This is a genomic window from Bradyrhizobium oligotrophicum (genome assembly GCF_051168495.1).
GTDB lineage: Bacteria > Pseudomonadota > Alphaproteobacteria > Rhizobiales > Xanthobacteraceae > Bradyrhizobium > Bradyrhizobium oligotrophicum_A.
In genome coordinates, this window is the sequence record NZ_JBNPVB010000005.1 from 1 (window position 1) to 55,881 (window position 55,881).

Consider the following 55,881-nt stretch of genomic DNA (forward strand, 5'->3'; position numbering starts at 1 on the left):
ACGATCGTCAAGGCGATCGACGGCGTCGAGCACGTCTACAGCCAGACCGAGGATGACCGCGTCATGGTCACCGCGCGCTTCCTCGTCGGCACCAAGTTCGAGGATGCTATCCTGCGCGTCCACGACAAGATCCGCGCCAATTTTGACCGCATCCCCGTGGGCATCCCCGAGCCGCTGATCGTCGGACGTGGGATCAACGACGTCGCCGTCACCGTGCTGACCCTGTCGCCGAAGCCGCGAGCCGCCGAGCGCTGGTCCGACAAGGACCTCTATGAGCTCGCCGACAAGCTGCGCGCCGAGCTGACCAAGGTCGACAATATCGGCCTGACCTATATCTCCGGCGGCGGCGCCCAGCAGATCCGCGTCGAGCCCGATCCTGAGAAGCTGTCGCTGTTCGGCGTAACCTTGCAGCAACTCGTTGCCAAGGTGAAGGATGCCAACCGCTCGTTCCTGGCCGGCGACGTCCGCGACGGCGGCGTCAGCCGCAACGTCGCCGCCGGTCAAACGTTGACGGGCATTCCCGATATCGGCTTGCTGTTGATCTCGACCCGCGACGGCCGCCCCGTCTATGTCCGCGACGTCGCGACCGTCGTGATCGGCCCCAATCTCGCCGAGCACCGCGTGTGGGACGATGCCCGCAACGACAAGGGCGACTGGCATCGCGTGCCGGCGGTGAGCCTTGCGCTCGCCAAGCGCGCCGGTGCCAATGCGGTCGTGGTGTCGCACGACATCGCGCAACGCCTCGAGGGGTTGAAGACGCAGCTGATTCCGGACGACGTCGCGGTCACGGTGACGCGCGATTACGGCGAGACCGCCAACGAGAAGGCCAACGAGCTGCTGTTCCATCTCGGCCTGGCGACGATCTCGATCGTCGTGCTGATCGCCGTCGCGATCGGCTGGCGCGAGGCGCTGGTCACCTTGGTGGTGATTCCGACCACGATCCTGCTGACGATGTTTGCCGCCAACCTGATGGGCTACACGATCAACCGGGTCAGCCTGTTTGCGCTGATCTTCTCGATCGGCATCCTGGTCGACGACGCCATCGTCGTGGTCGAGAACATCGCGCGCCATTGGGGCATGCATGATGGCCGGCCGCGCCTGCAGGCCACGATCGAGGCGGTGGCCGAGGTCGGCAATCCCACTGTCGTCGCGACCCTGACCGTGGTCGCCGCCCTGTTGCCGATGCTGTTCGTGTCGGGATTGATGGGGCCTTATATGGCGCCGATCCCCGCCAACGCCTCGGCAGCGATGCTGTTCTCGTTCGTCGTCGCGATGGTGGTGGCGCCGTGGCTGATGCTGCGGCTTGCGCCGAAGCAGGTTGCGGCTGCGGCCGGCGTTCATCACGATGCGCATCATGAAGGCCGTCTCGGCAGGATCTACCGCAACGTGGCGCGCCCGATCGTCGCCAGCAAGCGCTCCGCCTGGATCTTCCTGCTCGGCGTCGGCATCACCACCTTGCTGTCGATGACGCTGTTCGCGACCAAGTCCGTCACCGTCAAGCTGCTGCCGTTCGACAACAAGTCGGAGATCGCCGTGATGGTCGATCTGCCGGAAGGCGCAAGCCTCGAAGATACCGAACGCACGCTGTTCGCCGCTGCCGATATCGCGCATCAGCTTCCTGAGATCACGAATGTGCAGAGCTACGCCGGCACCGCGGCACCGTTCAACTTCAACGGTCTGGTCCGGCACTACTACCTGCGCGAACGCCCGGAGCTGGGTGAGCTCCAGGTCAACCTCGCCGCGCGCGGCGACCGCAAGCGCGCGAGCCACGACATCGCGCTCGATCTGCGGCAGCGACTGACGGCGGTCTCGGTGCCATCAGGCACCAGCATCAAGGTGGTCGAGGTGCCGCCCGGACCGCCGGTGCTGGCGACGCTGCTGGCCGAGGTCTACGGTCCCGATGCCGCGACCCGGCGCGCCGTCACGACCGAGCTCAAGAAGGTGTTCGCCGACGTTCCCTTCATCGTCGACATCGACGATTCGATCGGCCAGCGGCGGCCGCGGTTGCGTCTGTCGATCGACCAAGACAGTCTGGAGTTCTTCGGCGTCGAGCAGAAGGACGTTTACGACACGATTCAGACTTTGTTCGGCGGCGCCTCGGTCGGCTACTCGCACCGGGGCGAGGACCGCAATCCGATCGAGATCGCGGTGCGGCTGCCGAAGCAAGACAAGAGCTGGAGCCAGGCGCTCGCCTCGACGCCGGTGCCGGCCAACACGGTGCCCGGTAGCAAGACCGTGGTCGAGCTCGGCCAGGTCGTGAAGGCGACGATGGAAGAAGGCTCGCCCATGATCTTCCGCCGCGACGGCCGCTTCGCCGACATGGTGATGGCCGAGTTGGCCGGCCGCTTCGAGGCGCCGCTCTACGGGATGCTCGCGGTGGCCGATCGTATCGATGCGCATGACTGGGGCAAGCTGCCGAAACCTTCGATCGGCTTCCATGGCCAGCCCAAGGATGAGCAGCACCCGACCCTGCTGTGGGACGGCGAATGGGAGATCACCTATGTGACGTTCCGCGACATGGGCGCGGCGTTCGGCGCAGCGATCCTCGGCATCTACGTGCTGGTCGTGGCGCAGTTCAAGAGCTTCAAGCTGCCGCTCGTCATCCTGACGCCGATCCCGCTGACGCTGATCGGCATCCTGCTCGGCCATTGGCTGCTGGGCGCGCCGTTCACGGCGACCTCGATGATCGGCTTCATCGCGCTCGCCGGCATCATCGTGCGCAACTCGATCCTGCTGGTCGACTTCATCCGGCACAGCGGCGGCGAAGGCAAGACCTTGCGCGATGTCGTGCTGGAGGCCGGCGCCGTGCGCTTCAAGCCGATCTTGCTGACGGCGCTGGCGGCGATGATCGGCGCGGCGACGATCCTGCTCGATCCGATCTTCCAGGGCCTGGCGATCTCGCTGCTATTCGGCTTGGCATCATCCACTCTGCTGACCGTGCTCGTGATCCCCGCGATCTACATCGCGCTCCGTGATCCCGGCAAACCCACAACAAAGATGTCGTAGGAGACGATCATGGACAAGAACTACCCCGAGCTCTGCAAGGATATTTCCGGCAATCTCCGCACGCTGCGCAAGGATATCCCGGAGGTCATGCAGGGGTTCTCGGCGCTGGCCCAGGCCGCGTGCCGCGACGGCGCGCTCGACAAGAAGACCAAGGAGCTGATCGCGCTGGCGATCGGCGTCGCCGTCCGCTGCGACGGCTGCATCGGCTTTCACGCCGAGTCGCTGGTGCGTCTCGGCGCCACCCGCCAGGAGGTCGAGGAAACGCTCGGCATGGCGATCTACATGGGCGGCGGTCCGTCGCTGATGTATGCCGCCGACGCGATCGCCGCATTTGAGCAGTTCCAGCAGGCGACGGCCGCCGCCTGAGCGTGGGATCAGCCGCAGATGTCGAGAATGGCCAGCATGTAGATGCGGATCATGTCGAGATAGTCGGGTATGTCGACGCGCTCGTCCGGCATCGTGTTGTACCGGCCACCGGGACCACACACGATGCCTTCCATGCCGCCAAAGGTGTAGAGATGGCCGGCATCAGTGCCATAGAAGCAGCTCGGCGCGACCGGCCCGGTCGGCTGCGCCGCGCCGCGCACCGCAAGATAGGCCTCGTTGACGGCGCGAACGATGGGACTATCCAGAGCGACTTCGAACGGCGGCATGGTCGGCACGCCGGCGCGGTCCTCCGACATCAGCTTCGTCTCAAGGCCCGGAAAACGCGCTTCCAGCGCATCGAGCTCCCGCCGCATGTCGGCCAGCGCGCCCTGCTCGGTCTGCCCCGGCGCATAGCGGCCCGAGCCTTTGATGCGAACGAAGTCCGCCACCTGCGGCGTTCGCCATTCGTGCAGTTCGCGGCCGAGCGCGCCGTGGACGACGCCGACATGGACGCGATTGATCGCCTCATGTGCCGGCGAACGTGCGCCCGAGAATCTCATCGCGTTGAGGCGCGGAATGAGGTCGCAGGCGGCCGTGATCGCGTCGACCGCCTCCTCGCGCTTCGACAGATGGCGCGTGTTGCCGACCAGCTCGATGATGAACATGAACGCCGCCGCGTGCATCGTCATCGCCTTCAGGTCGGTCGGCTCGGAGTTGATGAAATAGTCCGCGCGCAGCCCCTGCTCGATCAGCGAATAGGTCCCGACCCCGCCCTGCAGCTCGCCGACCACATAGGTCAGGATGACGTCGCCGCGCAGCTTCACGCCGGCGTCGATCAGCGTCTTGACCGCGCAGAAATAGGCGGCGTCGCCGGCCTTCATGTTGGAGACGCCGATGCCATAGATGAACGCGTCGTCCACCTTCCCCTCCCAGGGATCGACGGTCCAGCCTTCCGTCACCGGATTGGTGTCGACATGACCGTTGAACAGCAGACTCTTCCCGCCGCCGGTCCCCTTCCAGCGGCCGACCGCGTTGACACGGCCCTCGCTACCGAATGGCGCAACCTCGGCATCGAGGCCGATCTCGCGCATGCGTTCGGCCATGAAGGACGCGAGTTGCTTCTCGCCGTCGGTCTTCGAATAGCTCTTGTGCTGCACCATGCGCGACAGCAGCGCGAGCGCAGCGGGGACATCGATACGGGCGAGCAATTCGTTGCGGTCCATGCGTTGAATATCCTTGGTCTCAGCCGACGGGCGCCGGCGACGCCGCCATCAATTCTCTTGTGTAGGGGTGAACGTCGTCGGCCCCGAACGCGTCGACGGCGCGGCTGTCGACGAGCTGGCCATGCCGCATCACGACGATGCGGTGCGCGATCTGCCGGATCAGGTTGAGATCGTGGGTGATGAACAGATAGGCGGCGCCGGTCTCGGCCCGCAGCGCCAGCAGGAGCTCGATGATCTGCGCCTGCACGGAGACGTCGAGCGGCGCGGTGATCTCGTCGCAGATCACGAGCCGCGGGCGTGCCGCGAAGGCGCGGGCAATCGCGACCCGCTGCTTCTCGCCGCCGGACAGCTGATGCGGCCAGCGCGTCGCATACGACGCCGGCAGCCGCACCTGCTCGAGCAGCCGCGGCACGGAGGCCACGTCGCCGCCATAGAGCTTCAAGGGACGCGACAGGATCTCGCCGACGCGATGGCGCGGATTGAGCGAGGAATCCGGATGCTGGAACACGATCTGGACGTCGCGCCGATAGGCCCGGTTCATGTCGCCGGCGCCATGCAGCGTCCGGCCATCGAAGCTGATCGCGCCGGAGAAGCGGGCGAGGCCGGTCAGAGCGCGCGCCATCGACGACTTGCCGGAGCCGGACTCGCCGACGAGGCCGACGATCTCGCCGGCGCCGATGTCGACGTCGACGGCGTGCGTCGCCGGAGGCGGCGCGGCACGAAACAGGCCTGCTCTGCCATAGTGAACCTCGACGCCGCGCGCCTGCAGCAGCACGGCCCCGGCAGGCGTGTCGTGCACGAGCCGCCGCTCCGGACGCGGCACCGCCGCGATCAAGGACTTCGTGTAGTCGTGCTGCGGCTTGCGAAAGATCTCGGACGCCTCGGCCTGCTCGACGACGCGGCCATGCCGGATCACCGCGACGCGGTCGGCGACGCGCGTCATCATCGCGAGGTCGTGCGAGATGTAGAGTGCGGCCACGCCCGTCTTCGCCTGCAACCGCTTGAACAGCGCGATGATGCGCGCGCCGGTGATGACGTCGAGCGCCGTGGTCGGCTCGTCGAACAGGATCACGTCCGGCCGGCAGCCGAAGGCGGTGGCGATGATCACGCGCTGCTTCTCGCCGCCGGAAATTTCGTGCGGGTAGCGCCGCAGAATGGCGGCGGGATCGCGCAGTTCGACATGGCCGAGCAGCTCGATCGCGAGATCCTTCGCATCCCGCGCGTTCAGCGCACGATGGCGCATCAGCGCCTCCGTGATCTGGCGGCCGATGGTCAATGTGGGATTCAGTGCCGTCGAGGGATCCTGGAACACCATGCCGATCCGGCGGCCGCGCACTTCGGTCAGCCGTTTCGGACCGAGCGCCTGCAGGTCGATGTCGCCGAGACGCAGCACGCCGGAGATCTCGCGGGCGTTGGCCGGCAGATGCCGCATCAAAGCCCAGGCCAGCGAGCTCTTGCCGGAGCCGGATTCGCCGACGAGGCCGAGCACCTCGCCCGGCGCGATCTCGAGCGACACGTCGCGGAGCACGGCGACGGCGCCGGCCGCGGTGACATAGTCGAGACCGTAGTTGGTGATCGTGAGCGCCGGAATCATCGATCATCCCGCGGGTTGAGCGCGTCGCGCAAGGCATCGCCGACGAGATTGAAGGCGATCGCGGACAGCGCGATCGCAGCCGAGGGCGCGATCAGGATCCACGGCGCCCGATGCATGTATTGCCGGGCATCGGCGACCATCAAGCCCCATTCCGACGCCGGCGGCTGCGCGCCGAGGCCGAGGAAGCTGAGGGTCGCAAACAGCATCACCGCAAAGGACACGCGGATCGTCGCCTCGATCACGATCGGCCCCATCACATTGGGAAGCAATTCGCGAAAGATGATCTGCGACGCGCCCTCGCCGCGCGCGACCGCGGCCTTGACGAAGTCCTGGTTGCGCACGGCGAGAGCCACCGCGCGTGTCACCCGCGCCATGCCCGGCGCGAATGCGATGGCGATCGCCACGACCGCGTTGCTCGCGCCGTTGCCCAGCGTGCTGACGAGTAGCAAGGCCATGAGCAGCCCAGGAATGGCCATCACCGCGTCGTTGGTGCGCATGATGAACTCATCAGCCTTGCCGCCGAGATATGCCGATGCGACACCAATCACGGCGCCCATCGCGCTGCCGGCCAAGGTCGCCGCAAGCGCCATCGGAACCGTCGCCCGCGCCCCGGTCAACAGGCGGCTCAGCACGTCGCGCCCGAACTGGTCGGCGCCGAGCCAGTTCTGCCATCCAGGCGCGCGGAAGCGGCCGAGAAAATCCATCTTCTCCGGACCGTATGGCGCAAGCCATGGCCCGAGGATGCAGATCGCGGCAAGCACCGCTAGCAGCACCATGCCGATCGCGCCCTGCGGCTTGCGGATCATCCGTGCGAGCAGCTCAGTCATAGCGGATCCGCCGGTCGAGCAGCGCGTAGACGACGTCTGCGAGCGTGTTGGTAATCGCGTAGGTCACTGCCATGATCATTGCGCCCGCCTGTATCGACGGCAGGTCGCGGGTGGTGATGGCGATCATCAGCGCGCGGCCGATGCCGGGAATGGCGAAGATCTCCTCGATCACGATGATGCCGCCGAGCAGATAGCCGACGTCGAGCGCGACGATGGTGATGACCGGGAGCAGCGCGTTGCGCATGACGTGGCGAACCAGCACCGTCCGCTCCGGCAGGCCCTTCAGCCGGGCCGCGCGGACGTAGTCCGATTGCAGCACGTCCAACGTCTCCGAGCGCATCATGCGCATGACATGCGCGATCAGGATGACCGAGACGGTCAGAACTGGCAGGATGAGGTGATGCAGCGCGAGCCCGGGGTCCTCCAGCGGCGATACGTAGCCGGTGGCCGGCAGCCACGGCAGGATGTCCGTGAGCATCAGCGCCAGCACCGTCGCGGTGACGAATTCCGGCAGCGAGACGCCGAGATAGGCGACCACGCTGGTCGCCGTATCGGCCGCACGGCCCTGGCGCAACGCTGCGAAGATGCCGAGCGGGACCGCGATCACAAGAGTCACCGCAAGCGCGCCGGCGGCAAGCAGCAGCGAGCGCGACAGCGCCGTCAGCATCTCCGGCGCGACCGGCAGGCCGGTGCGCATCGAGACGCCGAAATTGCCGGCCGCTGCGCGCGCGACCCAATGCGCGAATTGCAGCCAGACCGGATCGTTCAGTCCGAGGCGATCACGCACCGCGGCGAGCGCCTCGGGCGAGGCGTTCTCGCCGAGCAAGGTCTGCGCAGCATCGGCCGGCAGCGCCTGCGTGATGGCGAACACCAGCACGCTGACGATGACGACGGTGTAGACCATCAGGAGCAGCCGCCGCAGCAGCCAGGAGAATGACACGAAGCCGGCCCTGCCTCAGGCGCGCTTCGGCGCGCCGGCGCCGAGCGAAACGAGATCGAGCCGGAACACCGAGCCGCGCGGATGCAGCCTGTAGCCTTCGACATAAGCGCGCTGCGCTGCCAGGATGTCGAAGAACACCGGGATGACCGATGGCACCTCCTCGCTCATCATCGCCTGGGCCCGCGCATAGAGCGCGGCGCGGTTGGCATCGTCGGTCTCGCTGCGCGCGGCGTTGACGACCTCGTCGAAGCGCGGATTGTTCCAGCGGGTCTCGTTCCAGGCCGCATCGGAGGTGTAGAGCAGCTTGAAGATCGCATCCGCAGTCGGCTGCATGTTGTAGAAGCCGACGTAGAAATTGCCCTTCTTCCAGACCTGGTCGAGATAGGTCGCATGCGGCATCGTCTGCACATTGATGCGGAAGCCGGCGGGTGCCGCCATCTCGCGGATCGCGACGCCGAGCTGGGTGCGCGTCTCCGGCTTGTCGGAAGCCACCATGGTCAGATCGATGCCGGAGGGATAGCCCGCCGCGGCCAGCAGCTGCTTGGCCTTGGCGATCTCCGGCTTCTTCAGCTGGCTGTCCTGATAGAAGCGATAGGCCGGGCTGAGCGGCGTGTCGTTGCCGGGTGTGCCGTAGCCCCCGGCGACGAAGCCCGCCATGGCCTCGCGATCGATGGTCAGCGCCAGCGCCTGACGGACGCGGACGTCGTTGAACGGCTTCTGGTCGCAGCCCATGTTGACGTTGAGGAACTGGCCGGAGGGGACGCGCAGCGCCTTGACGCCGCCGGCCTTGCCGAGCCGCTCATATTCGCCGGGCGTGGTCGACAGCATCAGGTCGATGTCGCCCGAGATCAGGGCAGACGCTTCCGCGGTCCGATCGGGATAGACCAGGATCTCGATGCGATCGAGCACGGGCCGTGCCGGATCGTAATAGGTCGGGTTGCGCTCGACGACGATCTTGCGATCGGGCTCGTAGGACACGAGCTTGAACGGCCCCGAGCCATTCGCCTTCGTCGCAAGACTGCCGAGATCTGCGGCAATCACCTTGGCCGGGATGATGCGTGCATTGGTGTAGGCAAGTGCGACGGGGAAATCGGCGAAGGCGACCGACAGCGTGAACTTCACGGTCGCTGCGTCGACGACTGCAACTTCCCTGATCGGCCCGACATTGGTGCGCGCCGGCGAGGCGGTCTTCGGATCGAGGATGGCCTTGAACGTTGCGACGACGTCTTCGGCGGTCAGCGGCGAGCCGTCATGGAAGCTCACATTGGGCCGCAGCTTGAACGTCCACTCGGCAAGTCCCGCGGCCGGCTCCCAGGACAGCGCGAGATCGGGCTCGACCGTCATGTCCGGCTTCAGCCGCGTCAGGTTGGAATAGAGCAGCTCGGTGACGAGGTATTCCGGGTTCACGCGAGCGAGCAGCGGATGAATGACAGCTGCGCCCTGGTCGACCGAGACCCGCAGCACGCCGCCTCGCTTCGGCGCCTCGGCGGCACGAGGGACCTGCGGCAATGCGCCGAGCGCAAGTGCGGAGCCGGCAAGAAAATGGCGACGGGTGACGGACGGCATCAGGCGAGGTCCTTCTTGGGCGTCATGGCTTCGGGAGAGAGTTCGGGACGGAACTCGGCTGAAAGATAGGCGAGCACCGATTTCGCCAGTGCGACGATGTCGGCGAGCGTGGTCGATTCTCCTGGCGCATGGATGCGGCTGTCGGGCTTGCCGAGGCCGGTCAGCAGCACCTCCTGCATGCCCGTGGCCTGCTGCACCCAGCCGAAATCGGAACAGCCGGAGGCGCCCCATCGGGCGAATTCCTCCGGCGCGTAGCCGAAGCCGGCCGACAGCGCCGTCTGCCAGCGCGGCCAATGCGGCCCACTGGGATCGGAGGTCGGCGCCAGATGACCGCTGAGGATGACGTCGACGTCGAGCGCACCGGCCGCCTGTGCGATCACTGTCTCGATCTCGCGGCGCGCGGCAGCGAAATCCTCCTCGGGCCCGTAGCGGCGGCACAGCAGGATCTCGACCTCGGACGGAATCTGTCCACCGCATTGGCCGCCATGGATCGCGGAGATGTCGAGACTCGCGGTGAGCGGCCCGGCCGCCTGCGGCGGAGGCGGCAACGCCGAGGTCCGCTGCGCGACGAGCGGCTTCAGGGCGGAAAGCGCGCTGAGAATCGGCAGCGCCGCCTCGATCGCGTTGGCGCCAGCACCGCGCTGCTCACCGGCATGGGCCGCCTTGCCATGGACGCGCACGGTGAGCGTGAACAGGCCGAAACAGCCGGCCCAGATCCGCGGCATGGCGCTGCCGTTGAAATTGAGGACGTGTCCTTCGAGCCGGCCCTGCTCGGCGAGATAGCGCACGCCGGGATAGAGGCCGGCCTCCTCGTCCGTGCACAACAGCAGCATCGGATCGTAAGCGAGCGGCAAACCGGTCGCCTGCGCGGCGCGCAATGCGAGCAGCGCCGCCGCAATCGAACCCTTCATATCGGCCGCGCCGAGGCCGGTCAGACGATCGCCGTCACGCGCCAACTGCAGCGGATCACCGGTCCAGCCGGGCGCTGCGGGTACAGTATCGACGTGGAAATTAAGCCCGAGCACCGGCCTGCCCGAACTGCGCCGCGCAAGCAGGTTGGTGCGCCGTCCCCGCGCGCCTGGCGCGCGCCACAGCTCTTCCGGGACGATCACACGCTCGCAGTCCAGCGCCAGCGGCGCAACGAGCTGCTCCATCACATCGGCAAAGGCATCGTAGCCGGCGCCCGGCGGAAAGCTGGTGTCGACCGCCACCATCCTCCGCAGGTCGTCGACGGCGGTCTCGGACAGCCGCTCGATCGCAGCGAAAGCGTCGGCCAGACGGGTCGCGCCCGCACCTGCCGAGATCTCCAGAGATTGCATTTGCTGTCGGCTCAATCCTATATTCTATATAGAAATAGAATTCACATTGGAGCCTTTGTCAATTCCATGAAAAAGGCAGGCATGGTCAGCAAAGCGGCAAAGGGGGGGAGCGCGAGTCCGGGCGCCCTGCCCGTGCCGCTCTACGAGCATGTGAAACGGCAGATCGCGGAGGCCATCCTGATCGGCGACATGCCGGCGGGCACGGTGCTGCCCGGCGAGGTCGCGCTGGCCAATCAATATGGCGTCGCGGTCGGCACCATCCGCCGGGCGCTGGCCGACCTCACCGCGGGCGGCATGCTGATGCGGCGGCGCAAGACTGGAACGGTCGTCACCGGCCGTGCGTCACAGAGTGGCCTGCAGTTCTTCTTCCAGTACTTCCGCCTGCTCGGCAAGGACGGCAGCCTGCTGCACTCGAAGGCCGAGGTTCTGTCGGTGACGACACGTGCCGCCGACGCGGCGGAGGCGGAACTGTTCGCTGCGCCCGAGGGCGAGCCGCTGCTGCATCTTCATCGCATCCGCCGCGTCGCCGGCGCGCCGGTGCTGCATTCGCGCATCTCGATGGTCGCGAGCCGCGTGCCCGAGTTTCCGCGCGAGATGACGAAGGTCCCGGCCCTGATCTACCGCCACCTGCTCGAAGCCTATGGCATCCGCATCGCTGCGGTGCGCGAGAAGGTCACGGCCGAGGTCGCGACCAAAGAGGATCGCAAGCTGCTCGGCCTGCCCGCTCCCGGCGCCGTGCTGGTGATCGATGAGGAAGCCTATGACCAGACAGGGGCGCTCGCGATCCTCAGCCGGCACCGGGCAACGACCGCGCATCACTACTACTCGAACGAGATCCGCTGAGCGCGCATTCCTTCAACAGCCCCAGCGCAGCGCGGCCGTATGCACCGGCGCATCCCACAGCGACAGCGTGGGGTCGTCGAGCGCGGTGACGGTGAGCGAGCAGCCGGCCATGTCGAGCGAGGTGACGTAGGAGCCGACCAGCCCACGCGCGATGCTTAGCCCACGGCCTTCCAGGATACGCCGGGCCGCATTGGCCATGAGATAGAGTTCCATCGCCGACGTCCCGCCAAAACCGTTGACCAGCAGCAGGCACGGCGCGCCGGGCTTGGCTGCGAGATCGGCCAGGATCGCGCCCATCATCTCCTCGGCGATGGCATCGGCCGAGGCGAGTTTGACCCGACGGCGGCCAGGCTCGCCATGGATGCCGACGCCCATCTCCATCTCGTCGTCGCCGAGCGCGAAGGTCGGCTTGCCCGCCGCCGGCACGGTGCAGGAGGTCAGCGCCACGCCCATCGAACGGGTGCGCTTGTTGACGTCATCGCCGAGCGCCTTCAGCGCGTCGACATCACGGCCTTGCTCGGCCGCGGCGCCCAGCATCTTCTCGACGACCAGCGTGCCGGCGACGCCGCGGCGGCCGGTCGAATAGGTCGAGGTCTCGACCGCGACATCGTCGTCGGTGATGACGGTCGCGACTTTTGTCTCCATCATCTCGGCGGCCATCGCGAAATTCATCACGTCGCCTTCATAGTTCTTGACGATGAACAGCGATCCGGCACCCGTGTCCACCGCCTGAGCGGCCGCGAGCATCTGGTCCGGGGTTGGTGAGGTGAACACCTGGCCGGGACAGGCGGCATCGAGCATGCCCTGGCCGACGAAGCCCGCATGCAGCGGCTCGTGACCGGAGCCGCCGCCGGAGATCAGCGCGACCTTGCCTTGCTTGAGAGTCCTGCGGCGGACGAATTTGTTCTCATCCCCGAGCATGACGATGTCGCCATGAACGGCGGCAAAACCCTGCAGGCTCTCGGTCAGCACGTCGGAAACGGCATTGATCAGCTTCTTCATGGCTTTCCTCCCGGTTCGGATTCGTCCTGATTTTCATTGGCCGAGATCAACGCGGTGACGCCGCGGGCGACGCCGGTGATGATTCGGTCGGCATGGGCGTTGAGCGCGGGATCGCCGAAGTCCGGCAGTTCGACGACGAGACGCCGCATCGGCCGCTGGGTCTCGGCCTCCTCGAGCCGGCCCGGATGCGCGGCGCGATAGGCGGCGAGGAACGTCTGCTGCTCATGCGGCGAGAAATGGCAGATATGGAAGATGGTCTCGAGATGCTGCAGCGGAATCGGCGTGGGATAGGCCGGATTGATGATCTGCGAGATGAAGCTGCGGTTCTTGCCGATCGCCTCCGCCAGCCGCTGCCGCGTGCCGGAGGGACGGCTGTCGATCACCGCGCGCAGGATCGCCTTGTATTCGGCGAGCGGGCTCGCGGCCTCGAATGGATCTTGCTCGCTCATGCGCCCTCGGCAATCTTGGCGAGGTCGAGCTCGCGGATTGCGGACTTCACCAGCGGCAACAGGCCGGGCGATACCGACAGAGCGCGGACACCAACCTCGAGCAGCGCCGGAATGGCTCTGACGTCACCCGCGGCATCGCCGCAGACGGACACCTCGACAGCTTTGGCATGACCAGCGCGCACGACGTGAGCGATCATCGCCAGCACGCCGGGATGCAGCACATCCGCATAGTCGGCGACCTCGGCGCCGTCGCGCGAGGCCGCGGTGGCATATTGGGTCAGATCATTGGTGCCGATCGAAAAGAAGTCGGCGGCGAAATCCTGCGCCGCAAGGGCCGCCGCCGGCACCTCGACCATCATGCCGAACGCCGGCTCGGCAAAGGCAACGTTGCTGGCAGCGAGATTGGAGAGCACCGCACGCAGATGCCCGCGTGCCGCCTCCAGCTCGGCGGCATTGGTCACCATCGGCAGCATCACCTTGAGCGGTCCCAGCGAGGCAGCACGCGCGAGCGCGCGCAGCTGCACCCGGAAGATGTCGGGATGACGCAGCGACAGCCGCAGCCCGCGCAGGCCGAGAAACGGATTGCTCTCGCCGTCGATCGTATAGCCCGGGATCGGCTTGTCGCCGCCCGCATCGAGCGTACGGATGGTGACCGGGCGGCCGTCGGCCCAACGCATCAGCTCGGCATAGGCGCCATACTGCGCCTCTTCGTCCTGCAGCAGGTTGGCGGTGAGGAACTCCGTGCGTGCCAGCCCGATGCCGTCGCAGGCTGCGGCCGGTAGCGCCGTCATATCGGCGGGACCGGAGATGTTGACGAGCACTGCAACGGCCGTGCCGTCGCGCGTCAGTGCCGGCTCGCTTTGCCGTGCGACGGCGTCGGCCTTGCGGCGCGTGAGCGCCTCGCCCTCGATCCGCGCCGCGGCGATCTGCTCCACGCTGGGATCGACGATGACAACGCCGCGGCTGCCATCGACGAGCAACTTTCCGTCGAGCTTCTCCCACTTCTGTCCAAGCCCGACCACCATCGGCACGCTGCGGCCACGCGCCAGCATGGCGACATGGCTGGTTGGACTGCCCTCACCGAGCGCGATGCCGCCGCCCTTCGACCAGTCGATGCCGAGGAAGGCCGACGGCGGGAGGTCACGCGCGACCACGATCGCGCCGTCCGGAAGCTTGCCATTGTCGGCAAGGCCCAACAGATGCCGCAGCACGCGATCCCTGATGTCGGCGAGGTCGCTGGCGCGGGCGCGGAAATATTCGTCGTCGGCCGCCTCGTAGCCCGCGATCTCCTCCGCCATCGCCGCGCGCCAGGCGGCATCGGCCGCCACGCCCTGCTCGATCTGCGCATAGGCGGATTCCGTGAGCGCATCGTCTTCGAGCAGCGCCAGCTGAAAGCCGATCAGCTCGGCCGCATCACCCGCGAGCCAGCCAACGAGTTCGGCAACGGCCTCGCGCGCCCGCGCGACCGCAGCGGCCAGCGCCGCATGCTCCTCTGCAATCGAGCCCTTTGGCCTGCTGGCGCCATCCAGCGCACGCAGCATCGCCGCCGGCCCGATCGCCAGCCCGTCCGACGCCGCCCTGCCGGAGATGCGCCGCTCCATCGTCATTCCTCGTCGAACTTGCGGTTGACCAGTTCGACCAGCGCACCGACGGCGGCCTCCGCATCCGTGCCGTTCGCGCGCATATACAGCGTCTCGCCCTTGGCCGCCTTGACGCGCATGATCTTCACCGGGCTCTTGGCATCGGTCCAGGGACCATCGGCCGCGATCGCGATCTCGACGCTTGAGGCAAACCGCTTGGCGAGCTGGGTGAGCTTGACCGAGGGGCGCGCATGCAGCCCGACCTCGTTCGTCAGCAGCGCATGCGCCGTCACTTCCTGCATGCCGATCTCTCCACCGTCAGCCATTGTCGCTCTCACTCATCCGCCCATCAGCTCTTCGGCGGTCGCGCGGACCGCATCGAGCGTCGAGCCGCCGGAGGCTTCCGTCGCCGCCATCACGGCACCTTCGACCAGCGGCGCATTGCAGATCACGATGCGTTCGCGCCGCTCCTCCGGCATCATTTCGATCGCCATCTCACTGTTGGTCTCGGCGCCGCCGAGATCGACCAGGATCGCGACACCGGACTCCGACCAGGCCTTGTCGATCGCGCCCATGATGGCGCCGACATCGGTGCCGAGCCCACCATCGGCATTGCCGCCGACGGCTGCGAGCGGCACGCTGTCGCCGACCATCTGCCTGACCATGTCGGCCGCGCCTTCCGCCACCTTGGCGGAATGCGACACGATGACGATGCCGACATTCTTCCGTTCACTCATGATCAAGCCTCGTTGAAGACGCTGCAGATCGCCTGCACCAGCAGGCTGGAGGAGCGCGCGCCAGGGTCCATGTGCCCGATCGAGCGCTCGCCGAGAAACGAGGCGCGGCCGCGGATCGCCTTCATCGGTATGGTGGCGTCGGCCGCCTCCGCTGCGACCGCTGGCAATCGTGTCGCGAGATCATCGCCGCCGGCGGCAAAAGCGGCCTGCACCGGAATCAGCACGTCGAGCATGGTCTTCTGCCCGGCCTCGGATTTGCCGCGCGCCTTGACGTCCACGATGGCGCGGCCCAGCGCGGCCGCCGTGTCAGCGACCGTCGGCTCCGGCGGCAGCACCTTGCCGAGCCCCATCGCGAGCGTGCCGTAGAGCGGACCGGAGGCGCCGCCGACCTTCATCACCAGCGCCATGCCGATCGCCTTCAGCGCGTCCGGCAACGGTTTGGCTGCGATGTGGTCCACGTCCGCGAGGACGGCTTCGAAACCGCGCTTCATGTTGAGGCCGTGATCGCCGTCGCCGATCGCGGAATCGAGCTCCGTCAGTTCCTCGGCATGGGCAATGATCGCATCCGCCATCGCCACGATCAGTTGGCGCTTGAAGTTCTGGTCCATGCCTCATCTCACCCGCTGGCCATCCCGGTCGAACAGCAGCGGCCGGGTGAACTCGATAGCGACGGCGTCGCCGACTTTCAATTCCGTGTCCGGCTCGACCAGACTGACGATCGTGTGATCCTCAAGCGTGATGTGCAAATGATTCTGATCGCCGAGGTGCTCGACCCATTTGACCCGCGCAGCCGCGCCGCCGGCAGAAGGGCGAAGCGTCATATGCTCGGTGCGCGCGCCGATGGTTGCGACATTGCCGGGCAACGCGAAGTCAGGGAACAGACCACGCGGCAGCAGATTGATGCCAGGACTGCCGAGCCGGGTTGCAACATAGGCGTTGGCTGGGTCCTCATAGATCTCGCGCGGGCTGCCGACCTGCACCAGCCGGCCCTGGTCGATCACGCCGATGCGGTTGGCCAAGGTCATCGCCTCGATCTGGTCGTGGGTGACGTAGAGCATGGTGGCGCCGAGATCCTGCTGGATGCGCTTGAGCTCGATACGCAGCTCCGCGCGCAGCTTGGCATCCAGGGATGAGAGCGGCTCGTCGAGCAGCGCGATCGCGGGCCGTCGCACCAACGCACGGCCGATGGCGACGCGCTGCATCTGGCCGCCGGAAAGCTGGGTGGCACGGTTGCCGAGCTTGTCCTCGATCCGCAGCATCGCCGCGACGTCGCCGACGATGCGCTTGATCTCCGGCTCGGGAGTTTTGCGCACCGGCGAACGCAGCGGGAAGGCGAGATTGTCGTACACCGACAGATGCGGATACAGCGAGTATTGCTGGAAAACGAAGGTCACGTCGCGTGCGGCCGGCGTCACACTGGTCTGGTCGACGCCGCCAATACTGACGCCGCCGCTGTCGGGCGTTTCCAAGCCAGCGACGAGCCGCAAGGTCGTGGTCTTGCCGGCGCCGGTCGGCCCGAGCAGCACGACGAGCTCGCCATCGCGAATGGTGAGCGAGAGATCGCGCACCGCCGGCTTGGCGCCGAAGGATTTGCTGACATTGACCAGGCGCGTCTCAGCCATGGCGGCCTCCCCTCGCCGGCTGCTCATACAGCGCCGTGCGGATCGCGCGGCCCGAGGCGGCATCGAACAGCGACAGCCGGTCGGCGCGGAAGCTGAGCCCGACCGGCTCGGCCCGCTCGACTCGAATGGCCGCCGGCGCGCGCGCCTTCACCATGCCATGGGCGGTCGCGACGGTGATGATCTGCGTGGTGCCGAGATATTCGGCGCCGAACACCTCGCCGCGCAGGCCGCCCTCGGCGGTCAGCGTCACCTGCTCCGGCCGCACGCCCAGAACCAGCTCGCTCGCCTCGGCATCCTCGCGCAAGACTGGCACACCAATCTCGGCGCCATCGATACGGACGCTGTCGGCGCCGGCCGCGAGCCTGCCCTCGAAGCGAATGAAGTTCATGGCCGGCGAGCCGATGAAGTCGGCGACGAACATCGACGTGGGACGGTCGTAGATTTCCTGCGGCGTGCCGAGTTGCTCGACCACGCCGCGATTCATCACCGCGATCTTGTCGGCCATCGACATCGCCTCGAGCTGGTCGTGGGTGACGAACACGGTCGTCGCCTTCAGCCGGTCGTGCAGCGCGCGCAGCTCGCCGCACATGATGTGGCGGAACTCGGCGTCGAGCGCGCCGAGCGGCTCGTCCATCAGGAACGCCTTGGGCTCGCGGACGATGGCGCGGCCGAGCGCCACGCGCTGGCGGTCGCCGCTCGACAGCCCGCTCACCGGACGATCGATCAGGTGATCAATGCGCAGGATGCGGGCGGCCTCCTCGACCCGCCGCTTGATCTCAGCCTTCGGCACGCCCATCGACAGCAGGGGAAACGCGATATTCCTGCGGACGTTCATGTGCGGGTACAACGCGAACAGCTGGAACACCATTGCGATGTCGCGCTCGCGGGCGCGGCGGAAGGTGACGTCGTCACCGCCGAGACTGATGGTGCCGGAAGTCGGTAGCTCCAGGCCTGCGATCATGCGCAAGGTCGTGGTCTTGCCGCAGCCGGAAGGACCAAGCAGGCAGAAGAACTCGCCGTCGGCGATGGTGAAGCTGGTGCCGCGCACGGCAGCGAAGCCGCCGAACTGCTTGACCAGGTTTTCGATCCGGATCTCGGCCATGGCGTCAGTCCGGAAACTTGGAGACGATGGTGAACATCACGACGCCGGCGAGCGTGGTGACGAAGGAATAGGTGTAGAGCACCAGCGCGAACGGCTGCAGCAGCATCAGCACGCCGGCCGCGATGAGGGTCGTCGCAACCGTCTCCATCGGGCCGCGCCGCAGCACCCGCGGCCAGCGCGTAGCGGCGACGTCGGCCTGTGTGTTCTGGGTAACTCCGCTCATTTGCGCACCGCTCCGAAGGTGATGCCGCGCAGCAGATGCTTGCGCAGCAGCACGGTGAACACGACGATCGGGATCAGGAACAGCGTGGTGCCCGCTGCGACCGCCGGCCAGTCCTGACCACCCTCGCCGATGATGATCGGAATGAAGGGCGGCGCGGTCTGCGCCGTCCCTGAGGTCAGCAGCACCGCGAAGGCATATTCGTTCCAGGCAAAGATCAGGCAGAAGATGGCGGTGGCGACGATACCGGTGGTGGCCTGCGGCAGCACCACCTTGAAGAAGGCCTGCAGCCGGGTGTAACCGTCGACCATCGCGGCATCCTCATACTCGCGCGGAATCTCGTCCATGAAGCCCTTGAGCAGCCAGACCGCGAGCGAGATGTTGACGGAGGTATAGAGCAGGATCATCCCGAGCCGCGTGTCGGACAGACCGAGCTCGCGGTACATCAGATAGATCGGGATTGCCACCGCGATCGGCGGCATCATCCGGGTCGACAGGATGAAGAACATCAGGTCGTCCTTCAGCGGCACCTTGAAGCGCGAGAACGCATAGGCCGCGAGTGTGCCGAGCACGACCGACAGCGCGGTCGACCCGAACGCGATCACCAGCGAGTTCACGTAGCGCGGGATGTAGTTCGAGGGACCCGCGATCACCATGTTGCGGTCGCGCGAGATGCGATCGCACAGGCTCGATGGCGGCGGCAGCTTGGCCATGTACTCCGGCGCCTGCCGGCTGCGCGTCGTGAACAGGTTGCAATAGCCCTCCAGGGTTGGTTCGGCAACGAGCTTCGGCGGATAGGCGATCGCATCCGACGGCGACTTGAAGCCGGTCATGACGATCCAGAGCAGCGGCACCAAAGTAATCAGCGCATAGGCGATCACGACGATCGCAGCGATCCGCTTGGTCAGCGGCGACGGATCGACCACAGAATGGGCTGAGACGAGGCCGGTCATCGGTTTTTCACCCGGTTGAGCGCCTTGACGTAGATATTGGCGAGGCCGAACACGGTGACGAACAGGATGATGGCGAAGGCCGAGGAATAGCCGGTGCGCCACTTCTCGAACGCCTCGCGCTTCAGGGTGATCGAGGCGACCTCGGTGGTCGAGCCAGGCCCGCCGCCTGTCAGTAGGTTGACCATGTCGAACATCTTGAAGTTCTCGATGCCGCGGAACAGCACCGCGAGCATGATGAAGGGCAGCGCCATCGGCAAGGTGATCGACCAGAATTGCCGCCACGGCGAGGCGCGGTCGACCTCGGCCGCCTCGTAGATGTAGTCGGGGATCGAGCGCAGGCCGGCGAGGCAGATCAGCATCACATAGGGCGTCCACATCCAGGTGTCGACGATGACGATCGCCCAGGGCGCCAGCGGCACCTGCGCCAGCATCTGGAACGACGACGCCGGCGCGCCGGTCACCGCTGAAATGACGTAGTTGAACAGACCGATCTGCGGCTGATAGAGGAAGGTCCAGAAATTGCCGACCACCGCCGGCGACAGCATCATCGGCAACAGGATCAAGGTGGTCCAGAGGCCATGTCCGCGGAATTTCTTGTCGATCAGCCAGGCCAGGATAAAGCCGAGCACAGTCTGGATCAGGATCGACCAGAACACGAAGCGCGCGGTCACCGTCATCGCCGCCCAGACATCGGGATCGGTCAGGATCGACTGGTAGTTGGCGAGCCCGACATCGAGCACGGCGGCATTCGGCCGGTTGGCGCGGTAGTTGGTGAAGGACAGCCGGATGGTCCAGATCAGAGGAAAAATGTTGATCGCGAGCAGCAGCAGCATGGTCGGCGTGATGAACAGCCAGGCGATGGCGCGCTCGGAGAGGCCGCGCATGCGCCGCGCCACGACGGGCGGCGTCACAAGCGCGGCGCGGTCGACGAGGCCGCTCAATCCGGTTTGGTCGGTCATGCGAGGGACTGCTTCACTGGGCTGCTTCAGGCTGGCGCTGGGCGGAGTGGTCCGCTCCGGCAGGCCGCGCCTGCCGGAGGGATTGTCTTGGCACATCGCGTGTCGTTGCGAGGTGCTGCGGCGTCAGAGCTTGCCATCCTCCTTGAACACCTTGGTCCAGTCGGCGATCAGCCCGTCGAGCGCGCCCTTGGCCGTGCCCTGGTCGGCAACGACGTAGTCATGAACGCGCTTCTGCATGGCAAGCAAGAGCTGCGCGTAAGACGGCTCAGCCCAGAAATCGACGACCTGGTCCATCGCCACCAGGAAATCGGCGGCGAACGGCGCAGTAGTCTTGAAATTGGGATCGTTGAGCACGCCCTTGTGGCAGCTATAGCCGCCGAGCGACCACCACTTCTTCTGGGTGTCGAGCGAGGCGAACCATTTGATATAGGCCAGCGCCTCGGCGCGGTTCGGCGAATAGGCCACCACCGAGATGCCCTGCCCGCCAAGCTGCGAGCCCTTCTCCTTCTGCGCCGGATTGACGAAGAAGCCGATCCTGTCGCCGCCGACATTGGGGTCCTTGTAGAGACCCGGGAAGAACGCGAACCAGTTCATCTGCAGCGCGACCTGGCCGGATTTGAAGGCATCGAGGCCTTCCTGCATGTAGCCGTTGGAATAGCCGGGCGGCGTGCAGCACTTGTACAGCGCCTTGTAGAATTCGAGGCCTTTCACCGCGTCGTCGGAATTGACATAGCCCTGCATGTCATACGGCTTGTTCGGGTTCTGATATTTGAAGCCGAACGGATAGAGCGCGTTGGTCACGCCCATGGTGATGCCTTCCGAGCCGCGTTCGGTGAAGATCGCCGCGCCATAGACGGTCTTGCCGTCGATCTGGCGCTTCTGGAAGAACTCGGCGATGTCCTTCAGCTCTGCTTGCGTCTTGGGCACATCGAGCTCGCGGCTGAACTTCTTCTTGAACTCTTCCCTGATCTCGGGCCGCGCGAACCAGTCCTTGCGGTAGGTCCAGCCATTGGCGTCGCCCATCGCCGGCAGCGCCCAGTAGTTCGGCGAGCCCTTCGGCCATTCGGCATAGCCGGCCACGGTGGCCGGCATGAAATCGGTGATCTTGATGCCTTCCTTGTCGAAGAACTCGTTGAGCTTGACGTAGTGGCCGTTCTCGGCGGCGCCGCCGATCCACTGGGAATCGCCGATCATCAGGTCGCACAGCTTGCCCTTGGAGTTGAGCTCGTTGAGCATGCGGTCGGCGAAGTTCGGCCATGGCACGAATTCGAACTTCATGGCGACGCCGGTCTTGGCGGTGAAGTCCTTCGACAGTTCGACCAGCGCGTTGGCCGGGTCCCAGGCAGCCCAGCACAAGGTGATTGATTTTCCCTCGGCGCGCGCCGGCGCGGATGCGCCCAGCGCCGCGGCGGCGGCGATCGTCGCCGTCAGTGCAAATGTCTGCAGCAACTTCATCTGGCACTCCCTCCCTGTTGACGCCGCCCCTGTCTGCTGCAGGTGACGGCGGTTCGCTACCCGCGGCAGAAAAGCGCCGTCACAACGACAGCGCGAGCCGCAAGCGTTTCCCCATGGCCCCGGATCGACAGTCCGAGTTAAGTATTTTGTTTAGTAGATTGAGGCCGACTAAACATGTCAAGCGTGATTTCGCGATGTTTGCGGCGCATCATGTTTAGCGCATGCGGTAACCAGCGCGCAGGATGGAGATTTTCCCGAGAGATCGATGGCGCGACGTACTGACGCTGCGCCGACGAGAAACGTCAGGCCCAACCCTGGGCTGCATCGGGCCATCAGTCCGGCGCGAGCGCAACGCCGCAGCCAACCCGCCCCTCGGCAATGAGGAATCGCCCGTCAAGACGAGCAACGGCGGCCGGCCACCCCTGTTTCAACACGCGCGCCTCGAACGTGCCCGTCGCCCATGCGAGTCCGAGCTCGACATCCTGGAAATCCAGGAAGCCGCGCGTGATCGGATACTGGCATTTGTAGTAGGCTTCCTTGGCGCTGAAGATCACGATCGGCAGCATCGGCTGCAACGCTGCCGGCTGGGCGCGAAGCCAGTTCCGCTCCGCCGGCGTGAGCACGAGATCGTGCATCGACGGATCGAGCTCACGCAGGTCCTCGACATCGAGGCCGAGCGACGCGACGTCCCTGCTCCGCGCCACGGCGACAGCGCAGTAATCGGTGCAATGGGAGATGCTCCCCGTAAAGCCCGGCGGCCACACCGGCGCGCGATCCGGCCCCGGCACCAGCGCGACGGAGGGAGCCCCGAGCGCGGCCAGCGCCTTGCGCGCCAGGATCCGCGCGGTCGCGAATTCGGCCCGCCGCTTGGCGACCGCGGCCTGGACGTGGGCCCGCTCCTCCAGAAACAGCCCATCATCCGCCGGCGACAGGGCCGAGGCCGCAACCACGACCGGGCCTCGAAACAGCTCTGCTATCGCCCTCATGTCCAACTCTGCACGCGTCCGCTCTCGCCCCGGGCCGGCCCAACAGCAGCAAACGACCCGCGCACCACATTACACGACGACGCTGCGGCCCGTGAATTTCGCGTGGCCCGTCGCCGCAGAACGCCGGTCCGGCCACGCCACGGCGCGCTCGGACCTCAACGCTCTCGGCTCCTGCGACCATTCCTGCAGGTTTGAACCTGTCGAATAGCCGATTTCCAAGACTGCTGCATGCTGTTGTGATCTCGCGGCGCCGTGCGCGGGCGCGCTTTGTATCCGTTCGTTCCCGTTAGCAAGACCCCGCATTGCATCACGCCCCGCGTTGTCCACCGCCGTGCTGCGCCGAACTCGCGCGGCGGTTTGACAGTGTCGCGCCCGCTCGTTCTACTCGGTGCCAACACCGCGCAAACAAGCGGCGAGCCAGGAGGACGGTCATGAAGCGATACGTTGATGCCGGGCCGGCAAGACCTGCCGCGCGCATGTACCTCGATCTCGGATGCGCTACGGTTCGCGCCGGTCGTAGCTCCATCCGCACGATCGCGGCGGCCGCCATGGCGGTGATCGCGACCTTCGGCATCGCGTCCGTCGGCAGCGCTGATGCACAAGGCATCACCACGGATGTGCCCGCCCGCATCGAGATGTATGCGATCCCCTCGCTCACGCTATCGGACCGGCAGTTCCTCTCCGGCGACGACGGCGGCAAGCCGGTCACGGTGGTCGGCGAGCTGCGCGTGGCGCAGGGCAGCGGCAGGCTCCCGGTCGTCGTGCTGATGCACGGCTCGGGCGGCGTCGGCGCCAACATCGCAGCCTGGAGCCGCACCTTCAACGCGATGGGAGTGTCGACCTTCGTGATCGACGGCTTCACCGGCCGCGGCATCACCACGACCAGCACCAATCAGGCGCAGCTCGGCCGGCTCAATTTCATCATGGACATCTATCATGCGCTCGACGTGCTGGCGAAGCATCCGCGGGTCGATCCCGAGCGCATTGTGCTGATGGGATTTTCGCGCGGCGGCCAAGCCGCGCTGTATGCCAGCCTCGAACGCTTCCACAAGCGCTGGAATACGTCCGGGCTGCAGTTCGCCGCCTACATTCCGTTCTATCCGGACTGCGCCACGACCTATCTCGCCGACACCGACGTCGTGGCGCGGCCGATCCGGATCTTTCACGGCGGCCCGGACGACTACAACCCGGTGGCGACCTGCAAGGCCTTCGTCGAGCGGCTGACGGCTGCGGGCCGTGACGTCACGCTGACGGAATATCCGGATTCGCCGCACGGTTTCGATCTCGGCCTGCTCGGCGCCAACATGCTCGCCGTCGCGACCAAGGCGCAGACCGTGCGCAATTGCCGCATCAAGGAAGGCGACGGCGGCATGCTGATGAACGCCGAGACCGGGCAGCCCTTCACCTATCAGGATGCCTGCGTGGAGTTCGATCCGCATGTCGGCGGCAACCCGGCCACCGCGGAGGCGGCGCGCCGGGCCGTGACGGATTTCCTGCGCGCGTTGTTCAAACTGTCGTGACAAGAATAGAACGATTTGGATCAATTTTTGAGGTGACACATCGAACGTATCCGGTGTTGCTGCGTTGTCGCTCGCTTTTCGACGATGAAACGGAGCCCGATGATGCGCGCCTCTCGCCTTGCGATCCCCACGCTGCTGACCGCCCTCGTTTTGGGCAGCGCGGCCCATGCCGCGCCCGCTTCGCCGTTCCGGGGGCTGGAGGGCTCCTGGACCGGCGGCGGCGTGTTGAGCACGTCCGACGGCAACCAGGAGCGGCTACGCTGCCGCGCCGCCTATGACGTCGGCGGAGCCGGCGAGCAGTTGCGGCTCAACATCCGCTGCGCCAGCGACAGCTACAACATCGATCTCTCCAGCGACGTCGCCTATCGCGGCGGCGCGATTTCCGGGCAATGGACCGAAGCGGCCCACAACGCCTCTGGCACGATCGAAGGCCGGGCGTCGGGCAATCGCATCGAGGCGCAGGCGCGCGGCCAGACGTTTTCGGCGGGTCTGTCGCTGACCACCAGCGGCAAACGGCAGACGGTCTCGATCCGGCCGGCCGGCGCGCAGATCACCGCCGTCGATCTCGAACTGTCGCGGCGGTAGGCCCGCGACCTATCGGCGTCATTGCGAGCAAAGCAAGCGGCGAAGCGAAGCAATCCAGCCGCCGGACCTGCGCGAACCTGGATTGCTTCGTCGCTTCGCGCAAGGGAATCGCAGGGTGGGCAAAGGCGCGCAGGAGCGACGCTTGCGTCGCGCCGAGCACCGTGCCCACCGCCGCTCGTGCGTCGGGCAAGACGGTGGGCACGGCGCGTGACACTGCCATCAACAACCAACTGCGTGCCACGCGCCTTTGCCCACCCTACTCCGTGACGCGTTCACAGCGCGCCGATGTCCTTCAGGCAGGCTTGCGCCAAGGTCATACGATACGCGATGTGGCGCGGTTCGGCACAATCCATGTTGAGCGCGAACACGGTCGGCTGAGCCCCCTTGTCGACCCAGCCGACCATCCAGCCGAGCGAGCCCTGCTCCTTGCCGAGCAGGCCGGACTTGGCATGAATGACGGCATCCCCGACCTGAACGGTCGGGATGATGTCGCGGGTGAGATCCTGGCTGCGCTTCGAGACGGGCAGCGTGCCACGGCGCAGGCGATCGATGAAATCGACCTGCTGCACCGGATCGATCCGCAACGCCCCGGTCAGCCAGAACTGATCGATGCCGCCGCCGATGTCGTGATTGCCGTAGTCGAACTCCTCGAGAAATTTCTGCATGCGCTCAGGACCGATGCGGCGCGCGATTTCCTGATAGACCGGCACCGCCGACACCGCGATCGCGCTGCGCAGGGTGTGATCCTTGTTCCACGCCTCGATCGACCTGGTGACGCCGTCCCATTTGAACACGTCCTTGTCGGGATCGGCGACGACGCCGGTCTCCAGCGCGATCAGCGAATTGGCGATCTTGAAGGTCGATGCCGGCAGCCTCCCCTCGCCCGAGCGCTCGGGATCGCTGGCGATGACCAGATACTCCTCGACCTTGTAGGCGACGAAGGTGCCCTTGGTGCCGTCGTCGGTGAAGCGCTTCGCCAGCGCATCGCGGATCTCGCTGCGCTGAGGCGCGACATGCGCCAGTGCGCGCGCTGGCAACAGGCTGGCGCCAGCAAGAAGGCCAAGCGCCCGGCGGCGGTTGATCTGGGGCATCGGTGTCTCCGTCAGTGCTGCCCCTCCCTATCACAGGGCGCCGGCCATCGTAGCACGACGGATGTCACAAAATCGCGCTGGGTCAGCGCATCGGCCGTGAGAGATTCAGCACGAACACCAGCACTTCGGCGACCGCCTTGTAGAGTTCTTCCGGGATCTCGTCGCCGAGCTCGACGTTGGACAGCGCGCCGGCCAGCACCTCGTTCTCCTCGATCGGGATGTCGTGCGCCTTCGCGACCTCGATGATCTTGGCGCCGATCGTGCCCTTGCCCTTGGCGACGACGCGTGGCGCGCCCTGGCCCTTGTCGTAATGCAGGGCGACGGCGAGCTGGGTCTTGTTGGCGGCCTTCACGTCGATGCTCATAGCGCGCGATCCAGGAAGTGACCGGCCCTGGGCGGCATGACCGCCGGCGGCGCGCCGTCCTGCACCACGAGATCGCCGGGCGAGAGTTCGGCACGGCTGAGCGCCTGGCTCAGCTCGGAGAGGCCGGCGCGCAGGCGCGCAGCGGTCACGGGGCGCTCCGCCCACATCCGCACCGAGGTGCGCTCGGCGCTGAAGCTGATCAGCGCATGCACCGGGCCGGCGGGCTCGACGTCGAGCGAGAACCGCGCGCGCCAGCTCCGCTTGGCGGCGTCGGGCGCCTGCGTGCCGCCGTCGCGCGCGATCTCGAACTGCGCCATCGCCGTGCCCTGCGGGGTGGCGAAGGGAATTTCGAAATTCCAGCGCGGCTGCGCCGGATCGCTGCGCGCGCCGGACGCGTCGGGACGATCGGGCAGCGAGGCCACCTGCAGCAGCGTCTGGCGCGACAGCGCCTGGTCGGTCTCGTCGAGCAGACGGTGCGCAATCGCCGGCAGCGGCATGTCCGGTCCGAGGGTCGGCGTCGCGACGTGTTGCGGCACCGGCGCGCCGCCGCGGAAAGGCGGGGGCGGTGGGTTGGTGCGGACCACCGCGTCGCCGCGGCCATTGGCATTGCGTCCGGGCACGAGGCCGGCGGCGCGCGGAATCTGCTGCTGGGCCTCCTGCAGCACGGCGAGCGCCGTGCCCGGTGTCAGCAATTGCCCCTTGGCCTGAGTCAGGGTCTCGATCAGCGCCGAGCCGGTTGCCGTCGTCAATGGCTGCGGCAGCAGCTCGATGTCGATGTCAGGCACCAGCGAGGGCGCGGCGGCCTGCTGTTGGGCGGCTGCGGCACGGCCGGCCTCGGACAGCACCGCGGCATAGGAGCCGCCGGGGGCCGGCGCCGTCGACGCCGTCGTGCCGGGATCGACGGTCTGCAGCACCGACGCCAGCGTCTGGCGCAGCACGATCAGGGCCGCCTTGAGGTCGGGCGCGCCGGTGCCGGCACTGCCATTGGCGAGCGAGGATTCCAGGAACAGGCCGGAGGTCTGGACCGCATTCTGCACATCCTCGGCCGTCAGCGCCGGCGACAGCTGCGTCTGCTGCGCCAGCACCTGCGCGACGGCGGCACGCAAGGCGGGCGGCAGATTTGGCGAGTCCGCGACGGCCTGGAGGTCGGCGAACAATTGGCCCTGGCTGCCCTGGCGGGTCGCCGCCTCCTCACTGGCGATCGACAGCGCGAGCCGCTCCAGCCCGGTCAGCGGATCAGGCTGCGGGGTCAAGGTCGGCGCGAGGCGGCCGGTGACGTCGACCACGGTGGCGGCGGGCGTCGGGGTGCCGCTGGTTCCGGCTGCTGCGCCGTTGCCCTGCCCGACGATCGCAAGCTGCAGCCCGAGCGGGGTCTGCGAGACCGCGACCTGCACGCTCTGGCCGGCCTGCAGCGGCAGCTCGCTGGCGAGTTCCACGGACAGGTTACCGATCGCGACCTGGACCAGATTCTCGGCGAGCACCTGCTGCACCCTGGCGCTGAGCAGCGTACCGGCCTGCAGCGTGGTTCCGGCCGTCACGGTTGCCGTCGTGCCCGACGCTGCGGTTCCCACGCTGCGGGGGGCGCTGACGGACGGCGACGGGGTGATGCTCTGGACCATACGCGTACTCGGGTTACGCGCGCAGCCTAGCGGCTCGCCCTAAACCCGGCGTTAACCGGCCTCAGCGCGCGACGCCAGCCCCCTGGAGAATACGGATGGCGGCCTCGTAGTCGATCTGCCGGGCAGCACGGCGGGCCACCGCCTCCTCGTCGGCCCCCCACTGCGCGACGTTCCAGTCCTCGTCGACATGGGCCGCCGCCCAGACCTGGTCGGCATCGCGCACACCATGGGCGAGGGCCAGGGCCAGCAGCGCCGAGCCGGTCACGGTGGTCACGACATGTGCAGCCGCCAGCGCCCAGGCGCCGGTCGGCAGCGCATCCCGCGCCGCCTGCACGGCGGCGTCCGGCTGGGTCACGTGCATGATGCCCTCGGACAGGATGAAATGCGCGCCGAGGCTGTCGCGGGCCCAGTCCAGCACCGGGTCCCACAGTTCGGCCTCGCGCGCGACCAGCCCCTCAGGGTGGCCGGCGCGGTAGAACAGCAGGTCGGACTGCAGGTATTTGGCGATGTCCTCGCGCACCTCGCCGGTGCGGTCGACCACCGACTGCACGACGCTGTTGGCGAAGCGCGTCAGCGGCATGGTGGTGGGATTGATGCTCTCGCCCTGGGCCTGCCACTCCGCGGCGACCGCCTCCGCCAGCTCCGCGACGGGAACGACGACGAGACGCCCCGAGGGCGTGCGGATCGGCCGGCCGTCGAGCGTGATGTGGAAGCCGCCTTCGGCCGCGGCCGTGCCGGCCTCCTTGTAGAAGCGCTTGCGCAGCGGCACGCGCATCGCCTGCCGCGCCGATTCCTGCGGATCGAGCGGCGACCGGCCGACAACCTCGTCAAACAGCTCACGCATATGAATTCCGGCCCTCTTGCGGGATGATCACACGGGATCCGTGGTTTGCGGGTAGATAAGGCCAATCCGCTTGAAATGCGAGCCGCCGATGCGCGCCCTGCTCTCCGTCCTCGTCCTGATCGGCAGCGCCGTCCCGGCCGCGGCCGGCTTCCGCACGCCGGAATCGCTGGTCCGCAACGTCTATGCCCATTACGGCCGGGGCGCGCCGGAGTTTTCCGGCGGGCTGCCGCGGACGTCCGAAACGGCGCGGCAGTTCTTCGACCCCAGCCTGGCGAAAGCCTGGACGGCACCGCGGCACGAGCCCTACGATTTCCTGGTGCAGAGCCCGCACTGGAAACTCGGCCCGGTTACGATCGCGATCCTGCGCAGGCAGTTCGACAAGACCTATGTCGCCGCCAGCTTCGACAACCAGGGCCGACGCATCACGATGAACTTCATCGTCGTGAAGGGACCGGACGGCTGGGTCATCCTGGACGTCGAGACGCCGCATGACTCGCTGCGGCTGTTCCTGGAGCAGTTCAGGAACTAGAGGGCCAGGACGAAAACCGACTCTCCTCCATTTGGGTAGAGGCTCCCAAAACGAGGATAAGCATGACGGTGTCGGACATCATTCGCCAACTGATCGCGATGAGCGAGCCCGATGGCGAACTCACCTTCGACGAATTGAACGCGCTGTGCGGATTGGACATGCCGCCGGAAGACATCGAAGACATCTTCGGCGCGCTGCGGGACGCGGGCGTTCAACTCGTCGAACAAAGAGGCTGAGCGCTCCAGACCCGCTCACTCCTCCGGCGCGTTCTCGATTGGGTCGAAGCGGTCGTGCTCCAGCCCCAGCAGGTTCCAGGACTGCAGCATGTGCGGCGGCAATGGCGCTGTGGCGTCGATCACGCCGCCGCGCGGATGCGGGATGACGATGCGGCGCGCCAAGAGATGCAGCCGGTTCTGCAGGCCGCCGGGCAGCGCCCAATTCTCGATGTTGAAATATTTGGGATCGCCGACGATGGGATGGCCGATATGGGCCATGTGCGCGCGCAGCTGATGGGTGCGGCCCGTGACCGGCTTCAGCGACACCCAGGCGAGCTTGCTCGCCGAGGCCTCGACCACGGCGTAATAGGTCACGGCGTGGCTGGCGCCCTCGTCGCCATGCGCGGCGACGCGCATGATGGTGTCGTCCTCGCTCTCCTCCTTGGCGAGATAGGTCGAGATGCGGCCCTGCTTCGGCTTGGGCACACCGGCCACCAGCGCCCAATACACCTTGCGGGCGGAGCGATGGCGGAACGCGCCGGTCAGATGCGTCGCGGCAAAGCGGGTCTTGGCGACCAAGAGACAGCCGGAGGTCTCGCGGTCGATGCGGTGCACGAGCCGCGGCTTCTGGCCCTTGGCGTCGCGCATCACCTCCAGCATCTGGTCGATGTGGCGCGTCATGCCGGAGCCACCCTGCACCGCGAGCCCGGCGGGCTTGTTGAGGACGAGCACGTCGTCATCCTCGTACAAGGTCATCGCCTTTAGGCTCTCGAGCGTCTTGCGCTCGCCTTCGGAGAGGCCGCCGCGCTCCTTCGGCGCATCGAGCTTGAGCGGCGGAATGCGCACGCTCTGGCCTTCCTCCAGGCGATCCTTGCTATCGGCGCGCTTGCCGTTCACCCGCAGTTCGCCTTTGCGGACGATGCGCTGGATGTGGGAGAACGACAGCCCCGGAAAGCGTGCTTCGAGGAAGCGGTCGACGCGCATGCCGTTCTCGTCGGCCGTCACCACGACGGTCTGCACCTTGGTCGGCAGCAGCGCGGTCTCCGGCTCGGGCTTCTTCGGCGGCGGCGCCGCGGGCGGCTTGCGCTCGGGTCGCTCCGCACCGGAACGCACGGGCTTGCCGCCGGCAACGCGCTGACCGCGCGGCTCGAACGTGTCGCGACGATCCTCGCGCGGGGCGCGGACGCGCTCGCTCTTGCCGCGCCCAGACTCGCTGCGAGGCCCCGCCTCGCGCTTGGCCGGCGCACGCTTGGCTGGCGCGGCCGCGCCACGCGCAGCTTCGGCCTTCGGCCGCTCGCTCTTGCGGCGGTCGGCGGGACGGTCGGATCGGGTCTGGGTTCGCTTGATGCGGCGGCTCATGCGAGGTGCCTATCGCAAAAGCCCCTGCCAGTCACGGCGAAATCGCGATACATCGGCCCGGCGAGGCGCCTGCCCTCGCGAATCGGACGTGATCGGAGCTGACGGAATGACGCTGACGAGACTGGCCCTGACCATCCTGGCCGCCACGCTGGCGCTGAGCAGCGCACGGGCGCAACAGAGCCCGATGCCCGACGACATCGCCTGGAAGCTGATCGAGATCGGCCGGGCGATCGACCCGCCAAAGACCGTGGCGATCTACGCGCCGCTGCAGGCCAAGGAACCCTACGCCGGCGTCAAGGTTCAGCGCGACGTCCGCTACGGCACCGCCGAGCGCAATCTGCTCGACGTCTTCACGCCGGACAGCGCCGCCGCGCCCCGCCCCATCCTGATCTTCGTCCACGGCGGCGCCTTCATCGGCGGCAACAAGCGCACGACGCCCGACAGCCCGTTCTACGACAACATCATGCTGTGGGCGGCGAAGAACGGCTTTGTCGGCGTCAACATCACCTACCGCCTGGCGCCGAAATTCCCCTGGCCGGCTGGTGTCGAGGACGTCGCCAGCGCCGTGCAATGGGTGGCCGCCCACGCCGCCGAGAACGGCGGCGATCCCGCGCGCATCTATCTGATGGGCCATTCGGCGGGCGCCGTGCACGTCGCGACCTACGTCGCGCGTCCCGAATTCCACAAGGTCGGCGGCGGCGGACTCGCCGGTGCGATCCTGGTCTCCGGCGTCTACGATCTCACCGCGACGCCGCTCGGCGATCAGGAGATGGCCTATTTCGGCACCGACCCGTCGCGCTTCAAGGAGCGCTCCGCACTGGCCGGGCTGCAGGCCTCACCGCTGCCGCTGATGATCGCCTCCGCCGAACTCGATCCGCCCCGCTTCGTCGAGCAGTTCGACCTGTTGAAGCAGGCCGCCTGCAAGCGCGCGAGCGGCTGCGCCCGCGCGGTGATGCTGCCGCAGCACAGCCACATGTCGGAGGTGTATGCGATCAACACGGACGACGACCGGCTGACGCGGGAGATTTTGGAGTTCGTGCAGACGGGGAAGTAGGTCGCGCCGACTTGAGTTAGGCGCGCGCTCTTTACCCCTCGGGCGGTGCGCCCCCTCGCCCCGCCTGCGGGGAGAGGGTTGGGGTGAGGGGGACTCTCCACTCACACCGAACTCGCTGAGAGCCCCCCTCACCCGGATTGCATCTTCGATGCAATCCGACCTCTCCCCGCAAGCGGGGAGAGGTGCACTGAGCGAGCCTTGGCGTATCGCGTTACAGCTACCCGCCGCGCTCCTTGCGCAGCTTCGCCCAATAGTCCAGCCGCTTCCGGATCTCGCGCTCGAAGCCGCGCTCTGGGGGATCGTAGAACTGCTGCCTTCCGAGGGCTTCCGGGAAATAGTCCTGCCCCGAAAACGCGTCGGGGGCGTCGTGGTCGTACTGATAGCCGGCGCCATAGCCTTCGCCCTGCATCAGCTTGGTCGGCGCGTTGAGGATGTGCTTCGGCGGCAGTAGCGAGCCGCCCTCTTTCGCGACCCGCTTGGCGGTGCCGAACGCCTTGTAGGCGGCGTTGGATTTCGGCGCGGTCGCGACGTAGATCACCGCCTGGGCGATCGCGAGCTCGCCTTCGGGCGAGCCGAGGAAATCATAGGCGTCCTTGGCGGCGTTGGCGATGACCAGCGCCTGGGGATCGGCGAGGCCGATGTCCTCGACCGCCATGCGCACGATGCGGCGGGCGAGAAACAGCGGGTCCTCGCCAGCGTCGAGCATGCGCGCGAAGTAGTACAGCGCCGCATCCGGATCTGAGCCGCGCACCGATTTGTGCATGGCCGAGATCAGATTGTAGTGGCCGTCGGCCGACTTGTCGTAGATCGGCGCGCGGCGCTGCAGGATGTCCTGCAGCTGCACGGCATTGAAGATCTCGTCCTTGCGCGCGGAGCGCCAGACTTCTTCCGCGAGCGTCAGCGCGGCGCGGCCGTCGCCGTCGGCCATGCGGATCAGCACGGCGCGCGCTTCCTCGTCGAGCGGCAGCTTGCGTCCCTCGACCGCTTCGGCGTTGCTGTAGAGCTTCTCGATCGCGGCGGCATCGAGCGACTGGAACACCAGCACGCGCGCGCGCGACAACAGAGCGGCGTTGAGCTCGAAGGACGGGTTCTCGGTGGTCGCGCCGACCAGCACGACGGTGCCGTCCTCCATGACCGGCAGGAAGGAATCCTGCTGCGCCCGGTTGAACCTGTGCACCTCGTCGACGAACAGCAGCGTGCCCTGCCCGGTCTCGCGTCTGATACGCGCGGCGTCGAACACCTTCTTCAGGTCGGCGACGCCGGAGAACACTGCGGAGATCTGCTCGAAATGCAGCTCGGTGGCGTCGGCCAGCAGCCGCGCCACCGTGGTCTTGCCGGTGCCGGGCGGGCCCCAGAAGATCAGCGAGCCCAGCGTGCGCGTCTCCAGCATGCGCGTCAGCGCGCCGTCGGGACCCAGGATGTGATCCTGTCCGACGACGTCCGAGAGCTGATGCGGACGCAGCCGCTCCGGCAGCGGCCGCGGCGCATCGTGCTCCATCCCCGCCGCGGCGAAGAGGCTCGGTCCTCCCTGGGGACGCTTCGGACTCATCCGCCGAGCGTGACGTTGATCTGCTGGCCGCCGCGCAGCACGGTGATGCGCCAGATGCGGGCGGACTCGCGCGCGGCCTTGTCGAGATCGGCGGTCTTGGCGATCTTCTGATTGTTGACCGCCATGATGACGTCGCCCTTCTGGAAGCCGACGGTGGCGGCGCTGGTGCCGTCGCCCGGCTCCAGGATGACCACGCCCTCGGTGTCGGCATCGAGATGCAGTTCGTCGGCGACCGCCGGTGAGATGTTGGCGACCTTGGCGCCCTGGAACGGCGAGCGGCCGTTGATGACCATCTCGTTGCGCCCAGTATCCGGCGCCGTCTCCAGCGCGACCGCGACCTTCACCGGCTTGCCGCCGCGCTGCACTTCGATCTGCGCCGTGCCGCCGAGCGGACGCGTCGCAAAGCGATAGTCGAACGCATTGGGATCATCGACGGTCTGGCCGTCGATCGACACGATCAGGTCCGACGATTTGATGCCGGCCTTCGCCGCCGGGCTGTTCGCCACCACCGAGGCCACCAGCGCGCCGGTCGGCGAGCGCAGGCCGAGGCTCTCGGCAATCTCCGGCGTCACCGCCTGCAGCCGCGCGCCAAGCCACGGACGCTTCACCGCCTTGCCGCCGCTCTTGGCCGAGGCCACGACCACGCGGACCATGTTGGCCGGGATGGCGAAGCCGATGCCCTGCGAGCCGCCCGACTTGGAATAGATCGCGGTGTTGATGCCGGCGAGGCGGCCGTTGATGTCGACCAGCGCGCCGCCGGAATTGCCGGGATTGATCGCGGCATCGGTCTGGATGAAGAACTGATAGTCGGTGATGCCGACCTGGGTGCGCGCCAGCGCCGAGACGATGCCGTGGGTCACGGTCTGGCCGACGCCGAACGGATTGCCGATTGCCAGCACGATGTCGCCGACCATGAGGTCGTCGGAATTGGCGAGGTCGAGCGTCGGAAACTGCTCCTTGGTGCCCTTCAGCTTGAGCACCGCAAGATCAGTGCGGCTGTCCTTCAGCACGATCTCGGCTTCGAACTCGCGCTTGTCCGACAGCGACACCTTCACCTCGTCGGCCCCCTCGATGACGTGGACGTTGGTGACGACGAGACCCGTGGGATCGATCATGACGCCCGAGCCGAGCGAGCGCTGCATCTGCTCCTGCGGGCCGCCCTGCAGGCCGAAGAAGCGGCGGAACACCGGATCGTCGAGGAAGGGATTGCGGTTCTGCACCACCTTGGCGGCGTAGACGTTGACGACCGCCGGCTGCACCCGCTGCACGATCGGCGCGTAGGACAGCCGCAGCTCGGCCTGGGACTGCGGCACGCGCCGGTCCTGCGCCGCGAGCGGAGACGCGGCCAGCAGGGACAGCAGCAGGACCACGGAAGTGCGAATCAACGTCATGCGAAAAATCCTGGAGAATGGCGCCTTCGATATAGGCGGAACGGCGGTTGCGGCCAAGCTCAGGCCGACGGATGCGGCGTTTCGATGGTCTCGGCAACGGGGCCGCAGGACAGCCGGTCCTGGTGGCGCTCGCCCCAGGTCCGCAAGACCTCGATCACCGGCCGCAGGCTCTCGCCCACGTCCGACAGGCTGTAGTCCACCCGCGGCGGCACCTCGGCATAGACCTTGCGGATGACCAGCCCGTCCTCCTCGAGCGCGCGCAGCTGTTTGGTCAGCATCCGCTGCGTGATGCCGGGCATCAGCCTGCGCAGCTCGCCAAACCGTCGGCTGCCGCCCTGCAGGTGGTAGAGGATGACGCCCTTCCACTTGCCGTCGATCAGGTCGAGCGTGGCCTCGACCGCGCAGCCTGGACGCCGGGTGAAATTCTTCCGCTTCATCGCTGTCCTGCCCAATAGTATCCAAACGGGGACTAGTTCCCCATTTTTACAGTACTTGCTGAAAGGACGCCAGCAGGACAAGTAGGCGCTATCCAACACCAGCCAGGAGGTTGTCATGAAGGCCGTCGGTTACCAGCAGTCGCTGCCCATCGCGGAGGAGCGCGCGCTGTTCGATTTCGAGACGCAGAAACCGGAGCCGACAGGACGCGACCTCCGCGTCGTGGTGAAGGCGGTGTCGGTCAATCCGGTCGACACCAAGGTGCGCAAGCGCGCCGCGCCGCCGGCCGGCGAGACCAAGATCCTCGGCTACGACGCCGCCGGCGTGGTCGAGGCCGTCGGCCCCGAGGTCAGCCTTTTCAAGCCCGGCGACGAGGTGTTTTACGCCGGCTCGATCCTGCGTCAGGGCACCAACGCCGAGTTCCATCTGGTCGACGAGCGCATCGTCGGCGCTAAGCCGAAGAGCCTGTCGTTCGCCGAGGCCGCCGCCCTGCCGCTGACCTCGATCACCGCCTGGGAGCTGCTGTTCGACCGGCTCGGCGCCGTCCCCGGCAAGAGCCTCGACGACCGCACCCTGCTGATCACGGGCGCCGCCGGCGGCGTCGGCTCGATCCTGATCCAGCTCGCGCGCCGCCTCACCGGCCTGACCGTGCTCGCCACCGCCACCCGCCCGGAGTCGCGCGACTGGTGCCTTGCGCTCGGCGCCCATGCCGTGATCGATCACGGCAAGCCGATGAAGGAGCAGATCGATGCGCTCAAGCTTCCACCCATCGCCTTGGTGGCGAGCCTCACCCACAGCGACCAGCACTACAAGGCCATCGCCGAGTTTCTGGCGCCGCAGGGCAAGTTCGGCCTGATCGACGATCCCGCCGAGTTCTCGCTTGCAGCCTTCAAGGGCAAGGCGATCTCGATCCACTGGGAATCGATGTTCACGCGCTCGATGTTCACAACGCCCGACATGATTGCGCAGCACAATCTGCTCAACGACGTCTCCGACCTGATCGACAAGGGCGTGCTCCGCACCACCCTCGGCGACAATTACGGCCCCATCAACGCCACGAACCTCAAGCGCGCCCACGCTTTGATCGAGAGCAACACCTCGCGCGGCAAGATCGTGCTGGAGGGGTGGAGCTGATAACTAATGATCGCGTAGGGTGGGCAAAGCGGCCGCCGAAGGCGGCAGCGTGCCCACCGTCGATCCGCGAACTCATCAGCAAAGATGGTGGGCACGGCGCCAACACGATCTCGTCCGCGGACAGAGCACGGCTGCGCCTATACCCACCCAGCCATCGCTCCCTCGCAAACACCAGCACGTCGCGCCCCTCACCCGAGCGAGCCTGCGGCGAAACACTCATGAAGCCCTCTCCCGCAAGGGCAGAGGGCACAAGTCATGGCACCGCGATGGGGACAATTTTCGGGTCCCCGCGCTGCTGAATTCCATTGTGACGTCGGTATCGCCGCCGTAGCTTGATCGCTCGCACGCTTCACGGAGCCGACAGCATGATCCACCACGGCGGATGCCTCTGCGGGGCGGTGCGGTTCGCCTGCGCGGGCGAGCCGATCAATGTGCGCATCTGCCATTGCCGCAACTGCCAGAGGGCGACGGCCTCGCCATTCTTTGCGCGGGCGCTGTTTTCCCATGATGCGCTGACGATCGACGGCGAGACCGCGCGCCACCCCTCCTCCGACGCGCTCGACCGCATGTTCTGCCCGCGCTGCGGCACGCGCCTTTTCACCTGGCGCAACACCCGCCCGGTGGTCGGGGTGGCGCTGGTCTGCTTCGACGACCCCAATGCCTTCGTGCCGACCGAGCACATCTGGGTTTCGGCCAAGGTCGGCTGGGTCACGCTCAACGACGGCCTGCCGCAATTTCCGGAAAATCCCGCGTAGCATCCGGGAACCATCATGCCTATGTAGGGCGTCAACGTCCGCGGAACCTCGCTCCTTGAACATCTCGCTCTACGGCATCTCCGTCTGGATCCTGCCGATCATCGTCGCCATCACCTTCCACGAAGCGGCCCACGCCTATGTGGCCTGGCGCTTCGGTGACGACACCGCCATGCAGCTCGGTCGCGTGAGCTTCAATCCGCTCAAGCACATCGATCCGTTCGGGACGATCCTGCTGCCCGGCATGTTCCTGCTGTCGGGCTCGCCGTTCCTGTTCGGCTACGCCAAGCCGGTTCCGGTGAATTTCCGCAATCTGAAGCCGCTGCGCGCCGGCATGGTCCTGGTGGCGCTGGCGGGCCCGGCCACCAACATCGCACTGGCGCTGGCCGCCGGACTGGCATTCCATGCCTTGCCGTTGGTGCCGGCGGACGGCGCGCAGTGGGTGGCCCACAATCTTCTCAACGCCTTTTCCTTCAACATCCTGCTGGCGGTGTTCAACATGCTGCCGATACCGCCGCTCGATGGCGGCCGGGTCGCGGTCGGACTGCTGCCGGGTATCCTGGCGCGTCCCCTGGCGCGGCTCGAGCCCTTGGGCATGCTGATTCTGATCGGATTTTTGATCATTCTGCCCCTGGCGGGCTCCCAGTTCGGTCTCAATCTTGATTTTGTGTCGGGGCTGCTCCGCGCTACGACCGATTCTCTCAAGCAACTCCTTCTGTTATTGACGGGTAACGCATAAGTCTCCGCATCAGGGACGGCAAACGAGCTCCGAGGCACTCTTGGTCAAAGCCGCTGACATGATGATCGCGCGCCGCGCCGATACGCGCGCCCGCGCCGATTTCGCGACATGGAAGATGATCGCCAAGCTGAATGGCGCATCCGGCCTGCCCCCGGCCGCGCAGGAATTCCTGGCGAGCTACAAGACCCGGCTCACCGACATGTCGGAGCACGAGGCGACCGAGGCCACCATCCGGGAGATGTACAAGGCCTATTATGCCGAGATGGGCGGCGGCGGCGCCCCTCCCGAGGTGAAGCCGGTGACCGCCGAGCCGGTGACTGACAACGTCACCGCCTTCCGCAAGCTGCCGACCAAACCGAAGACAGCGCAGGGCGGGCCCGCCGCGCAACGCAAGATGCCGGTGGCGCTGATCTTCACCGGGCTCTGCGTGGTCTATGTCGGAATCAGGATGTACTGGCAGTGAGGTCAGCCCAACCTCATCGCCTCATTTCGGCGGATTGAACTTCACCGGCAGCACGAACGGAAATTCCTCGTCCGTCAGCCCGGCCGGTGGCTTTGGAACCGGGTCCGAACGGCGGACCATGGCGACCGCCGCCTGATCGTATTCGGTGTCGCCGGACGATTCCTTCACATCCACCGAGACGATCCGGCCGAGCCGGTTCAGGACGATCGCCAGCTTGACCTGGACGGCGGACTTCTTTCCAGGTGGATACTTCTTGTGCAGCTCGAAATAGGCGCTGATCTTGCGGCCCCAATTGGCCGTGAGCCGTTCCCGGTCCTTGCCGATCCCGACATTCGGCGCCTTCGTCTTCTCGGCTTCCGGCGCCTTCTCGTCGAGCGCCTTGCGCGCGCTGTCCTCCGATGCTTCCTGCGCCTCCGACGCCTGCGTCTGGACCGTCGCGACCTTCTGCTCCTCGGTCGGCTTCTTCACGTCCGAGGTCGTGACCTCGCGGTCGGCCTCCTCGGTCGTGGTCGGAATATCCTTCTGCAGATCGGTCTGCTCGACCTCGGCCTTCTGCTCCTGCATCTGCGGCGCGGCGGTTTGGGCCACCGAATCCTGTCCGACCGGCACCTCGTCGTTCTCGACCCTCGGCGAGCCCATGTCGATGTCGATCACCTCGGCGCCCGCCGCGCCGAGGCCGCCGTCATCCTCGTCGTCCTTCAGATGCGTCAGCGCCAGCGCGGCGCCGCCGACATGCAGCATCAGCGCGCCCATGATGGCCAGAAACCACAGGCGGCGCGAAGGGAAGTGTCCGGTGTCGAGGTCGCTGGTCATACGCCCGCGCTCCTCAAGGCTGCGCAGGCTGGGCTGCGGGCACCTGGGCCGCCGCCGCGGGCGGCGCTTCGAGCGCCACCAGCTTGATCTTGGTGTAGCCGCCGGCGCGCAGCAGTTCGAGCACGCCCATCAGTTCGCCATAGGGCACCAGCTTGTCGGCACGCAGGAAGATCGGCCGGTCCTTCGGCTGGTCCGTCATGGCGTCGAGCTCGCGCACGAGATCGACGCGCTTGACCAGATTTTCCCCGATCGCCAGCGACAGGTCTGGCTTGATCGAGACGTAGGTCGGCTTGTCAGGCTTCTTCTGCGGCGTGGCGCTCGAGGACGGCAGATCGATCGGCAGGTCGACGGTCGACAGCGGCGCGGCCACCATGAAGATGATCAGCAGCACCAGGATGACGTCGATGAACGGCGTCACGTTGATGTCGTGGGTCTCGTCGAAATCGTCGTCGAGATCGCCTTCGGAGAGCGAGACGGCCATCGCCTGCTACTCCGCCGCGCGGGCGTGGATGGCGATCTGGCTGCGATCGAGATCGCGCGACAGCAGACGGCCGGCCGCACCGGAGGCGCGGTTGACGAGCTCGAGATAGCCCTTCGTCACGCGCGAGAAGTGATTGTAGATGATGACCGCCGGGATCGCCGCCGCGAGCCCGATCGCGGTCGCCAGCAGCGCTTCGGCGATGCCCGGCGCGACCACCGCGAGGTTCGTGGTCTGCGATTTGGAAATGCCGATGAAGCTGTTCATGATGCCCCAGACGGTGCCGAACAGTCCGACGAAGGGCGAGATCGCGCCGACGGTGGCGAGCAGGCCCATTCCGGTCCGCACCCGGCGGGCCTCGGCGCGGACGATCTCGGTAAAGCTCGAGGCCGCGCGCTCCTTGATGCCCTCCTCGCTGGAGAGCCCGGCCGACAGCCGCACCTCCGCGATCGCCGCCTGCAGCAGCACCGCCGCGACATTCTTCCTCTGGCCGAGCGCGAGCTGCGCCTCGGCGAGCGACTTGGCGGTGGTCAGCTTGCGCAGCGCGCCGACCAGCCGACGGCGCAGCATGGAAAATTCGATGCTCTTGGCGATCAGGATGGCCCAGCTCGCGACCGAAGCCAGCGCCAGCGCGATCATGACCGCTTTGACGACAATATCGGCCTTGAGGAACATGCCGAGCGGCGACAGTTCATCGAGCCCGGTGGCAACCGCCTTGCCGCCGTGGGTGCCGCTGTCGGCCCCGGCCGGCGCGGCGGCAGCCGCCTGCCCCGGTGCAGCCGGTGCCCCCATCGTCTGGGTCGCGCCTGGAGCCTGTACGGACACATCGGTCGAGATCACAGGAGCCGGCTTGGCGGGCGCCTGCTGCGCATGAGCGGGGTATCCCGCAGCCACGGACAGACATGACAGGACGATTGCAAACCTAACGAGGAACGATGTCATCATAGCTCGGCCCAATGGCGGATCAGATTGTGATAGATGCCGGTCAGCTTGACAGCATCGGGATCGTCCCTCCCGAGGCGTTCCGTCAAACTCTGGATCGCTGTGTCCAGATCGTAGATCATGCTCCGGACGTGAGCATCCCGTACCATGCTCTGCATCCAGAAAAAAGAGGCGACCCGGGCGCCCCGCGTGACCGGCGTGACCATGTGAAGGCTGGACGACGGGTACAGCACCGCATGCCCCGCGGGCAACTTGACCTCGTGCGAGCCATAGGTGTCCTCGATCACAAGCTCGCCACCGTCATAGGTCTCCGGCTCGGCCAGAAACAGCGTCATCGACAGGTCGGTGCGGATCCGAAGCCCGGTGAGCGGGTCGCCGCGCACGGCATTGTCGACATGGATGCCGAAATGATCGCCGCGCGACGCCGTGTAGCGGTTGAACAGCGGCGGAAAGATCTGCAGCGGGATCGCGGCCGACAGGAAGCGCGGGTTCTTGGTCAGCGCTGTGATGATGCGCTGGCCCAGCACCCGGGCCGCCTCGCCGTCCGGCGGCAACTGCTCGTTGCGCTTGACCATGGCCGACTGCGCCCCGGCCGTCGCGCGGCCGTCCTCCCACTCCGCCGCATCCATGATGCGGCGGAAGTCGGCGACCTCGTCTTTCGACAGAACGTCTGGGATGCAGATCAGCATGATCAGAACTTCGCAGTGGTGACGAGGTAGAAGGCGCGTCCCGGGGCGACGGAGACGAATGGCACCGCGCTGCGATACAGCGTGTCGTAGTAGAGCTTGTTGGTCAGGTTCTGGGCGTACAGCTTCATCGTCCAGTTCTTGTCGATCTTCTTCTCGACGAACGCATCGAAGCGCCAGTAGGCCGGCAGCTCGTTGCCGGTGTTGGCCGCGAAGGTGCCGCCATAGACCTTGGAGCGGTAGACCGCCTGCCCGCCGATCTCCCAGCCGCTGTCCAGCTTGTACTTCGACAGCAGGCTGAAGGACTGGTGGGCGATGTTGGCGAGCTGCAGACCGATGTTGGAGGCGACGCCGCTCTGAGTCACCTTGGACTGCATCAGCACCAGGCCGCCGAAGATGCTCCAGCGATCGGTCAGCTTGCCCTCTGCCTCGATGTCGATGCCCTGGATGCGGTAGGCCGCGCCCGACGTCAGCAGGCCGCTGACCGTCTCGCGCGCATTGTCCTTCGTGGTCTGGAACAGCGCGGCGCTGACCAGCAGATGCCGATCGACCAGCTCCCATTTGGTGCCGAGTTCCGCCGCCTTGTTGCGCTCCGGCCCGAGCAGGACGGCGGTGTTGGCAGGCACGCCACCATAGTCTGTTCCGGTGGCGTCGAGCTCGGAGCCGAAAGGATTGGCCGAGGTGGCATAGGCCGCGTAGATGCTGCCGATCGGTATCGGCTTGTAGACCAAGCCGACATTGTAGTTGACCAGGTCGGCGTTCATCTTGAGGTATTTCGGCGAATTGGTCGACGAACTCATGTTGTAGCCGTCATAGCGCACGCCGCCGTTCAGGATGACGGTATCCTGCCAATTGGCGGTGTCCATGACGTAGACGCTGTTGGTGTTGACCCCATAGCGCGTCGGGTTGCCGATCAGCGACGGCGTGGTGCTGAACGGGATGTTGGTGTATTGCGGCGAGTACAGGTTGACGCCGGTGACCGCGCCCGAGCTGGTCGAGCCGCCGCCGAACAGCTCCGACGACAGGCCGGTGTAGCGATCGATCGAGATGTTTTCGTTCGAGAACTCGGTGCCGACGACAGCCGTGTGCTTGACGCCGCCGGTATCGAGCTTGAACGTCGCGTCGTTCTGGTTGGCCCAGACGTCCACGGTCTGGTAGCGGCTCTGCGCGCTCGCCGTCGTGGTCCAGAGCAGCGGATTCGGACTGGTCGTGTTCGGGTTCTGCGGCAGCGTGCCGATGTAGTTGAGCAGGGAGTGCTCGCCGCGCACCTTGCTGCTCAGCGTGATCGCCTCGTTGACCTTGTATTCGACCGCCCCCGTGCCGAAATCCTGCCGCGCCGTCTGGAAGTCGCGGTTGAGGAAGCCGTACCAGTTGCCGCGCGGAACGCCCGCCGACGTCACCGGCACGTTGCCCTGCTTGTAGTAGGGCACGCCGAAATCCGGATACCCCGACAGATCGGTGTGGACGTAGTTGGTCGTGATCTTGAGATCGTCGATCGGCGTCCACTTGGTCGACAGGAAGGCGCCCCAGCGGTCGTCGGTGACGTAGTCACGTCCCGCGACGTTGGAGTCCTGGAACAGGCCGCCAGTGCGCACCGAGAACGTCGGCGAGATCGTCTGGTTGACGTCGAGCGTGACGCGCTTCTGCTGATCGGTGCCGAACTCGGTGTCCATCCGCTGGAAGTTCTTGTCGCCGGCCTGCTTGGTGACGATGTTGATGGCGCCACCGGCGGTGCCGCGTCCCGCATAGGACGAGGCCGGGCCGCGCAGGATCTCGATCTGCTCGGTGAAGAAGTTCTCGCGGATCGACACCGCGGGATCCCGGATGCCGTCGATGAAGACGTCGTTGCGGGCGTCGAAGCCGCGGATGAAGAAACGGTCGCCGAACGCGTTGCCGCCCTCGCCCGAGCCCAGCGTGACGCCGGCGGTCGAACGGCCGATCTCCTTGAGCGCCGTGATGTGCTTGTCCTGGAGCACCTCCTTGCTCATCACGGTGATCGTCTTCGGCGTGTTGAGGAGCGGTTCGGGGAACTTGCCCGACGCCTGGACGCGGTTGACCTTGTAGGGTTCGGCCGCGTCGGCATACGGGTTGGCGTCAGGCGCAGCGAGCCCGCCGGCGTTCGGGAAGGCGACCGCGCCCTGCTGGGCACCCTGCGTCCGGGCCGCGCGGCGCAGGGCATTGCGCGCGCGGACCTGCTCGGCGGTCGGCTTGGAGGAATTCGGCTTGGCGCGCGCGACCGGCGCATCGACATTGACCGGCGGTAGATCGGAGGCAGGCTGGGCGTCGGCCCCCGACACCGACGCCACCGCCATCAGTCCGGCAACCGCCGACACCCTGGTGACGGAGGACCCCTCTCCCCGTCCGTCAATGAACTTCATCGCTGCGACGGCCCGCAGCGAACGCGGTGCTCTCACCTGTCCCATTTGATTTTCACGCGCCCCAGATTTTTCATTCCACATCGCTCACGCGGATCATTCGCAGTGCGACGATGTGTCGTTGGTATCGGGCGCGTTTCAGGGGGTCAATTTGAGGAGCCCTATTTTAGCCTTGAATAGTTCCAGATCAAAACAATTCTAAATCCGTCAAACTAACAACGCAGCAAGCTGAAATCGTTCTAAACAGCACGAATTGACTCGCGCTGTTGCAGAATCGCTGCGTGTCTCAGGCCGACGGGACGGTTGGCTCGTCGCTGCTCGGCGGCTTCATCAGCGAGAACAGCTCGTCGACGGTCTGCACCGCGATCTGGCGCACGCGATCGGCATCATCGGTCCCGGCGATCCGCACGCCCTTGACGACGGCCCTGATCTCGTCGCGGAAGTCGGTGAGGAAGCGCAGCGGATCGCGCTGCTCGTTGGCGACGCGCGCGATCAGGCCGGTGACCAGGATCTGGCACGCGAGCATCTTGCCGTTCAACTCTTCCATCGTGGACTCCCCATCTCGTTGTCGTCGCATCGCCGCTCGTCCGGCGGCACGACGAAGTCATCCGCTTCTAATCAGCTCTCATCGGGCGCGACAAGACGGCGACAATCTGTCGGATGGCGGCTTTCCCGTGACGGACCGGGTCGCGCGGCCGCTGCACGTCATTCGGCAGCTGACATGCTCGGGAAGAAGGGCGCGCCGCGCGGACGATGGACGAGGCGACACGCTCCCGCCGGTTTTTCGCACTCAGGATGTCTCTGAAGGATAACGCAACTCAAGATCGGAGCCACACGTCCCATGACCGCGACCTCGGTTATTCGATCGTGACCCCGGCCTTGGTCTCCGACAGCGTCTTGATCCGCTCCTTCAGCTCCCGCAGCGTCGCCAGGCTTGTCGTCACCGCAGCGTCCGGGATGTCGTGCAGGACGTCGCCGGCGATCGCATCGCGCAGGTCGTCGAGATCGTCGACGAGCTTGCGGCCGGCGGCCGTGAGATGCAGACGGTTCGCGCGGCGATCCCTGGGATCGTGGCGGCGCTCCAGCAATCCCTGCTCGACCAGCCTGTCGAGCAGGCGCACCAGCGAAATGGGCTGCAGTTCCAACACGTCTGCGAGATCGACCTGTGACATCCCCTCCTGCGCGCGCAGACGAAACAACACCACCCATTGCGCGCGCGTGGTGCCGCGTTGCTTGGCACGATGATCAATATAGTTGCGGAGAATGCGCGAGCTTTCGACAAGCTGCGCGATCAACTGACGTCGGTCGTCCAGCGACATGGTTGTGACCTCCCGTGAAATCTCTTGATCGCGCTACAAAGCTTGCGAATTGTTTAGGTTCAGCGAAGCCGTCGTGTGTTTACACATTAAGTGCGTGCATACTATATCTGGCGCGCTGGGAATGGTTTTAAAGACCGGTTATTCTGTCTGCCTCAGCATGTGGGCCAGCATGAAGACATCACGAACCATCGTTTGGATCCTGCTGGTCGCGGCCCTCGGCGGCGCCGGCTATTACGGCTGGCAGCGCTACCAGGACGCAGATGCCGCGAAGAAGACGGCCGCGCAGAAATCGGCCCGGCCGCCGGCCGTTCGGGTATCGACCGTGGCGGTCGAGAAGATGGATTTCCCTGTCTTCCTCACCGGGCTCGGCACCGTGCAGGGCTTCAATACCGTCCAGGTCCGCACCCGCGTCGACGGCCAGATCGACAAGGTCGCCTTCACCGAAGGCCAGCTCGTCAAGGAAGGCGACCTGCTGGTCGAGATCGATCCGCGGCCGTTCCAGGCCTCGCTCGACCAGGCCAAGGCCAAGCGGGCGCAGGACGAGGCCAATCTCAACAACGCCAATCTCGATCTGCAGCGCACCACCAAGCTCGGTGAGTTCGCCACGCGGCAGCAGCAGGACACCCAGCGCGCCACCGTCGCGCAGCTGACGGCGCAGATCGCCGCCGACGACGCCGCCATCGCCAATGCCCAGACCCAGCTGAGCTACACCCAGGTCAAGGCGCCGATCTCCGGCGTAGCCGGTCTGCGCCTGGTCGACATCGGCAACATCGTCAATGCCTCGACCCAGACCGGCATCGTCTCGATCGCGCAGATCGAGCCGATCGCGGTGATCTTCACCGCGCCGGAGGAGCAGCTGCCCTACATCAACCAGGCACAGAAGATCGCGCCGCTGAAAGTGATCGCGTTCTCCACCGACGGCAAGACGCAGCTCGCCGAGGGCAAGCTCATGGTCGTGAACAACCAGGTCGACACGACCAGTGGAACGATCCGGCTCAAAGCGGTGTTCGACAACAAGGACCATGCGCTGTGGCCGGGACAGTCGGTCTCGACGCGGCTGCTGGTGCGGACGCTGAAGGATGCCACGGTGGTTCCCGACGATGCGGTCCAGCATTCCACCAGCGGGCTGTATTCCTACACGGTCGGCCCCGACAACAAGGCCGAGCTGCACAAGGTGAAGGTGGGCGTCTCGATCGACGGACGTACCGTCGTCGAGGAAGGTCTCACCCCCGGCCAGCAGGTGATCACGGGCGGTCAATTCAAAGTGCAGCCAGGCTCGGTCGTGACCACTGCGGTGGCCAGCTCGGACCCGGCGCCAGCTAAGGTCCGGCAGGAATGAACGGCGGCGGCATCTCGGCACCCTTCATCAAATACCCCATCGGCACCTCGCTGCTGATGGCGGGCATCCTGTTCATCGGCCTCGTCGCCTACCCCCTGCTGCCCGTCGCCCCGCTGCCGCAGGTCGACTTCCCGACCATCCAGGTCACGGCGAACCTGCCGGGCGGCAGCCCCGAGACGATGGCCACCTCGGTCGCCCAGCCGCTGGAGCGGCAGTTCGCCCAGATCCCCGGCATCGCCCAGATGACCTCGACCAGCTACCTGGGCACCGCGGCGATCACCATCCAGTTCGACCTCAACCGCAACATCGACGGCGCCGCCAACGACGTCCAGGGCGCGATCAACGCCGCCTCCGGCCAGCTGCCGAAGAACCTGCCCTCGCCGCCCACCTATCGCAAGGTCAACCCGGCGGACTCGCCGATCCTGCTGCTGTCGGCGACCTCCGAGACGCTGCCACTGACCTCGGTCAGCGACGCCGTCGACGCCGGACTCGCGCAGCAGATCAGCCAAATCTCGGGCGTCGCCCAGGTGATCATCGGCGGCCAGCAGAAGCCGTCGATCCGCATCCAGATCGACCCGGCCAAGCTCGTCGCCAAGGGCCTGTCGCTGGAGGACGTGCGCAGCCAGATCGCGATCACCACCGTCGACGCCCCCAAGGGCAACATCGACGGCGAGCGGCGCGCCTACACCATCTACGCCAACGACCAGCTGACCGATTCGAAGGACTGGAACGACGTCATCATCGCCTACCGCAATGGCGGCCCCTTACGCATCCGCGACATCGGCCGCGCGGTCTCGGCGGCGGAGGATGCCAAGCAGGCGGCCTGGGCCAACGGCCAGCGCGGCGTTTTCCTGGTGATCTTCAAGCAGCCCGGCGCCAACGTCATCGAGACCGTCGACCGCATCAAGGGGCTGCTGCCGCGGCTGGTGGCGGCGATCCCGCCGGCGATCAAGATCGACGTCATCTCCGACCGCACCACCACCATCCGCGCCGCGGTCGAGGACGTCCAGTTTACCCTGATCCTGACCATCTTCCTGGTGGTGATGGTGATCTTCGTCTTCCTGCGCAGCTTCTGGGCGACGGTGATCCCGACCATCACGGTGCCGCTGGCGCTGCTCGGGGCCTGCGCGATGATGTGGGGGGTCGGCTACACGCTCGACAACCTGTCGCTGATGGCGCTCACCATCGCGGTCGGCTTCGTGGTCGACGACGCCATCGTCATGCTCGAGAACATCTCGCGCTATGTCGAGGAAGGCGAAACTCCGATGGCCGCCGCCTACAAGGGCGCCAAGGAAATCGGCTTCACCATCGTCTCGATCTCGATCTCGCTGGTCGCGGTGCTGATCCCGCTGCTCTTGATGGGCGGCATCATCGGCCGTCTGTTCCGCGAATTCGCCGTCGTGCTGGCAATGACCATCTTCGTCTCGATGTTCGTGTCGCTGACCTTGACGCCGATGATGGCCTCGCGCTTCCTGCGCAACGAGCACGCCACCCAGCACGGCAAGTTCTACCAGTGGAGCGAAGCCGCGTTCGACGCGCTGCTGCGGGCCTATGAGAAGGGCCTCGACCTGGCGCTGCGCTGGCGCTTTGCCACCTTGATGGTGTTCTTCGCCACGCTCGGCCTGTCGGTCTATTTGTTCATCCTGATCCCCAAGGGCTTCTTCCCGCAGCAGGACGTCGGTCTGATCACGGCGACCTCGGAAGCCTCGCAGGACATCTCGTTCAAGGCGATGCAGTCGCGCCAGGAGGCGCTGGCCAAGATCGTGATGGCCGATCACGACGTCGCCAGCATCGCCATGAACATCGGCGGCTCGGGGCGTGCCGGCAACAACGGCAACATGTTCATCACCTTGAAGCCGCGCGAGGAGCGCGACGCGACGGCGCAGCAGATCATCACCCGCCTGCGGCCCCAGCTCGAGAAGGTCGAGGGCGCGCGGCTCTACATGCAGGCGGCGCAGGACATCCGGCTCGGCGGCCGGCCGTCCCGCACCCAGTTCGAGTTCACGCTACAGGACCCCAACCTCGCCGAGCTCAACGAATGGGCGCCGAAGGTCCTGCAGAAGATGCGTTCGCTGCCCGAGCTGCGCGACGTCGCCACCGACCAGCAGGCCGACGGCACCACGGTGCAGCTCGTCATCAACCGCGACACCGCCTCGCGCTACGGCATCTCGCCGCAGCTGATCGACGACACGCTGTACGACGCGTTCGGCCAGCGCCAGGTCGCGCAGTACTTCACCCAGCTCAACTCTTATCGCGTCATCCTGGAAATCCTGCCCGAACTACAGGGCAATCTCGACACGCTCAACAAGCTCTACGTGAAGTCGCCGACCACCGGCGACCAGGTGCCGCTCTCGACCTTCGCCGACTGGACCACGGTGCCGGTCAAGCCGCTCTCGATCAGCCACCAGGGCCAGTTCCCGTCGATCACGATCAGCTTCAACCTCGCCCAGGGCGTGGCGCTCGGCCAGGCCACCGACGCGGTGCAGCGGGCGATGGTCGAGATCGGCGCGCCGTCGACCTTGAATTCCAGCTTCCAGGGCACCGCGCAGGCGTTCCAGCAGTCGCTGTCGACCGTGCCGCTGCTGATCCTGGCGGCGCTGGTCGTGGTCTATCTGATCCTCGGCATTCTCTACGAGAGCTACATCCACCCGATCACGATTCTCTCGACCCTGCCCTCGGCCGGCGTCGGCGCGCTCGCGATCCTGATGGCGTTCGGCTACGAGTTCAGCCTGATCGCGCTGATCGGCGTCATTCTGTTGATCGGCATCGTGAAGAAGAACGGCATCATGATGGTCGACTTCGCCATCGCCGCCGAGCGCGACCAGCACCTGCCGCCGGAGCAGTCGATCCGGCAGGCCGCCCTGCTCCGCTTCCGCCCGATCATGATGACGACGATGGCAGCCCTGCTCGGCGGCGTGCCGCTGATGCTCGGAAACGGCACCGGCTCGGAGATCCGCCAGCCGCTCGGCTACGCCATGGTCGGCGGCCTGATCGTCAGCCAGATGCTGACCCTGTTCACGACGCCGGTGGTCTATCTCTATCTCGACAAGGTCAACAACGCCTTCTCGCGCTGGGGCCGCACCCACATCGAGCACGAGCCCGATACGGCAGCAGCCGGCCCGGTCAAGGAAGCGGCGGAATAGTCCGCCGCGCGCTCGCTCACGGCCCATCGCGGCCCGTTCCACGCCGTCTGCAGCCGGTGGCCGTCCTGGCCCAGCCCTACTGGCAGCACGGCGCAGCCGGTGCGAAACCCCGTTGGAAATCCGTCATTCAGCGGCTTGCCAAAGCCTCGGACATGCGGGTAGAAGGACGCGTCGCTGGCCGCGCTGCTTCGCAGACCGGCTCGCAGAACGGTGCCAGACAGTTCGGCAATTGGTTGAAACTGCTCGGCATTCCGTTGGGGAATGGTGTAACGGTAGCACAACAGACTCTGACTCTGTTTGTCTTGGTTCGAATCCAGGTTCCCCAGCCATCCGATAAGCCATTGAAATTGTGTACTTATTCGGCCTGACATTGCTAGGATTTCGGCTGCTTCTGTGTTGCGCCTGTTGCGCAAAAATTATGTGCGAATTCAATGGGTCAAGTGCACTCAAGGCGGCTCGGCGCGACACGGGGCGCGACATCGAGCCCTATCTTTCGAGAGCACTTGCTTTCAGACTGCTTCCTAATTGAGTCGTGACCGTCGAACGATTGGGGGAACACCCGATGGCTCAGAACGCCAGGCTGAAAATCATTCTCGAAAAGCAAGATGCCGCCGACCGGGCACAGGTGGCCGAATTGGCGCGGCAGGCCGCGGAAGAAAGCCGCGCCAGAGCATCGCGAAGTCGGATTTTGGGCGAATGGCGGCATCTATGCGGCGTGCTGGCACAGACCATCGAGATAGCGAACAACGCGATGACCGGTGACAGGAAGCTTTACCTTCAACATTGGAGACCCTTTGCCGAAGATCTACTGGCCGAGGTCATCCTGATGTTTGAGGATAACTATCCTGACGACGTTGAGCAGAAATGCATGGCGGTCGTCAATCTAGATGGCACGGTTTTCGTGTCGCTCAAACCGCAGAACAAGGAATATCGTTTAGACATCTCCACCGTTTCGATCGAGCAAATCGAGAGCATCGTGTACGACTTCATCGAATTGAACATTTAGATCAAAACCGATGAGTGGCTTCAGTTAAGGCATCACAATCGGCTACCGATACACTCCGCAGCAGCACATGCGAAATGAAGGAGCCGCGCGCTTCCGGCTCGCTCAATTATCGCCGGCCGCGGGCGGCGCTCAAATCCGCAATTCCTCTTGATGCGTCCGCGGCCCCGACGTCGCCCACCAAATGCCGTAGCTGACGGCCAGCACAATATCATCGTGCTTCCCTGCTCTCGCCGACCATGTGTTGGTGCCTGATGCTGTGACATGCCGCTGAAAGTCACGCAACTCGTCGCGTAACGATTCCGCTTCGGTTAGCTCCGCTGCAACATGCAGCTCTTTCGAGTGCATGGCGGCTTCCAATTTCGAAATCAGGATGGTTTTAGCCACTCGATGGACGTTCCCGTCCCGCGACTGTTCTGCTCCAGCAGTGATTTGCAGTCGGATCGGCCGCAGGCCGTTTGCTTCCATCAAGTCGACGACGCCCGCACCGACGCCGCTTTGGTCAATCACCAACTTGGCCCCAACGCTTCTCAGCGGTTCGCGGTGCATCAGCTCACCTATCGCATGTGCTTGCGAAACGTAGTTCATACCGAGTGGGAGTCGCTTCAAGTGCAACAAATCGAAGCGCTGCAATGATCTCTCGCGCCACACGCCGGCGGCATCGTTCACCACCCAATCGTCTGTACCCTTGACGGTGTGATGGATGATGCCAATGGCGGTGTTGTCGATCGATTTACCAAGGTCTACGCCTACGACCCACGCATCCACCTTGCGCGCGGGAATTCGACGGTAGTCAGATCGCATCAAGCCCATAGTGGTCGAAGCTCCTTGTCAAAAATGCCGTCAATAATTTCATTCGGGAAAGCGGCTTCCTGTTCGTCCAAAAACTCGAGGCCATACTCGGTCCGAAAAGCCGTTTCGCCGAGCGCCTTCCGTTCGGCGGCCAGAAACTCCGACGTGAGCCGCGGGCACATGTCTGGCGTGACGCGGATCTTTTCGAAATCGGACTCTGGATCCGTCCAGCCTTCGTAGAACCACCCCCGTTTCGCCGCGCCTGTTGTGAGGCCGATCAATTGGCCGCGTGGATGCACTGCCAGCATAGGACGAACGGCCGCATAGATTGCATCAGAGACGCGGGCACCTTCATCGATCAGAACCAGCCGGACCCGGGCGATGCCGCGCACGTTGTCCGCTTCGCCCGGCAGGCCGATGATACGCGACCCATTGGGGAGCTCGATGCGCTGCACTGCATCGTTTGCCAGTTCGGCGCCAGGCAGATGCAAATAACGGTTCTTCGATCGCCGAATAAATTCCGAGCTGATGCGTTGCGCCGGGCTGATGACCACAATCGTTTCGCCCGGCTCGGTGTGCGCCACTTGGTTGGCGAGCAGGACGCACGTTTCGGTCTTGCCAGCCTGACGACATGCCAGGATGAGCCCGCGGCGTGGCGGCCGGCGCAGGAAGTCTTGCTGCCATCGGTCCGGATGGACGCCAGAGTCCTCAGCGAACGCGACCGGGTCGCAGGCGTAAGCCAGGTCTCGCGCCATCAGGGACAAGGTGTCGCCTCCGGCAACGGCACGGGGCACGACGGGGAATTCGGCTTCGCCTCGATGGCCACGGGCTTGCTTGCCGCCCTGGTGATGTCATCGGCCGCCTGCGTCTCGATGCCGGCGAGCGCCCGCCCTACGGCTATGCGTGCCTCAGGGAACGGCGCCAGCGCTCGCAAAAGCACCTCGCGGAGGCGCAGGTAATCCGGATGCGTCAAGATGTGCTGGTGCCGAGTCTCGTGGACGTTGACCAGCACACCGAGCAGTTTCGAGACGAGCTGCAGGTTATTCGTGATTGCACCTTCGCCGCGGATGGCCGCGCCCGGATCCCCGATCGCCACGGCAAGTTCGATATGGCTCGCTAGGCGCGCGCGCTGGTGCACCAAGTGATGTAGTAGACCCTCCCCCTCGCTCACCTTGAGCGCCTCTAGGTCGACGGCGCTCGGATGTAGCGCATGCTGGACAGCGGCTTTCATTTGGGGCGACAGATGCGATTTCCCATGTCTCTGCACGCTATCCGGCGAGATGTTGAATCGCTTACCGATCGCGTCGTGACCGAGGCCATGCGCCAGCGCGACGTCCACGCTGTGACGATGTGGGCTGTTGCAGACTTGGCAGGCGCCGGGGCCGGTCTTTGCCATGGGTTCGCTTTCAGACAGCGCGAAAAGCGCCCTTGACCCGCATCACCGGCCAAGGGCGCAACATAGGCGCTACACGCTATGGAATATGTCGTTAATTCAGTGCCTTATGGTACGAGTAGAAGATTAACAATCCGCTAATCACGCGATGACACTACCCAACGCGAGCGCGAAGGCACCGGAAAAGCGGCGCGGATTAGTAACCGTCTCGCGATCGATCGCTTCCCATGGCCGCCGTGTCTCCTCACGATGTCCGGGCGTGCTGGGCGCAGTGGGCGCGGTTTCTCATGTGTCTATATTTCTCCTGCTCTCCTCTCCGCTTCTTCCTATTTTCCCTGTCTACACATTTGTGAACTCTGACTCTGACAACATGACAAACCGCGCCCACCGTGCCCAGCACGCCCGGGCTTACTGCCTTAAGGGCATCGGAGGCGGTGACGCGGCGTTCGCGCTAAGCGTTCTTGCCGCTGCTAAGCGCAACGATTCGCTCAGTTCCTGCCGCACGTAGATTTGCACCTTGCCTCCAGGCGTGCGCCACCTGCCGCCGCTGTCCCGAGCGTCCGGGTTCGTGACGGCGACGTAGCCGCACTCGGCGAGCCGCTTCGGAATAGAGCGCCGCAGCTTGGCGTCCTCGAACAGCAACCGGAGTTGACTGTCCCCGGGCGTCCGTGATCGGACCATTGCAAGCGTAAGCGCGTCGGGCTTGCCCATGCTTTCGATTACGTCGGAGAGGTCGCCGCTCTCCGGCGCCATGCCTGCCGCCACGACCATATGCCAGGCTGCCGTTTTCGGCGGGGGTGCTTTTGCGTTGAATGCGCTCAGGTCCAGGTTGGCCAGGTAGTGAGCAATCGCCTCGTTGCCGCCGTTCTCGAACCACGCGTTGATCTCGTCCCAATAGGCCGGGGAAAAATCATCCTGCGTCCGGGTGGAAACGCAGACGAAGTGCCGACGGTCGTCGGGTGCGAGGTAAAGGGCGTCGAGGTGATTCGATGTCATGACCACGCCGCACACGTTCACCGCCGCATACTGCGGAACGTGCTTGGTGTTGATCCGGTGCGTTTCGGGCGGGTTGGTGATGACATCCTTGGTGGCGTCATAGAAACCGTAGCGGGACTCGCCCCCGAGGTCGTGGACCTCGTTAATTCGGAGAATCACCGACTGCAGATAGTCGTTCCACTCCGAATTAAAGAAGGTATTGGCGGTAATCTGCTTGAAATTGTTCGAACCGATCGCGGAAATTGCGGGCTTCAGAATGGTGTCTTTTCCGATGCCCTGTGACCCGATCAAAACGAGCGCGTGGTTCACCTTGTCGCCGGGCCGCTGCACACGGTGCGCAAGCCAGCGGACAATGTGATCGGCCTCGCCGAGATAGATGGTGCGGATGTGGTCTAGCCACCTGGAAACGTCGCCCTCGACGTGCGCGATGTGGGGCGCAACGTAGCGATTGAAGGTTTTATCGCCCGGGCTGCGGATCCATCCGTCGATCGTCAGAACCTTGTCCTCGATAATTTTCGGTTCGCCGGGCGCCCAACCCATCGACTTAACGAAGCGATGCTGCGACAGCCACGTGGTCGCCAGGGTGCCCGGTCCCTCCGTTCTCATCGCATCCTTGACGCGGCCAATATGCTTGTCGACGCTGCTCGCGCTGAACAGCTCACCCGTCCGCTCGTAGATCATTTTTCCAGACGGCAGGTGAGCCCAATAGTCGTTGAGGGCTTGCGCCTGGTTGATCGGCAGTTCGGGATGATCCGGCAGCGGCCCGAGCACGGCCGCCTCGTATTGCTCGCGCTCGCGCCGAAGGCGATCAACGATCTCTGCCGGGATGTTCTGGTTCGGAAATGGGACCCCGGTCCTGAGTGTCTTCCCTAGGTGCTCGTGAAACCGGCGCTCCGACCAGCGTTCAACCTTCTTTGCATCCCTCCACGGTCGACCGTCCGCAAGCCATTTGGCATAACCGGCATCGTCGAGTTCAAAAAAGAGTTGCAGCCGCTGCCGGCGCCGCTCGCTGCGGGCATCCCATTCCGCCTGATCTCTGGCACGCTTGGCGCCGACCTTCGCCGCGAGCTCGTTCAGGATCGCTTCCGTTCTGTCCGAAGCATCTCCACATGGCTCATAGCCACGCTCGCGCTCGTCGTGCATCACGTCGACGATCAGGGAGTCAGTCCAGTGCTTTGGCCGATCGTACAATTGCCACTGGTCAACTAGAGCTGCTTCGTATTGCTCCATCGTCACGGGCTTGTGGACGCCGGGAATGTGGCAAGGCGGTTCGTACGTGAGCATGAGGTCGCGCCAGATGCCGAAGCCTCGCGCGTTTGGCCAGAACCGATGAATGTCCCATCCGAGGACCAGCGGCGGCGAGATCTCCGGTTCAGTGCAGCCGGCCCACCACTCTACCAGATCGTGAAAAGCCTCAATGCTCAGGGGCGCGGCAAGGCGGTCGGCTTCGTCAATTTCTACGAACACTACTTAGGACTCCTCGGTTGTTAGGAGCCCCGATGCGAAATCCGATTGCACAAACGCGGAAATGTGCTAGATGAACGGCGCCAACCAGTTCAAAGCGCATTCCGCGGCCCTGCGATCGAGATCATCGGTCCGGGGCCGTTTCGTCTAATCTGGTGCAGTCATAACGGGCCCCATTGCCTTAGCCGCCATCTCAATGGCGAAGATTTCCAGCTCGGCGATTTGCTCGAGACACGGCCCGCCGTGGTCGCCATCGTCGTTGCGAAACACGAGCGCGGTCATCGCGTCTCCGTGTCGGCACAAGTTGATAAAGATCCGTCCGCCGTGGTCGTAAAATCGGATAACCGCGCGCGGCCAGCCTTCACCTTTCCACGCTGCGTATGCGCCACTGCGTATGTCGGCGATGAGCGCTTCGATCGCGTCGCCGAATGTCGGTTCGCGTGTGACTGTTAGGCACTCGGTCGTTGCGTCAACGCGGGATTCCTCAAGACGTACCGCCGCCCTGGCAGTCCTCACAACGTTGAGCGGGTCAGGGCCTTTTCGCCCTGTCGAGGGTGTTGCGCAGAGCGCGATGATCAGATTGGCGATCTCAGCGGCGGTTGGCTCAACAGCGCCCGGCCCCTGCTTGCCGCGCCGAAAAACTGTCTCATCCTTGCGAAGCCGCTGGATGTAGGTAGTGATCGTCGGCACTGGGATGCCCAAGAGCCGACTCAGAATCTCGACGTAAACGGTCGTGGTCGCCATAG

Annotated in this window: 54 protein-coding genes and 1 tRNA gene; 16 read left to right on the forward strand and 39 right to left on the reverse strand. The window is 65.7% G+C overall.

Features of this window, described 5'->3' with window-relative positions; all coding sequences use genetic code 11:
* The coding region (locus tag ACQR1B_RS11670) for an efflux RND transporter permease subunit (protein ID WP_434831965.1) at positions 1–3,006 on the forward strand (3,006 nt) is incomplete at its 5' end.
* Between the two features lie 9 nt (positions 3,007–3,015).
* The gene (locus ACQR1B_RS11675; RefSeq protein ID WP_434831964.1) at positions 3,016–3,372 is read left to right on the forward strand and encodes a carboxymuconolactone decarboxylase family protein; all 357 of its coding nucleotides are present in this window, start codon (positions 3,016–3,018) and stop codon (positions 3,370–3,372) included.
* A gap of 8 nt (positions 3,373–3,380) precedes the next feature.
* On the opposite strand, the gene ACQR1B_RS11680 is transcribed toward ACQR1B_RS11675, so the two are convergent.
* From ACQR1B_RS11680 to ACQR1B_RS11705, 6 genes are read right to left on the reverse strand one after another with little or no spacing between them, the layout of a single operon-like run.
* On the reverse strand, positions 3,381–4,595 hold the full coding sequence (locus ACQR1B_RS11680; protein WP_434831963.1) for a M20 family metallopeptidase: 1,215 nt from the start codon (positions 4,593–4,595) through the stop codon (positions 3,381–3,383).
* Positions 4,596–4,614: 19 nt separating this feature from the next.
* Positions 4,615–6,189 carry a nickel ABC transporter ATP-binding protein NikE gene (nikE, locus tag ACQR1B_RS11685; protein ID WP_434831962.1) on the reverse strand — a complete coding sequence of 525 codons (1,575 nt, stop codon included), beginning with the start codon at positions 6,187–6,189 and terminating at the stop codon, positions 4,615–4,617.
* On the reverse strand, positions 6,186–7,016 hold the full coding sequence (locus ACQR1B_RS11690) for an ABC transporter permease (RefSeq protein ID WP_434831961.1): 831 nt from the start codon (positions 7,014–7,016) through the stop codon (positions 6,186–6,188). Before ACQR1B_RS11690 ends, nikE begins: the two co-directional genes overlap by 4 nt.
* Positions 7,009–7,956, reverse strand: coding sequence for an ABC transporter permease (locus ACQR1B_RS11695; RefSeq protein WP_434831960.1), 948 nt, complete (start codon positions 7,954–7,956; stop codon positions 7,009–7,011). The genes ACQR1B_RS11690 and ACQR1B_RS11695 overlap by 8 nt, the downstream gene beginning before the upstream one ends.
* 15 nt (positions 7,957–7,971) lie before the next feature.
* The gene (locus ACQR1B_RS11700) at positions 7,972–9,522 is read right to left on the reverse strand and encodes an ABC transporter substrate-binding protein (RefSeq protein ID WP_434831959.1); all 1,551 of its coding nucleotides are present in this window, start codon (positions 9,520–9,522) and stop codon (positions 7,972–7,974) included.
* Positions 9,522–10,841 carry a M20 family metallopeptidase gene (locus ACQR1B_RS11705; protein ID WP_434831958.1) on the reverse strand — a complete coding sequence of 440 codons (1,320 nt, stop codon included), beginning with the start codon at positions 10,839–10,841 and terminating at the stop codon, positions 9,522–9,524. Before ACQR1B_RS11705 ends, ACQR1B_RS11700 begins: the two co-directional genes overlap by 1 nt.
* An 81-nt stretch (positions 10,842–10,922) precedes the next feature.
* On the opposite strand from ACQR1B_RS11705, the gene ACQR1B_RS11710 reads away from it, so the two are divergent.
* A complete protein-coding gene (locus ACQR1B_RS11710; protein ID WP_434831982.1) occupies positions 10,923–11,684 on the forward strand; it encodes a GntR family transcriptional regulator in 762 nt (253 codons plus the stop codon).
* Positions 11,685–11,696: 12 nt separating this feature from the next.
* Here the strand turns inward: ACQR1B_RS11710 and dhaK are convergent, their stop codons facing one another.
* From dhaK to ACQR1B_RS11775, 13 genes are all read right to left on the reverse strand, one after another.
* Positions 11,697–12,686: a dihydroxyacetone kinase subunit DhaK gene (dhaK, locus tag ACQR1B_RS11715; protein ID WP_434831957.1), complete on the reverse strand. Its 990-nt coding sequence runs from the start codon at positions 12,684–12,686 to the stop codon at positions 11,697–11,699.
* Positions 12,683–13,135, reverse strand: coding sequence for a hypothetical protein (locus tag ACQR1B_RS11720; protein WP_434831956.1), 453 nt, complete (start codon positions 13,133–13,135; stop codon positions 12,683–12,685). Before ACQR1B_RS11720 ends, dhaK begins: the two co-directional genes overlap by 4 nt.
* Positions 13,132–14,736, reverse strand: coding sequence for a phosphoenolpyruvate--protein phosphotransferase (gene ptsP / locus ACQR1B_RS11725; protein WP_434831955.1), 1,605 nt, complete (start codon positions 14,734–14,736; stop codon positions 13,132–13,134). Before ptsP ends, ACQR1B_RS11720 begins: the two co-directional genes overlap by 4 nt.
* A 2-nt stretch (positions 14,737–14,738) precedes the next feature.
* Positions 14,739–15,041 carry an HPr family phosphocarrier protein gene (locus ACQR1B_RS11730; protein WP_434831954.1) on the reverse strand — a complete coding sequence of 101 codons (303 nt, stop codon included), beginning with the start codon at positions 15,039–15,041 and terminating at the stop codon, positions 14,739–14,741.
* Positions 15,042–15,053: 12 nt separating this feature from the next.
* On the reverse strand, positions 15,054–15,452 hold the full coding sequence (gene dhaM / locus ACQR1B_RS11735; RefSeq protein ID WP_434831953.1) for a dihydroxyacetone kinase phosphoryl donor subunit DhaM: 399 nt from the start codon (positions 15,450–15,452) through the stop codon (positions 15,054–15,056).
* Between the two features lie 2 nt (positions 15,453–15,454).
* Positions 15,455–16,060 carry a dihydroxyacetone kinase subunit DhaL gene (gene dhaL, locus ACQR1B_RS11740; RefSeq protein ID WP_434831952.1) on the reverse strand — a complete coding sequence of 202 codons (606 nt, stop codon included), beginning with the start codon at positions 16,058–16,060 and terminating at the stop codon, positions 15,455–15,457.
* A gap of 3 nt (positions 16,061–16,063) precedes the next feature.
* Complete coding sequence (locus tag ACQR1B_RS11745; RefSeq protein ID WP_434831951.1) at positions 16,064–17,074, reverse strand: ABC transporter ATP-binding protein; 1,011 nt, start codon at positions 17,072–17,074, stop codon at positions 16,064–16,066.
* Complete coding sequence (locus ACQR1B_RS11750) at positions 17,067–18,176, reverse strand: ABC transporter ATP-binding protein (RefSeq protein ID WP_434831950.1); 1,110 nt, start codon at positions 18,174–18,176, stop codon at positions 17,067–17,069. Before ACQR1B_RS11750 ends, ACQR1B_RS11745 begins: the two co-directional genes overlap by 8 nt.
* A 4-nt stretch (positions 18,177–18,180) precedes the next feature.
* Positions 18,181–18,399, reverse strand: coding sequence for a hypothetical protein (locus ACQR1B_RS11755; RefSeq protein WP_434831949.1), 219 nt, complete (start codon positions 18,397–18,399; stop codon positions 18,181–18,183).
* Positions 18,396–19,349: a carbohydrate ABC transporter permease gene (locus ACQR1B_RS11760; RefSeq protein WP_434831948.1), complete on the reverse strand. Its 954-nt coding sequence runs from the start codon at positions 19,347–19,349 to the stop codon at positions 18,396–18,398. Before ACQR1B_RS11760 ends, ACQR1B_RS11755 begins: the two co-directional genes overlap by 4 nt.
* Entirely contained in the window at positions 19,346–20,308 is a 963-nt protein-coding gene (locus tag ACQR1B_RS11765; protein WP_434831947.1) for a carbohydrate ABC transporter permease, read from the reverse strand. Before ACQR1B_RS11765 ends, ACQR1B_RS11760 begins: the two co-directional genes overlap by 4 nt.
* A gap of 123 nt (positions 20,309–20,431) precedes the next feature.
* On the reverse strand, positions 20,432–21,763 hold the full coding sequence (locus ACQR1B_RS11770) for an ABC transporter substrate-binding protein (protein WP_434831946.1): 1,332 nt from the start codon (positions 21,761–21,763) through the stop codon (positions 20,432–20,434).
* Between the two features lie 332 nt (positions 21,764–22,095).
* Complete coding sequence (locus ACQR1B_RS11775) at positions 22,096–22,749, reverse strand: 4'-phosphopantetheinyl transferase family protein (protein ID WP_434831945.1); 654 nt, start codon at positions 22,747–22,749, stop codon at positions 22,096–22,098.
* A gap of 431 nt (positions 22,750–23,180) precedes the next feature.
* Here ACQR1B_RS11775 and ACQR1B_RS11780 point away from each other — a divergent pair, with 431 nt between their 5' ends.
* Both ACQR1B_RS11780 and ACQR1B_RS11785 read left to right on the forward strand, forming a co-directional pair.
* The gene (locus ACQR1B_RS11780; protein WP_434831944.1) at positions 23,181–24,269 is read left to right on the forward strand and encodes a dienelactone hydrolase family protein; all 1,089 of its coding nucleotides are present in this window, start codon (positions 23,181–23,183) and stop codon (positions 24,267–24,269) included.
* Positions 24,270–24,368: 99 nt separating this feature from the next.
* Positions 24,369–24,854 (forward strand): hypothetical protein, encoded by a 486-nt coding sequence (locus ACQR1B_RS11785; protein WP_434831943.1) that lies wholly within the window; start codon positions 24,369–24,371, stop codon positions 24,852–24,854.
* Positions 24,855–25,126: 272 nt separating this feature from the next.
* On the opposite strand, the gene blaOXA is transcribed toward ACQR1B_RS11785, so the two are convergent.
* The 4 genes from blaOXA to ACQR1B_RS11805 all read right to left on the reverse strand — a co-directional run bounded on the left by blaOXA (position 25,127) and on the right by ACQR1B_RS11805 (position 28,772).
* A complete protein-coding gene (blaOXA, locus tag ACQR1B_RS11790) occupies positions 25,127–25,945 on the reverse strand; it encodes an OXA-1091 family oxacillin-hydrolyzing class D beta-lactamase (protein ID WP_434831942.1) in 819 nt (272 codons plus the stop codon).
* Between the two features lie 82 nt (positions 25,946–26,027).
* The gene (locus ACQR1B_RS11795; protein WP_434831941.1) at positions 26,028–26,309 is read right to left on the reverse strand and encodes an EscU/YscU/HrcU family type III secretion system export apparatus switch protein; all 282 of its coding nucleotides are present in this window, start codon (positions 26,307–26,309) and stop codon (positions 26,028–26,030) included.
* Positions 26,306–27,928 (reverse strand): flagellar hook-length control protein FliK, encoded by a 1,623-nt coding sequence (locus ACQR1B_RS11800; RefSeq protein ID WP_434831940.1) that lies wholly within the window; start codon positions 27,926–27,928, stop codon positions 26,306–26,308. The genes ACQR1B_RS11795 and ACQR1B_RS11800 overlap by 4 nt, the downstream gene beginning before the upstream one ends.
* Before the next feature lie 61 nt (positions 27,929–27,989).
* Entirely contained in the window at positions 27,990–28,772 is a 783-nt protein-coding gene (locus ACQR1B_RS11805) for an ATP12 family chaperone protein (protein ID WP_434831939.1), read from the reverse strand.
* An 88-nt stretch (positions 28,773–28,860) separates the two neighbouring features.
* Between ACQR1B_RS11805 and ACQR1B_RS11810 the strand changes: the two genes are divergently transcribed.
* Positions 28,861–29,301 (forward strand): hypothetical protein, encoded by a 441-nt coding sequence (locus ACQR1B_RS11810; protein ID WP_434831938.1) that lies wholly within the window; start codon positions 28,861–28,863, stop codon positions 29,299–29,301.
* Between the two features lie 62 nt (positions 29,302–29,363).
* On the forward strand, positions 29,364–29,537 hold the full coding sequence (locus ACQR1B_RS11815) for an RNA polymerase sigma factor region1.1 domain-containing protein (protein ID WP_434831937.1): 174 nt from the start codon (positions 29,364–29,366) through the stop codon (positions 29,535–29,537).
* Between the two features lie 15 nt (positions 29,538–29,552).
* Here the strand turns inward: ACQR1B_RS11815 and ACQR1B_RS11820 are convergent, their stop codons facing one another.
* Positions 29,553–30,875 carry an RluA family pseudouridine synthase gene (locus tag ACQR1B_RS11820; protein ID WP_434831936.1) on the reverse strand — a complete coding sequence of 441 codons (1,323 nt, stop codon included), beginning with the start codon at positions 30,873–30,875 and terminating at the stop codon, positions 29,553–29,555.
* Between the two features lie 106 nt (positions 30,876–30,981).
* Here ACQR1B_RS11820 and ACQR1B_RS11825 point away from each other — a divergent pair, with 106 nt between their 5' ends.
* A complete protein-coding gene (locus tag ACQR1B_RS11825) occupies positions 30,982–31,929 on the forward strand; it encodes an alpha/beta hydrolase (protein WP_434831935.1) in 948 nt (315 codons plus the stop codon).
* 217 nt (positions 31,930–32,146) lie between these two features.
* Here the strand turns inward: ACQR1B_RS11825 and ACQR1B_RS11830 are convergent, their stop codons facing one another.
* From ACQR1B_RS11830 to ACQR1B_RS11840, 3 genes are read right to left on the reverse strand one after another with little or no spacing between them, the layout of a single operon-like run.
* Positions 32,147–33,478: a replication-associated recombination protein A gene (locus ACQR1B_RS11830; protein WP_434831934.1), complete on the reverse strand. Its 1,332-nt coding sequence runs from the start codon at positions 33,476–33,478 to the stop codon at positions 32,147–32,149.
* Positions 33,475–34,869 carry a DegQ family serine endoprotease gene (locus tag ACQR1B_RS11835; RefSeq protein WP_434831933.1) on the reverse strand — a complete coding sequence of 465 codons (1,395 nt, stop codon included), beginning with the start codon at positions 34,867–34,869 and terminating at the stop codon, positions 33,475–33,477. The genes ACQR1B_RS11830 and ACQR1B_RS11835 overlap by 4 nt, the downstream gene beginning before the upstream one ends.
* A gap of 59 nt (positions 34,870–34,928) precedes the next feature.
* Positions 34,929–35,306 (reverse strand): winged helix-turn-helix transcriptional regulator, encoded by a 378-nt coding sequence (locus ACQR1B_RS11840; RefSeq protein ID WP_434831932.1) that lies wholly within the window; start codon positions 35,304–35,306, stop codon positions 34,929–34,931.
* 115 nt (positions 35,307–35,421) lie between these two features.
* On the opposite strand from ACQR1B_RS11840, the gene ACQR1B_RS11845 reads away from it, so the two are divergent.
* From ACQR1B_RS11845 to ACQR1B_RS11860, 4 genes are all read left to right on the forward strand, one after another.
* Complete coding sequence (locus ACQR1B_RS11845; RefSeq protein WP_434831931.1) at positions 35,422–36,438, forward strand: zinc-binding alcohol dehydrogenase family protein; 1,017 nt, start codon at positions 35,422–35,424, stop codon at positions 36,436–36,438.
* 365 nt (positions 36,439–36,803) lie between these two features.
* Positions 36,804–37,193, forward strand: a complete 390-nt coding sequence (locus ACQR1B_RS11850; RefSeq protein ID WP_434831930.1) for a GFA family protein — start codon at positions 36,804–36,806, stop codon at positions 37,191–37,193.
* Positions 37,194–37,248: 55 nt separating this feature from the next.
* Positions 37,249–37,929 carry a site-2 protease family protein gene (locus ACQR1B_RS11855; RefSeq protein ID WP_434831929.1) on the forward strand — a complete coding sequence of 227 codons (681 nt, stop codon included), beginning with the start codon at positions 37,249–37,251 and terminating at the stop codon, positions 37,927–37,929.
* A gap of 58 nt (positions 37,930–37,987) precedes the next feature.
* The gene (locus tag ACQR1B_RS11860) at positions 37,988–38,392 is read left to right on the forward strand and encodes a hypothetical protein (protein WP_434831981.1); all 405 of its coding nucleotides are present in this window, start codon (positions 37,988–37,990) and stop codon (positions 38,390–38,392) included.
* A gap of 21 nt (positions 38,393–38,413) precedes the next feature.
* Here ACQR1B_RS11860 and ACQR1B_RS11865 read toward each other — a convergent pair whose 3' ends face one another.
* The 7 genes from ACQR1B_RS11865 to ACQR1B_RS11895 form a co-directional block, all read right to left on the reverse strand.
* Positions 38,414–39,205 (reverse strand): cell envelope integrity protein TolA, encoded by a 792-nt coding sequence (locus ACQR1B_RS11865; protein WP_434831928.1) that lies wholly within the window; start codon positions 39,203–39,205, stop codon positions 38,414–38,416.
* Between the two features lie 13 nt (positions 39,206–39,218).
* Positions 39,219–39,686, reverse strand: coding sequence for a TonB system transport protein ExbD (gene exbD, locus ACQR1B_RS11870; protein WP_434831927.1), 468 nt, complete (start codon positions 39,684–39,686; stop codon positions 39,219–39,221).
* Positions 39,687–39,692: 6 nt separating this feature from the next.
* Positions 39,693–40,628, reverse strand: a complete 936-nt coding sequence (exbB, locus tag ACQR1B_RS11875) for a tonB-system energizer ExbB (protein WP_434831926.1) — start codon at positions 40,626–40,628, stop codon at positions 39,693–39,695.
* Entirely contained in the window at positions 40,625–41,314 is a 690-nt protein-coding gene (locus ACQR1B_RS11880) for a Fe2+-dependent dioxygenase (protein ID WP_434831925.1), read from the reverse strand. The genes exbB and ACQR1B_RS11880 overlap by 4 nt, the downstream gene beginning before the upstream one ends.
* Positions 41,315–41,316: 2 nt before the next feature.
* Positions 41,317–43,734 carry a TonB-dependent receptor gene (locus ACQR1B_RS11885; protein ID WP_434831924.1) on the reverse strand — a complete coding sequence of 806 codons (2,418 nt, stop codon included), beginning with the start codon at positions 43,732–43,734 and terminating at the stop codon, positions 41,317–41,319.
* A 238-nt stretch (positions 43,735–43,972) separates the two neighbouring features.
* Positions 43,973–44,233: a hypothetical protein gene (locus ACQR1B_RS11890; RefSeq protein WP_434831923.1), complete on the reverse strand. Its 261-nt coding sequence runs from the start codon at positions 44,231–44,233 to the stop codon at positions 43,973–43,975.
* Between the two features lie 310 nt (positions 44,234–44,543).
* Positions 44,544–45,005, reverse strand: coding sequence for a MarR family winged helix-turn-helix transcriptional regulator (locus ACQR1B_RS11895; RefSeq protein WP_434831922.1), 462 nt, complete (start codon positions 45,003–45,005; stop codon positions 44,544–44,546).
* A gap of 169 nt (positions 45,006–45,174) precedes the next feature.
* Between ACQR1B_RS11895 and ACQR1B_RS11900 the strand changes: the two genes are divergently transcribed.
* The 4 genes from ACQR1B_RS11900 (at position 45,175) to ACQR1B_RS11915 (ending at position 50,493) form a co-directional block, all read left to right on the forward strand.
* Positions 45,175–46,344, forward strand: a complete 1,170-nt coding sequence (locus ACQR1B_RS11900) for an efflux RND transporter periplasmic adaptor subunit (RefSeq protein WP_434831921.1) — start codon at positions 45,175–45,177, stop codon at positions 46,342–46,344.
* Complete coding sequence (locus ACQR1B_RS11905) at positions 46,341–49,487, forward strand: efflux RND transporter permease subunit (RefSeq protein WP_434831920.1); 3,147 nt, start codon at positions 46,341–46,343, stop codon at positions 49,485–49,487. The genes ACQR1B_RS11900 and ACQR1B_RS11905 overlap by 4 nt, the downstream gene beginning before the upstream one ends.
* Before the next feature lie 255 nt (positions 49,488–49,742).
* A tRNA-Gln gene (locus ACQR1B_RS11910) sits at positions 49,743–49,816 on the forward strand.
* A gap of 233 nt (positions 49,817–50,049) precedes the next feature.
* A complete protein-coding gene (locus ACQR1B_RS11915; protein ID WP_434831919.1) occupies positions 50,050–50,493 on the forward strand; it encodes a hypothetical protein in 444 nt (147 codons plus the stop codon).
* A 129-nt stretch (positions 50,494–50,622) separates the two neighbouring features.
* Here the strand turns inward: ACQR1B_RS11915 and ACQR1B_RS11920 are convergent, their stop codons facing one another.
* The 5 genes from ACQR1B_RS11920 to ACQR1B_RS11940 all read right to left on the reverse strand — a co-directional run bounded on the left by ACQR1B_RS11920 (position 50,623) and on the right by ACQR1B_RS11940 (position 55,879).
* Positions 50,623–51,303, reverse strand: coding sequence for a hypothetical protein (locus ACQR1B_RS11920; protein ID WP_434831918.1), 681 nt, complete (start codon positions 51,301–51,303; stop codon positions 50,623–50,625).
* Positions 51,294–52,046 carry a phage terminase large subunit gene (locus tag ACQR1B_RS11925; RefSeq protein WP_434831917.1) on the reverse strand — a complete coding sequence of 251 codons (753 nt, stop codon included), beginning with the start codon at positions 52,044–52,046 and terminating at the stop codon, positions 51,294–51,296. The genes ACQR1B_RS11920 and ACQR1B_RS11925 overlap by 10 nt, the downstream gene beginning before the upstream one ends.
* Positions 52,037–52,678 (reverse strand): hypothetical protein, encoded by a 642-nt coding sequence (locus ACQR1B_RS11930; RefSeq protein WP_434831916.1) that lies wholly within the window; start codon positions 52,676–52,678, stop codon positions 52,037–52,039. Before ACQR1B_RS11930 ends, ACQR1B_RS11925 begins: the two co-directional genes overlap by 10 nt.
* A 405-nt stretch (positions 52,679–53,083) precedes the next feature.
* On the reverse strand, positions 53,084–55,138 hold the full coding sequence (locus ACQR1B_RS11935) for a DUF5906 domain-containing protein (RefSeq protein WP_434831915.1): 2,055 nt from the start codon (positions 55,136–55,138) through the stop codon (positions 53,084–53,086).
* Between the two features lie 144 nt (positions 55,139–55,282).
* A complete protein-coding gene (locus ACQR1B_RS11940) occupies positions 55,283–55,879 on the reverse strand; it encodes a hypothetical protein (RefSeq protein WP_434831914.1) in 597 nt (198 codons plus the stop codon).
* Positions 55,880–55,881: the final 2 nt, after the last annotated feature.

Coding starts and splice junctions, on each gene's coding strand:
- ACQR1B_RS11675 (WP_434831964.1), top strand. CDS start 3,016: ATGGACAAGAACTACCCCGAGCTCTGCAAGGATATTTCCGGCAATCTC.
- ACQR1B_RS11680 (WP_434831963.1), bottom strand. CDS start 4,595: ATGGACCGCAACGAATTGCTCGCCCGTATCGATGTCCCCGCTGCGCTC.
- nikE (WP_434831962.1), bottom strand. CDS start 6,189: ATGATTCCGGCGCTCACGATCACCAACTACGGTCTCGACTATGTCACC.
- ACQR1B_RS11690 (WP_434831961.1), bottom strand. CDS start 7,016: ATGACTGAGCTGCTCGCACGGATGATCCGCAAGCCGCAGGGCGCGATC.
- ACQR1B_RS11700 (WP_434831959.1), bottom strand. CDS start 9,522: ATGCCGTCCGTCACCCGTCGCCATTTTCTTGCCGGCTCCGCACTTGCG.
- ACQR1B_RS11705 (WP_434831958.1), bottom strand. CDS start 10,841: ATGCAATCTCTGGAGATCTCGGCAGGTGCGGGCGCGACCCGTCTGGCC.
- ACQR1B_RS11710 (WP_434831982.1), top strand. CDS start 10,923: ATGGTCAGCAAAGCGGCAAAGGGGGGGAGCGCGAGTCCGGGCGCCCTG.
- dhaK (WP_434831957.1), bottom strand. CDS start 12,686: ATGAAGAAGCTGATCAATGCCGTTTCCGACGTGCTGACCGAGAGCCTG.
- ACQR1B_RS11720 (WP_434831956.1), bottom strand. CDS start 13,135: ATGAGCGAGCAAGATCCATTCGAGGCCGCGAGCCCGCTCGCCGAATAC.
- ptsP (WP_434831955.1), bottom strand. CDS start 14,736: ATGGAGCGGCGCATCTCCGGCAGGGCGGCGTCGGACGGGCTGGCGATC.
- ACQR1B_RS11730 (WP_434831954.1), bottom strand. CDS start 15,041: ATGGCTGACGGTGGAGAGATCGGCATGCAGGAAGTGACGGCGCATGCG.
- dhaM (WP_434831953.1), bottom strand. CDS start 15,452: ATGAGTGAACGGAAGAATGTCGGCATCGTCATCGTGTCGCATTCCGCC.
- dhaL (WP_434831952.1), bottom strand. CDS start 16,060: ATGGACCAGAACTTCAAGCGCCAACTGATCGTGGCGATGGCGGATGCG.
- ACQR1B_RS11745 (WP_434831951.1), bottom strand. CDS start 17,074: ATGGCTGAGACGCGCCTGGTCAATGTCAGCAAATCCTTCGGCGCCAAG.
- ACQR1B_RS11750 (WP_434831950.1), bottom strand. CDS start 18,176: ATGGCCGAGATCCGGATCGAAAACCTGGTCAAGCAGTTCGGCGGCTTC.
- ACQR1B_RS11755 (WP_434831949.1), bottom strand. CDS start 18,399: ATGAGCGGAGTTACCCAGAACACACAGGCCGACGTCGCCGCTACGCGC.
- ACQR1B_RS11760 (WP_434831948.1), bottom strand. CDS start 19,349: ATGACCGGCCTCGTCTCAGCCCATTCTGTGGTCGATCCGTCGCCGCTG.
- ACQR1B_RS11765 (WP_434831947.1), bottom strand. CDS start 20,308: ATGACCGACCAAACCGGATTGAGCGGCCTCGTCGACCGCGCCGCGCTT.
- ACQR1B_RS11770 (WP_434831946.1), bottom strand. CDS start 21,763: ATGAAGTTGCTGCAGACATTTGCACTGACGGCGACGATCGCCGCCGCC.
- ACQR1B_RS11775 (WP_434831945.1), bottom strand. CDS start 22,749: ATGAGGGCGATAGCAGAGCTGTTTCGAGGCCCGGTCGTGGTTGCGGCC.
- ACQR1B_RS11780 (WP_434831944.1), top strand. CDS start 23,181: ATGAAGCGATACGTTGATGCCGGGCCGGCAAGACCTGCCGCGCGCATG.
- ACQR1B_RS11785 (WP_434831943.1), top strand. CDS start 24,369: ATGATGCGCGCCTCTCGCCTTGCGATCCCCACGCTGCTGACCGCCCTC.
- blaOXA (WP_434831942.1), bottom strand. CDS start 25,945: ATGCCCCAGATCAACCGCCGCCGGGCGCTTGGCCTTCTTGCTGGCGCC.
- ACQR1B_RS11795 (WP_434831941.1), bottom strand. CDS start 26,309: ATGAGCATCGACGTGAAGGCCGCCAACAAGACCCAGCTCGCCGTCGCC.
- ACQR1B_RS11800 (WP_434831940.1), bottom strand. CDS start 27,928: ATGGTCCAGAGCATCACCCCGTCGCCGTCCGTCAGCGCCCCCCGCAGC.
- ACQR1B_RS11805 (WP_434831939.1), bottom strand. CDS start 28,772: ATGCGTGAGCTGTTTGACGAGGTTGTCGGCCGGTCGCCGCTCGATCCG.
- ACQR1B_RS11810 (WP_434831938.1), top strand. CDS start 28,861: ATGCGCGCCCTGCTCTCCGTCCTCGTCCTGATCGGCAGCGCCGTCCCG.
- ACQR1B_RS11815 (WP_434831937.1), top strand. CDS start 29,364: ATGACGGTGTCGGACATCATTCGCCAACTGATCGCGATGAGCGAGCCC.
- ACQR1B_RS11820 (WP_434831936.1), bottom strand. CDS start 30,875: ATGAGCCGCCGCATCAAGCGAACCCAGACCCGATCCGACCGTCCCGCC.
- ACQR1B_RS11825 (WP_434831935.1), top strand. CDS start 30,982: ATGACGCTGACGAGACTGGCCCTGACCATCCTGGCCGCCACGCTGGCG.
- ACQR1B_RS11830 (WP_434831934.1), bottom strand. CDS start 33,478: ATGAGTCCGAAGCGTCCCCAGGGAGGACCGAGCCTCTTCGCCGCGGCG.
- ACQR1B_RS11835 (WP_434831933.1), bottom strand. CDS start 34,869: ATGACGTTGATTCGCACTTCCGTGGTCCTGCTGCTGTCCCTGCTGGCC.
- ACQR1B_RS11840 (WP_434831932.1), bottom strand. CDS start 35,306: ATGAAGCGGAAGAATTTCACCCGGCGTCCAGGCTGCGCGGTCGAGGCC.
- ACQR1B_RS11845 (WP_434831931.1), top strand. CDS start 35,422: ATGAAGGCCGTCGGTTACCAGCAGTCGCTGCCCATCGCGGAGGAGCGC.
- ACQR1B_RS11850 (WP_434831930.1), top strand. CDS start 36,804: ATGATCCACCACGGCGGATGCCTCTGCGGGGCGGTGCGGTTCGCCTGC.
- ACQR1B_RS11860 (WP_434831981.1), top strand. CDS start 37,988: ATGATGATCGCGCGCCGCGCCGATACGCGCGCCCGCGCCGATTTCGCG.
- ACQR1B_RS11865 (WP_434831928.1), bottom strand. CDS start 39,205: ATGACCAGCGACCTCGACACCGGACACTTCCCTTCGCGCCGCCTGTGG.
- exbD (WP_434831927.1), bottom strand. CDS start 39,686: ATGGCCGTCTCGCTCTCCGAAGGCGATCTCGACGACGATTTCGACGAG.
- exbB (WP_434831926.1), bottom strand. CDS start 40,628: ATGATGACATCGTTCCTCGTTAGGTTTGCAATCGTCCTGTCATGTCTG.
- ACQR1B_RS11880 (WP_434831925.1), bottom strand. CDS start 41,314: ATGCTGATCTGCATCCCAGACGTTCTGTCGAAAGACGAGGTCGCCGAC.
- ACQR1B_RS11885 (WP_434831924.1), bottom strand. CDS start 43,734: ATGGGACAGGTGAGAGCACCGCGTTCGCTGCGGGCCGTCGCAGCGATG.
- ACQR1B_RS11890 (WP_434831923.1), bottom strand. CDS start 44,233: ATGGAAGAGTTGAACGGCAAGATGCTCGCGTGCCAGATCCTGGTCACC.
- ACQR1B_RS11895 (WP_434831922.1), bottom strand. CDS start 45,005: ATGTCGCTGGACGACCGACGTCAGTTGATCGCGCAGCTTGTCGAAAGC.
- ACQR1B_RS11900 (WP_434831921.1), top strand. CDS start 45,175: ATGAAGACATCACGAACCATCGTTTGGATCCTGCTGGTCGCGGCCCTC.
- ACQR1B_RS11905 (WP_434831920.1), top strand. CDS start 46,341: ATGAACGGCGGCGGCATCTCGGCACCCTTCATCAAATACCCCATCGGC.
- ACQR1B_RS11915 (WP_434831919.1), top strand. CDS start 50,050: ATGGCTCAGAACGCCAGGCTGAAAATCATTCTCGAAAAGCAAGATGCC.
- ACQR1B_RS11920 (WP_434831918.1), bottom strand. CDS start 51,303: ATGGGCTTGATGCGATCTGACTACCGTCGAATTCCCGCGCGCAAGGTG.
- ACQR1B_RS11930 (WP_434831916.1), bottom strand. CDS start 52,678: ATGGCAAAGACCGGCCCCGGCGCCTGCCAAGTCTGCAACAGCCCACAT.
- ACQR1B_RS11940 (WP_434831914.1), bottom strand. CDS start 55,879: ATGGCGACCACGACCGTTTACGTCGAGATTCTGAGTCGGCTCTTGGGC.